At 71.3% G+C, this 50,157-nt stretch carries 54 protein-coding genes and 3 pseudogenes; 20 read left to right on the top strand and 37 right to left on the bottom strand.

Features of this window, described 5'->3' with window-relative positions; translation table 11 throughout:
- Window positions 1-313: pseudogene (locus GT354_RS34910) on the top strand (glycosyltransferase); the annotation flags it as partial.
- Window positions 310-861, top strand: a pseudogene (locus tag GT354_RS34905) (TIGR04282 family arsenosugar biosynthesis glycosyltransferase); the annotation flags it as partial. The pseudogenes GT354_RS34910 and GT354_RS34905, both read left to right, overlap by 4 nt.
- Before the next feature lie 775 nt (window positions 862-1,636).
- On the opposite strand, the gene GT354_RS34900 reads toward GT354_RS34905, so the two are convergent.
- From GT354_RS34900 to GT354_RS34805, 20 genes are all read right to left on the bottom strand, one after another.
- The gene (locus GT354_RS34900; RefSeq protein ID WP_161360383.1) at window positions 1,637-2,923 is read right to left on the bottom strand and encodes a hypothetical protein; all 1,287 of its coding nucleotides are present in this window, start codon (window positions 2,921-2,923) and stop codon (window positions 1,637-1,639) included.
- Between the two features lie 23 nt (window positions 2,924-2,946).
- Window positions 2,947-3,408 carry a hypothetical protein gene (locus GT354_RS34895; RefSeq protein WP_161360382.1) on the bottom strand — a complete coding sequence of 154 codons (462 nt, stop codon included), beginning with the start codon at window positions 3,406-3,408 and terminating at the stop codon, window positions 2,947-2,949.
- Window positions 3,408-3,896, bottom strand: coding sequence for a hypothetical protein (locus GT354_RS34890; protein WP_346012321.1), 489 nt, complete (start codon window positions 3,894-3,896; stop codon window positions 3,408-3,410). The genes GT354_RS34895 and GT354_RS34890 overlap by 1 nt, the downstream gene beginning before the upstream one ends.
- A 204-nt stretch (window positions 3,897-4,100) precedes the next feature.
- Window positions 4,101-5,900, bottom strand: coding sequence for a hypothetical protein (locus GT354_RS34885; protein ID WP_161360380.1), 1,800 nt, complete (start codon window positions 5,898-5,900; stop codon window positions 4,101-4,103).
- A complete protein-coding gene (locus GT354_RS34880) occupies window positions 5,897-7,036 on the bottom strand; it encodes an AAA family ATPase (protein ID WP_161360392.1) in 1,140 nt (379 codons plus the stop codon). Before GT354_RS34880 ends, GT354_RS34885 begins: the two co-directional genes overlap by 4 nt.
- Window positions 7,037-7,224: 188 nt before the next feature.
- Window positions 7,225-7,446, bottom strand: a complete 222-nt coding sequence (locus GT354_RS34875) for a hypothetical protein (protein WP_161360391.1) — start codon at window positions 7,444-7,446, stop codon at window positions 7,225-7,227.
- Between the two features lie 167 nt (window positions 7,447-7,613).
- Complete coding sequence (locus tag GT354_RS34870) at window positions 7,614-8,144, bottom strand: hypothetical protein (protein WP_161360379.1); 531 nt, start codon at window positions 8,142-8,144, stop codon at window positions 7,614-7,616.
- 57 nt (window positions 8,145-8,201) lie between these two features.
- On the bottom strand, window positions 8,202-8,927 hold the full coding sequence (locus GT354_RS34865; RefSeq protein WP_161360378.1) for a hypothetical protein: 726 nt from the start codon (window positions 8,925-8,927) through the stop codon (window positions 8,202-8,204).
- An 87-nt stretch (window positions 8,928-9,014) separates the two neighbouring features.
- Window positions 9,015-10,343 carry a hypothetical protein gene (locus tag GT354_RS34860; protein ID WP_161360377.1) on the bottom strand — a complete coding sequence of 443 codons (1,329 nt, stop codon included), beginning with the start codon at window positions 10,341-10,343 and terminating at the stop codon, window positions 9,015-9,017.
- A gap of 14 nt (window positions 10,344-10,357) precedes the next feature.
- Entirely contained in the window at window positions 10,358-10,738 is a 381-nt protein-coding gene (locus GT354_RS34855; protein ID WP_161360376.1) for a hypothetical protein, read from the bottom strand.
- A 21-nt stretch (window positions 10,739-10,759) separates the two neighbouring features.
- A complete protein-coding gene (locus GT354_RS34850) occupies window positions 10,760-11,623 on the bottom strand; it encodes a hypothetical protein (protein WP_161360375.1) in 864 nt (287 codons plus the stop codon).
- A gap of 94 nt (window positions 11,624-11,717) precedes the next feature.
- On the bottom strand, window positions 11,718-12,638 hold the full coding sequence (locus GT354_RS34845) for a hypothetical protein (RefSeq protein ID WP_161360374.1): 921 nt from the start codon (window positions 12,636-12,638) through the stop codon (window positions 11,718-11,720).
- Window positions 12,639-12,690: 52 nt separating this feature from the next.
- Window positions 12,691-13,533, bottom strand: a complete 843-nt coding sequence (locus GT354_RS34840) for a hypothetical protein (RefSeq protein ID WP_161360373.1) — start codon at window positions 13,531-13,533, stop codon at window positions 12,691-12,693.
- A gap of 132 nt (window positions 13,534-13,665) precedes the next feature.
- Complete coding sequence (locus GT354_RS34835; protein ID WP_161360372.1) at window positions 13,666-15,162, bottom strand: ATP-binding protein; 1,497 nt, start codon at window positions 15,160-15,162, stop codon at window positions 13,666-13,668.
- Between the two features lie 2 nt (window positions 15,163-15,164).
- The gene (locus tag GT354_RS34830) at window positions 15,165-15,635 is read right to left on the bottom strand and encodes a DUF6238 family protein (protein WP_161360371.1); all 471 of its coding nucleotides are present in this window, start codon (window positions 15,633-15,635) and stop codon (window positions 15,165-15,167) included.
- A gap of 44 nt (window positions 15,636-15,679) precedes the next feature.
- Window positions 15,680-17,140: an SCO6880 family protein gene (locus GT354_RS34825; RefSeq protein WP_161360370.1), complete on the bottom strand. Its 1,461-nt coding sequence runs from the start codon at window positions 17,138-17,140 to the stop codon at window positions 15,680-15,682.
- A 90-nt stretch (window positions 17,141-17,230) separates the two neighbouring features.
- Window positions 17,231-18,838: an ATP-binding protein gene (locus GT354_RS34820; protein WP_161360369.1), complete on the bottom strand. Its 1,608-nt coding sequence runs from the start codon at window positions 18,836-18,838 to the stop codon at window positions 17,231-17,233.
- A 29-nt stretch (window positions 18,839-18,867) separates the two neighbouring features.
- The gene (locus tag GT354_RS34815; RefSeq protein WP_346012320.1) at window positions 18,868-19,542 is read right to left on the bottom strand and encodes a hypothetical protein; all 675 of its coding nucleotides are present in this window, start codon (window positions 19,540-19,542) and stop codon (window positions 18,868-18,870) included.
- On the bottom strand, window positions 19,539-19,847 hold the full coding sequence (locus GT354_RS34810; RefSeq protein ID WP_161360368.1) for a DUF6112 family protein: 309 nt from the start codon (window positions 19,845-19,847) through the stop codon (window positions 19,539-19,541). The genes GT354_RS34815 and GT354_RS34810 overlap by 4 nt, the downstream gene beginning before the upstream one ends.
- A 107-nt stretch (window positions 19,848-19,954) precedes the next feature.
- Window positions 19,955-21,172, bottom strand: coding sequence for a C40 family peptidase (locus GT354_RS34805; protein ID WP_161360389.1), 1,218 nt, complete (start codon window positions 21,170-21,172; stop codon window positions 19,955-19,957).
- 700 nt (window positions 21,173-21,872) lie between these two features.
- Here GT354_RS34805 and GT354_RS34800 point away from each other — a divergent pair.
- The 15 genes from GT354_RS34800 to GT354_RS34730 all read left to right on the top strand — a co-directional run bounded on the left by GT354_RS34800 (window position 21,873) and on the right by GT354_RS34730 (window position 33,091).
- A complete protein-coding gene (locus GT354_RS34800) occupies window positions 21,873-22,598 on the top strand; it encodes a site-specific DNA-methyltransferase (protein WP_161360367.1) in 726 nt (241 codons plus the stop codon).
- Window positions 22,599-22,681: 83 nt separating this feature from the next.
- Complete coding sequence (locus tag GT354_RS52930) at window positions 22,682-23,389, top strand: DUF4913 domain-containing protein (protein WP_202512634.1); 708 nt, start codon at window positions 22,682-22,684, stop codon at window positions 23,387-23,389.
- Between the two features lie 20 nt (window positions 23,390-23,409).
- Complete coding sequence (locus GT354_RS34790; protein WP_161360366.1) at window positions 23,410-24,168, top strand: hypothetical protein; 759 nt, start codon at window positions 23,410-23,412, stop codon at window positions 24,166-24,168.
- Window positions 24,165-24,626 carry a hypothetical protein gene (locus GT354_RS34785; RefSeq protein WP_161360365.1) on the top strand — a complete coding sequence of 154 codons (462 nt, stop codon included), beginning with the start codon at window positions 24,165-24,167 and terminating at the stop codon, window positions 24,624-24,626. Before GT354_RS34790 ends, GT354_RS34785 begins: the two co-directional genes overlap by 4 nt.
- Window positions 24,627-24,646: 20 nt before the next feature.
- A complete protein-coding gene (locus tag GT354_RS34780; RefSeq protein WP_161360364.1) occupies window positions 24,647-25,186 on the top strand; it encodes a hypothetical protein in 540 nt (179 codons plus the stop codon).
- A 45-nt stretch (window positions 25,187-25,231) separates the two neighbouring features.
- A complete protein-coding gene (locus GT354_RS34775; RefSeq protein ID WP_161360363.1) occupies window positions 25,232-26,092 on the top strand; it encodes a winged helix-turn-helix transcriptional regulator in 861 nt (286 codons plus the stop codon).
- On the top strand, window positions 26,089-26,934 hold the full coding sequence (locus tag GT354_RS34770) for a DUF317 domain-containing protein (protein WP_161360362.1): 846 nt from the start codon (window positions 26,089-26,091) through the stop codon (window positions 26,932-26,934). The genes GT354_RS34775 and GT354_RS34770 overlap by 4 nt, the downstream gene beginning before the upstream one ends.
- 85 nt (window positions 26,935-27,019) lie before the next feature.
- Entirely contained in the window at window positions 27,020-27,883 is an 864-nt protein-coding gene (locus GT354_RS34765; protein WP_161360361.1) for a DUF317 domain-containing protein, read from the top strand.
- Between the two features lie 30 nt (window positions 27,884-27,913).
- Window positions 27,914-28,417, top strand: a complete 504-nt coding sequence (locus GT354_RS34760; protein WP_161360360.1) for a hypothetical protein — start codon at window positions 27,914-27,916, stop codon at window positions 28,415-28,417.
- Between the two features lie 63 nt (window positions 28,418-28,480).
- Window positions 28,481-29,863 (top strand): DUF317 domain-containing protein, encoded by a 1,383-nt coding sequence (locus tag GT354_RS34755; RefSeq protein ID WP_161360359.1) that lies wholly within the window; start codon window positions 28,481-28,483, stop codon window positions 29,861-29,863.
- A gap of 20 nt (window positions 29,864-29,883) precedes the next feature.
- A complete protein-coding gene (locus GT354_RS34750) occupies window positions 29,884-30,396 on the top strand; it encodes a hypothetical protein (protein WP_161360358.1) in 513 nt (170 codons plus the stop codon).
- 20 nt (window positions 30,397-30,416) lie between these two features.
- A complete protein-coding gene (locus tag GT354_RS34745; protein ID WP_161360357.1) occupies window positions 30,417-30,977 on the top strand; it encodes a hypothetical protein in 561 nt (186 codons plus the stop codon).
- A gap of 42 nt (window positions 30,978-31,019) precedes the next feature.
- On the top strand, window positions 31,020-32,045 hold the full coding sequence (locus GT354_RS34740; protein WP_161360356.1) for a hypothetical protein: 1,026 nt from the start codon (window positions 31,020-31,022) through the stop codon (window positions 32,043-32,045).
- Window positions 32,046-32,254: 209 nt separating this feature from the next.
- Window positions 32,255-32,662, top strand: coding sequence for a DUF317 domain-containing protein (locus GT354_RS34735; protein ID WP_161360355.1), 408 nt, complete (start codon window positions 32,255-32,257; stop codon window positions 32,660-32,662).
- Between the two features lie 42 nt (window positions 32,663-32,704).
- A complete protein-coding gene (locus tag GT354_RS34730) occupies window positions 32,705-33,091 on the top strand; it encodes a DUF317 domain-containing protein (protein ID WP_346012319.1) in 387 nt (128 codons plus the stop codon).
- 1,041 nt (window positions 33,092-34,132) lie between these two features.
- On the opposite strand, the gene GT354_RS34725 is transcribed toward GT354_RS34730, so the two are convergent.
- The 10 genes from GT354_RS34725 to GT354_RS34680 all read right to left on the bottom strand — a co-directional run bounded on the left by GT354_RS34725 (window position 34,133) and on the right by GT354_RS34680 (window position 42,041).
- On the bottom strand, window positions 34,133-34,672 hold the full coding sequence (locus GT354_RS34725) for a hypothetical protein (protein WP_161360354.1): 540 nt from the start codon (window positions 34,670-34,672) through the stop codon (window positions 34,133-34,135).
- A gap of 349 nt (window positions 34,673-35,021) precedes the next feature.
- Window positions 35,022-35,330 carry a hypothetical protein gene (locus tag GT354_RS34720; RefSeq protein WP_161360353.1) on the bottom strand — a complete coding sequence of 103 codons (309 nt, stop codon included), beginning with the start codon at window positions 35,328-35,330 and terminating at the stop codon, window positions 35,022-35,024.
- Between the two features lie 185 nt (window positions 35,331-35,515).
- Window positions 35,516-37,264 carry a mobilization protein gene (locus GT354_RS34715; RefSeq protein ID WP_161360352.1) on the bottom strand — a complete coding sequence of 583 codons (1,749 nt, stop codon included), beginning with the start codon at window positions 37,262-37,264 and terminating at the stop codon, window positions 35,516-35,518.
- Complete coding sequence (mobC, locus tag GT354_RS54895; protein WP_346012318.1) at window positions 37,261-37,653, bottom strand: plasmid mobilization relaxosome protein MobC; 393 nt, start codon at window positions 37,651-37,653, stop codon at window positions 37,261-37,263. Before mobC ends, GT354_RS34715 begins: the two co-directional genes overlap by 4 nt.
- 260 nt (window positions 37,654-37,913) lie before the next feature.
- Complete coding sequence (locus GT354_RS34705) at window positions 37,914-38,138, bottom strand: hypothetical protein (protein WP_161360351.1); 225 nt, start codon at window positions 38,136-38,138, stop codon at window positions 37,914-37,916.
- A 128-nt stretch (window positions 38,139-38,266) separates the two neighbouring features.
- On the bottom strand, window positions 38,267-39,250 hold the full coding sequence (locus GT354_RS34700) for a DUF2637 domain-containing protein (RefSeq protein WP_161360350.1): 984 nt from the start codon (window positions 39,248-39,250) through the stop codon (window positions 38,267-38,269).
- Entirely contained in the window at window positions 39,247-39,771 is a 525-nt protein-coding gene (locus GT354_RS34695; RefSeq protein WP_161360349.1) for a WhiB family transcriptional regulator, read from the bottom strand. Before GT354_RS34695 ends, GT354_RS34700 begins: the two co-directional genes overlap by 4 nt.
- Window positions 39,772-39,867: 96 nt before the next feature.
- Window positions 39,868-40,590 carry an ATP-binding protein gene (locus GT354_RS34690; RefSeq protein ID WP_346012317.1) on the bottom strand — a complete coding sequence of 241 codons (723 nt, stop codon included), beginning with the start codon at window positions 40,588-40,590 and terminating at the stop codon, window positions 39,868-39,870.
- A complete protein-coding gene (locus GT354_RS34685) occupies window positions 40,587-41,678 on the bottom strand; it encodes a hypothetical protein (protein WP_161360348.1) in 1,092 nt (363 codons plus the stop codon). Before GT354_RS34685 ends, GT354_RS34690 begins: the two co-directional genes overlap by 4 nt.
- The gene (locus GT354_RS34680; RefSeq protein WP_161360347.1) at window positions 41,679-42,041 is read right to left on the bottom strand and encodes a hypothetical protein; all 363 of its coding nucleotides are present in this window, start codon (window positions 42,039-42,041) and stop codon (window positions 41,679-41,681) included.
- Between the two features lie 461 nt (window positions 42,042-42,502).
- Between GT354_RS34680 and GT354_RS34675 the strand changes: the two genes are divergently transcribed.
- The 3 genes from GT354_RS34675 to GT354_RS34665 all read left to right on the top strand — a co-directional run bounded on the left by GT354_RS34675 (window position 42,503) and on the right by GT354_RS34665 (window position 44,933).
- Entirely contained in the window at window positions 42,503-42,964 is a 462-nt protein-coding gene (locus GT354_RS34675; RefSeq protein ID WP_202512632.1) for a helix-turn-helix domain-containing protein, read from the top strand.
- 545 nt (window positions 42,965-43,509) lie between these two features.
- A complete protein-coding gene (locus tag GT354_RS34670) occupies window positions 43,510-43,704 on the top strand; it encodes a hypothetical protein (RefSeq protein WP_161360346.1) in 195 nt (64 codons plus the stop codon).
- The gene (locus tag GT354_RS34665) at window positions 43,701-44,933 is read left to right on the top strand and encodes an MAB_1171c family putative transporter (RefSeq protein ID WP_161360345.1); all 1,233 of its coding nucleotides are present in this window, start codon (window positions 43,701-43,703) and stop codon (window positions 44,931-44,933) included. The genes GT354_RS34670 and GT354_RS34665 overlap by 4 nt, the downstream gene beginning before the upstream one ends.
- Window positions 44,934-44,952: 19 nt before the next feature.
- Here GT354_RS34665 and GT354_RS34660 read toward each other — a convergent pair whose 3' ends face one another.
- The 7 genes and pseudogenes from GT354_RS34660 to GT354_RS34630 form a co-directional block, all read right to left on the bottom strand.
- The gene (locus GT354_RS34660) at window positions 44,953-45,558 is read right to left on the bottom strand and encodes a phosphatase PAP2 family protein (protein WP_161360344.1); all 606 of its coding nucleotides are present in this window, start codon (window positions 45,556-45,558) and stop codon (window positions 44,953-44,955) included.
- Window positions 45,555-46,742, bottom strand: coding sequence for an MAB_1171c family putative transporter (locus GT354_RS34655; protein WP_161360343.1), 1,188 nt, complete (start codon window positions 46,740-46,742; stop codon window positions 45,555-45,557). The genes GT354_RS34660 and GT354_RS34655 overlap by 4 nt, the downstream gene beginning before the upstream one ends.
- Window positions 46,739-47,263 (bottom strand): ImmA/IrrE family metallo-endopeptidase, encoded by a 525-nt coding sequence (locus GT354_RS34650; protein ID WP_161360342.1) that lies wholly within the window; start codon window positions 47,261-47,263, stop codon window positions 46,739-46,741. Before GT354_RS34650 ends, GT354_RS34655 begins: the two co-directional genes overlap by 4 nt.
- 70 nt (window positions 47,264-47,333) lie before the next feature.
- Window positions 47,334-47,780, bottom strand: a complete 447-nt coding sequence (locus GT354_RS34645; protein ID WP_161360341.1) for a Secondary metabolite protein — start codon at window positions 47,778-47,780, stop codon at window positions 47,334-47,336.
- A gap of 195 nt (window positions 47,781-47,975) precedes the next feature.
- On the bottom strand, window positions 47,976-48,830 hold the full coding sequence (locus GT354_RS34640; RefSeq protein WP_161360340.1) for an SAM-dependent methyltransferase: 855 nt from the start codon (window positions 48,828-48,830) through the stop codon (window positions 47,976-47,978).
- 86 nt (window positions 48,831-48,916) lie between these two features.
- Window positions 48,917-49,774: an SAM-dependent methyltransferase gene (locus tag GT354_RS34635; RefSeq protein ID WP_161360339.1), complete on the bottom strand. Its 858-nt coding sequence runs from the start codon at window positions 49,772-49,774 to the stop codon at window positions 48,917-48,919.
- Window positions 49,771-50,157 (bottom strand): annotated as a pseudogene (locus tag GT354_RS34630) (hypothetical protein); the annotation flags it as partial. The gene GT354_RS34635 and the pseudogene GT354_RS34630, both read right to left, overlap by 4 nt.

Genomic DNA, 50,157 nt, shown 5'->3' with positions numbered 1-50,157 from the left:
GCACGCCCGGGCGGCCAACGCGGTACTCGCCCGCCGGCTGCGCGTTCGCACCGGCGCGCGACTGCACGACCTGGGCCCGATGCGCGCGGCGCGGCGGGTGGACCTGCTCGGGCTCGACCTCGTCGACCGCCGTTCCGGCTACCCCCTGGAGACGGTGGTCCGCGCGGCGGACGCGCGCTGGCGGATCGCCGAGGTCGACGTGCGCTACCTGCCTCGCTCGGGCCGCTCGAAGGTCACCGGCACCGTCCGCGGCACGGTCACCGCCGTGCGCGACATGAGCCTGGTCCTCGCCCGCCCGGGAGTCGGCGCATGAGCACGCTCGTGGTGATCGCGAAGGCACCCGTGCCGGGCCGGGTCAAGACCAGGCTCACCCCGCCGCTGACCCCCGGCCAGGCCGCCGCGGTCGCCGAGGCCGCGCTCGCCGACACGCTCGCCGCAGTCCTGGCCACGCCCGCCGACCGGCGCGTGCTCGTCCTCGACGGCGAACCGGGCCCGTGGCTGCCCGCCGGCTTCGAGGTCGTGCCGCAGTGCGCCGGCGGCCTGGACCTGCGCCTGGCCGCGGCCTTCGCCGGCTGCGCCGGGCCGACGCTGCTCGTGGGCATGGACACGCCGCAGATCACGCCCGCGCTGCTCACCGTGGACTGGTCCGCCGCCGACGCGTGGTTCGGCCCCGCGACCGACGGCGGCTTCTGGGCGATCGGCCTGCGCGAACCGGATCCGACGGTGTTCCCCGGCGTGCCGATGTCGGTACCGCGGACCGGGGCCGTACAGCGCGCCCGCCTGATCGCGGCCGGCCTGTCGGTACGCGACCTGCCGACCCTGACCGACATCGACACGATCGAGGACCTGGCCGCGGTCGCCCACGGGTCGCTGGACACGCACTGCGCCGGCGTGGCCCGCGCACTCCTCGGCACCGAGGCACCGGAAGCACCCGAGGCACGCAAAGCACCCGAGGCGCGCAAAGTATCCGAGGCGCGCAAAGCATCCGAGGTATCCAAAGCGTCCGAGGTATCCAAAGCGTCCGAGGCGTCCGGAGCGTCCGCAGCACCCGCGGTGACCGACGCCCCCGAGGTGACCGACACCCCCGCAGTGACCGACGCCCCCGAGGTGACCGAAGCGCCCCGGACATCCGAGGCAGCCCGAGCGGCCGAGGTGTACGCATGACGCTCCTCCGAGAGGCCGACCCCTACGCCTCCGCCCTGCGCGACGGTGGCGCGCTCTACCTACGCCGCCACGGCGGCCGAGTGCAGCGGCTCGAACTGGCCCGCTGGTGCGCCGATCCGGACACCGCCGACCACACGATGCTGGCGCGATGTACGGGCCCCACCCTCGACATCGGCTGCGGCCCGGGCCGGCTCGCCGCGGCCCTGGCCCGGCGCGGAGTGACCGCGCTAGGTCGTCGCGGTCGATGCGGTACAGGGAACCGGGTAGGTCGATTGCTCGTGCCAGGCGATCGCGTGTGTGATCGCACCAGGGGGCGGTGCCGGAGCGGTCCGCGGTGGCGGCGTCGTGGATCACTTGCATGGGGGCCGGATTGCCGCGCCGGTCGGTGAGGAGATCGAGGACGTCGCGGGTGTCGGCGATGGTGGACATGGCGGGGATCAGCAGGACGAACCTCCCGTCGGTGGTACCGGTTTCAGCGCTTGCGCGGTCGGGGTGCGGCGGTGCCCGTGGGTGTCGACGTCGCGGCGGCGGTGGTGGTGAGTGAGGTGGGTGAGGGCGCCATGCCTTGTGTGCGGGTGCGGCGGGTTGCGGTGGGCGTGGGGAGGTGAGGGCCTTCGTGGGCGGCGCCGACTTGGCGGGAGATGTCGAGGACGTTCCACCCACGCTCGTATGCGCCTTGATCGGCGAGGTGCCAGGCCAGCTCGTCGAGGCACTCTCGAACGCGCTGGACCGTGCCGTCGTGGTCCAGGAGCAGGTGGGTAAGGGTCGGGGTGTCGGTTCGGACGTCGTCGCGGAGGCGGTCGACGACGTCGGCGATGGCCGGTGCCATCCAGGGCCCCAGGTGCGAGTTCCGACCGGCCAGCAACCCGGGGTCGACGTGCACGGTGTGGCCGATCGCGGTGAGCAGGCGGGTGGCCTGTGTGCACCGTTTCTGCACGAGCCATTCCGCGCTGTCGGGCGGGAGTTGGTGTCGGTCGGGGGCGAACGCGGACTCGGCGAAACCGGCTCGTTCCAGCAGTCGTGCCGCTGTGTGATCGGCCCCGTGGGCCACGACCAGTCCGTTGTCGTCGCGAAGTTCCACTTCGGGAAGTGCGGCGTTGGGGGCGCTTCGCGTCGTGGCGGGTGTGGTCTTCGCTGGCACGTGGAACCCGCGCAGGGCGTAGAGGAGGCGGGCGGTCTCGGTCGCGGCCGTGGTCATGCCGGCGGCACGGCGGATGCGCTCGGCTTCCTTGTGGTGGCCCCGGGGGAATTGGCGTTGCCTGAGGGTGTCGAGGGTGTCGTTGACGCGGGTGAGCAGGCCGTGGCCGGGGTCGAGGAGGCAGTGGGTGAGGCTGGCCACGTCGGCGGGCCCGGGAAGGGACTGGATGCCCTCGACCGTGGCGATCAGGGCTGCCGTCGACAGGTGAGGAAGCAGGTCGTTCTCGGGCTCGAACAGGTGGCCAGCGACGGTGACGGGGTAGTCGGCCGCGGCCACTGCGGCGACGGCGCGGGCGCATTGGGCGAGGTCGTCGTGGGGGTCGCCGGAGGTCAGGGAGTATTCGCGGTCGAGTGGACCGGAGTTCGTGGTTTCGCCGAAGCCGGCGGCGAGGAGGACGTCCCGGGAGATCCCGATGCCTCCTTCGGCGATGGGTTCGCGGTCCGGGGCGCGGCGGCTGATCAGGACGGCCGGGTCGTAGGCGCTCTCGTAGTCGATGGGATGCCACTTGGTTTGGCGCAGGTGGGCGCTCGTGGGCCGGCCGTACAGGGGGTGATCGGTCATGAGGTCTCTTCCTGGGAGCGGGGCTATCGGCCGAGAGCGCGCGGCGGGATGGGTGCCTCCGTGGTCGCCGGCGTCGGCAGCGCCTGCGGGGTGAGGGTGCGGCCGAGGGCGGCGGCTTCGCGGGCGTTCCGCAGGATCGCCGTGGACAGTTCCAGCCGGGTGTCGCCGTGGTGCTCCCGCAGCCAGGCGCTGGCCAACGCCAGCGTCGGGGCATGGTGGTGGCTCATCTCGAAGAGGCGTTCGCGCCGGTCGCTGTACATCGCGACGGCCAGGAACCGGCGGTCCGCGTGGGTAGCGAGCGAGTCGTAGGCGACCAGCACGTGCCCGGGCCGGTCCCGCCGGTCGCGCACGACCGCGGAGGCGACGAGGGTCAGGTGTGGCCACCGGTCGGCGACCAGGCTCGCGGAGTCCGCCGAGGACGGTTCGACGGGGATCCAGGTGTCGCTCCCGAGGACGTCCGCGCCCTCCCACGTCGGGGATCGCATCAGAACGGGTTCTCGTGAGGACGGTCGGCGGTGGTGGCCGCGGCGACGAGTTCGGGCAGGTCCGTGGGGTCTGCGTCGCGCTGGTCGATCCACCAGCCGGCCCGGCCGATGGTGCGGGCGGCCTGCTCGATGTCCTGCCAGGCTTGTTCGTCGAGGTCGCCTTCGATGACGAGGCTCGTGTGGGCGGCGGTGACGAGCTGGTGGCGGCAGCGGGTCGCCCACTGGACGGCCTTGTCGGTGCCGGTCAGGGGCTGCATGTCGAACTGGTGGGCCCAGGTGTCGGCGGCCTCCTGCTCGGCGGCGCGGCGCCCGGCGATCCAGGTCGCGGTGTCGTCGGTGTCGGTGGTGCGGGCGGCCTGCCAACAGGCGGTGCAGTCGCGGGTGGCCAGCCACCGGGCGAATCCCGCGCGCTCGTCGGCGGCTTTGTGGGAGAGGTCCTTGTCGGCCTGGTGGCCGCAGACGTGGTCGATGGTCCAGTGGGTGGCCACCCCCGGGGAATTCCGTTTGGGCGTTACGTTCGAGGTCGGGCTGCTGGTCTGCGGCATATCGAGTGCCTTTCGTTGGCGGTTGGGGTGGTGGCTCGCGCCGTTGCGGAGGGTCGTGCATCAGATGCACGATTCATGCGGCGGACGGAGGTGGTCTGGAGAGTGCTTGGCGGTGGTCTCGGGGACGCTTCCGCCTTCTGCGACGTCTCAGCGTGTTCTGCGGATGGCGTCTGTGGCCGCCGTGGCGATGGCGACGGGAGCGCTGGAGGGCTGGGTCAGGTGCAGCAAGGTGGTCCCCGGCAAGTGGCGGGACTTTGCGGTGAGGGTGAGCTGGAGTACGGCGCAGCCGGCGGTCGTGAGCTGCTTGACGCGGGTGACGGCTTGAGCGGTTTCGTCGGGGGTATAGACGGCGTCGGTGACGATCACGAGGAGGCGGCCGGCGCCGGGGCGGCTGAGTTCGAGGCCGTGGTCGAGTGCGTCGATGGCGTCGCCGAGGTTGTGGCTGCGGCCGTTGGCTTTGACCGTCGTCACGCGCTCTGGTGCTCGGTGGGTGGGTCGGGTCAATGCGGTCAGGTGCGTGTCGTAGGCGATGGTGGCGGTAAGGGAGTCGGGGTCGGTGAGGGCTGCCGCGCGTGCCACGATCCAGGCAGCGGACGCGACGGGCGCGCAGGCGGCACTCATGGAGCCGGAGACGTCGACGGCGATACCCACACGCAGCGGTGGGGTGGGCGAGCTGCGGCGGCGGGTGTGGGTGAACGGCTGTGCGGTGGGGACCGACCCGGCCGCGCGCTGGGCGTCGCGGGCGAGGGCGGCGCGCATGTTGAGGCGGCCGGGCGGGGTGGGGCTGGTGGTCCGCTCCTCGGTCCGCTCGCGGTAGGCGGCGGCACGCAGGGCGCGGCTCAGGCGCGCGGCGGCACTCTGCTCGGTGGCGGTGGGCCTGCGGGTGCCGGTGACCGGGTTGCCGTGGGGCGCCGGTGTGCCGTCGGGGTTGACGGTGGTGCCGCCGGCGTTGAACACGCTCTTGGCGATGGTGGCGGCTTTGCGTCGCCGGCCGGCCCGCTGGGCGCGGTCCTGAGCCTGCGCCTTGGACCGCGCGGCCGTGGCGGTGGTCGCTGCGGCCTGTGCCGCGAGGTCGGCGGCGTCGGTGGCTGCCGTGCTGTCCATGACGACCCCCACGGCGCCGGACAGCAGATCGGTGAGGTTCTCCGGCACGGGCAGGGCGAGGGCCGCGGTGTCCAGGGCGTCGCACCAGTCTTGAGCGTGGGCGAGCATGGTCGTGGCGTCGTGGTCGGCGCACCGGTGGGCTGCGGTCCAGATGCGGGCGAGTGTGGCCAGCAGGTTTGCGCCCAGCACCTTTTCGCACAGATCGGCGACGGCCCGGGATTCGCCGGCGTCCAGGATGCCGACGTCACGGCGGCCGAGGACCAGGGCCGCCACGGCGGCGGCGTGCTCGATGCCCTGGAGGGTGGGCTGGGCGACGTCGGGCATGACCAGGGTTCGGGCACTGGTGCGCAGGTACGTGCGGTCCGTGGGACGCGTGCTCAGGTGTGCGCCTTCGACGCGGCTCTCCTCCAGCAGGAGCGCGGCCTCGACGACACGGGGGTTCGCTCCGGCCGGCGCCGTCCAGACGGAGTGGGCCGCGTGCGCGGCCTCGTGGACGAATACTCCCCAGGCGGCGGGATACCTCTCCTCGTCGCCCACGATCCGCGGATGGATCTCGTGGGGCTGGAGCGGGGCGAACAGCGTGGCGTCGAACTCGACCTCGCCCAGAGTGGGGAAGAACGCGGCCGGTGCGCCGCTGCGCGTGCCGGGGCGGCAGGTGACGAGGAGGTCTTGGCGGCCGGAGAGGGCGACCAGCCGATCGCCGAGTTCGGCTCCCACGCGCAGCCACGCGTCCGGGGAGGAACGGGGTTGCGCGGGCGGGGCGCCGTCGTCGTCCCATCGCGCGAGGTCGGCGTCGTCGTCCGGCGTGGTGGCCAGAGACTGGACGTGGTGGTGGGCGCTCATCGCGAGTGGCCCCGGTGTGCGGTGCCGGTGCTGCCCGGGGGCTGCCGGACGGCCGAGGCGGGAAGCTGCTTGCCGAGGGTGAGCGGGGCGACCTCCCTGACGCCGGCAACCTTGACGACGGCAGCGGCGACGGCGTCGCGATCCTCCACAGGAGCGATGCCGACCAGGTTCGCGAGCGCGGCTTTGGTGCCGAGGACGGCCTCGGTCTTCTGATAGCTGAGCAGCTCTCGCAGTTGGGGGGCCCAGCCCAGCTCACCCAGTTCGACTTGGTGGGCGAGGTGTCGGGCGACCCGGACCACCCGGGCATCGATCCTCAAGGCCAGGGCGAGGTCGTAGTCCGTGCCGATCTGGATCTGCACGCTGAACCGGCTCGCGAGTGCCTCCGTCAGAACGGCCCCGTGGACGCCGGGATTGTGGCCCGCCACCACGTAGAAGCCGGGCTCGGCCTTGACGGTCTCGCCCTTGTGGGCCTTGACCTGGATCTGTCGGCGCCCGTCCATCGCGGGATACAGCGCCGCCAGGACCTTGGGTGAGATCAAGGTGGCATCGTCGATCAGCAGGGCACGGCCCTCGGTCATCGCGGTGACCAGCGGACCGTACTGGAAGACGTAGCCTCCGCTGTCAGCCTGCGTGTACTCGCCGATCAAGTCGCCGACCGTGGTGTCGCCGTCACCGGCGACGGTGAGCAGGTCCGGGAACGCCGCCTCCACCAACGACGTCTTGCCGGTGCCCGGAGGACCGTAGAGCAGCAGCGGCACGTCGGCGTCGCGCAGGCGATTCAGAGCGTCGACGTCGGGCAGATCGGCCAGCTCCCGGGGGTGGTAGAGCTGGCCCCCCGCGCGGCGGATCGGGCCGGTCTGCCTGGGCGCTGCTGCGGGAATGGTCGTGCGGGCCGTGGCCGCCGGGGCGCGGGCAGGGTGGGTGCCCGGTGGGCTGATCACAGCGGTCTGCGCGGCTGCGGCGGTTTTCGCGTTCGCGCGGAGCTCCGGTTGTCCGGTTCCGCCTTGGTCGGCCTCGCCGCGTCGTACCAGGGTGAGGGCGGCGTTGCGGACGGCGCCGTGGGAGTGGCCCACCTGCCTGGCCATGTCCCCGATGGTGAACGTGTCCGTCGGCCGGTCGGCCAGCAGTCGGGCCACCTTGGCCCGGAGTTCGCCGCCCCTGGTGCGCGCTGGACCGGTAGGCGTTCCGGGTGTGGTCAAAACGAGGCCCCTTCATGCGGGTGCGGGCGGGGTTGGCGATGAGCTGGAGAGGCCGGCCGCTCTCGGAAGGATCACGGACTGTGTCGACATCGGCGACCGGGCCAACCGGGGCGTACCGTCGGCGCTCACCGGCCGACCGAGGGCTCGGTCCAGGTGCAGGGGATGGTGGGCGACGGGCAGCTCGCCGGCTGCCGAGCAGGCCCGTGCGTCCGCTTCGTACCGGGTTCCGTCGCTCGGCAGGCGCAGCCTGGCGTCTCGTCGAAGCCGGCTTGGAGCAGGATCCGCCGGGCGGCGGCGTTGTAGCCGGTGGTGGTGATCTCGCCGGTGATGGTGTGCCGGATCGTCATGAACGGCTCTGCTGGTGCTTCGTGCAAGGCGGATCTCCTATCGGTGGTGGCGGGAAAGCTCCGGGGCGGGCCTCACCGCCCCGCAGTTACCTGACTCGCCTTTCCGCACGTTCTGGTAGCCGGGTGTACCAACAAGGACCATGGGGTCCTCGCGGGAGGTGGGGTGGTCAGCGCGTGGGGTGGGTCGGGTCCTGGGCTGGGGGGAGCCAGGGCGGAGGCAGCACCGGGCGGGGCGGGGCGGGCGTGTCCGGGGTCGGCGCGGGACGTGTGGCTGCGGCGCGAGCGCCCTCGGGTCCGGTGAGTGCGCGGACCGTCCGTGCCCGGTCGTCGATGCCGGCCCGCTTCGGGGCCTCGGTGGTCTCGCGGACGGGGCGGGGGTTCGTGGCACGTTTGGGGATGGCATCCCACGCCTGGAGATATTCACCGGCGCTGGTGATGAGCTGGGCGGCTCGCGTCAGTTCGACTCGGGCTACACGCAGGCGATCGCGTGCCTGCCCGCCCTGGGGGGCGTCGTAGGTGCCCTTCGCGGCGGTGGCCAGGAGCTTGTCCAGGGCCGCGAAGAGGGGACTGTCGTCGACTGCGGCGAACAGGATGTTCGCGACGTCATTGGGGTCGGCGGCGGAGAGAGCGGTGGTCAGCGCCTGGAGGTCCTCGACGCTCGCGGGCGGGGTACGCGGCTGCTCGTCAGGGGTGGGCACCAGCGGCCTCCTTTCGGGTGTGTGAGGGTGTGCGGGCGGCCGTCCGAGCGCCGCCGGTCATCGGCGCGTACGTGCTGGAGGGCTCGGCCGCGCGACCGTTTCGGCGGGGTTGGGGAGGGCGGTGGCCCGACTGGTGGCGGCGGAGGTCGTGCGCGCGGCGGTGGCTCGGAGGGCGTATGCCGCGAGGTGAAAGTCGGCGGTGGGCGCGGGTTTCGCTTTGGGGGGATTCCACTGCGCGAGGTGGTGTGCGGCGAGGTCCAGGTCCTGAATGGCGGCGGCCAGATGGGTCGCGGCGCTGTGCAGGGCCGAATCGATGGAGTTCCGTTCGGGACCGGGATGGTCTTCGACGCGTTCGCGCAGAGTCAGGACGAGGAATTCGATCCCGCTCAGGGCCCCGTAGTCGTCGTCCAGGAGCGTCTCCACCAGCGCTGCCTGGGCATGGGGATGGGGGCGGAGCGAGACCTGGTGGGCGACGTGGGGGAGGCCGAGATTCGTGTCGAGCGGTTGTTGTACGTGGATGGGCAGATCGCGCAGTTCGCTGTCGACCAGGAGCAGGACGTGGCCCGCGCTCAGCGCGGCGACGGCAGTGGACGCAAGGTCGCGCTCCTCTTGGAACGAGAGCCCCTCACGCAGGGAGAATGCGGATTCGTCGGGGGACCAACGGAATCCCGTGCCCATGAGCAACTTCGCGACACGATCGTCGCGTTGCTCGTCGAAGGAGCGGATGACGATGCTGCCACTCGCGGTGCTGCGATGCATGATCTGGTCGTATTCGATGCTCATGGTCTCCTTTTGTTCCTGACTGTCGCGGGTCGGTGGTACTGCGGGTCGAACCGATGGCGGTGCCGCGGGGCCTGCCGCGGACCGAGCTCATCGCGAGCGGGCGTTGTCTGCCGGGGTACGCGCGGGCTGTGCCGCCGCAGGAGTCGTGGGAGTGGGCGCGACTGCGGCACCTGTCCGGGTGGTCGAGCGTGCGGCTGCCGCTCGTGCGGAGACCGGCGTGGTGAACGGTGTCGCGGCGGGCGTGTCCGCGAGGTGGTCGCTGACGTACAGCAGCGAGTGGCCGATGTTGCCCAGGCGACGGGACGAGGCGGCCAGTTCGGTCGACAGTTCGGCGCCGAGCTCACCCGGGAGTTCCGCGCAGCGCTGGGCGGCCGAGTCGACCAAGCGGTGGGCGTTGGCCAACGGCCCCGTTTGGGAGGTGAGTTGGTCCAGGGCGCGGGAGATGGTCGCTGCGTCGGCTCCCTTTCCCACGAAGGCGTCGAAGGCTTGCGGTTCGACTTCGACCGGGGGCGGCGATTGCTTCGTGGCGGGGGCTGGATCCGTGACGGCTTCGGCCGGCCGGCCGGAGCGCAGGCGGTCGCTGGCCGCGTCGAGGCTGGCACCGACCTGCTCCAGACGGGTTGCCGCGTCGGTCAGACGTTCCGCCAGCGAGGGCCCCAGAGTCGCCACGCGGGCCGCAGACCATGCCGCAGCGGCGCGCAGCAGCCGCCGCAGGGCATCGACGAGGGCCCGCGCGCCGGTCGGCCCGTCGAGGACTTCGGCCACGTCGACCGCCCTGTCCTTTTTCTCGCCCTGCCACGGCTTGTCGGCGTCGAGAACCGCGGAGCGATTCGGTTCGGGCTTGGGATCGGTGAGCGTGCCGGGCAGGATGTGAACGGTGGATCCCGTGGCGCGCAGAACCTGCGTCGCGGCGCGAACACTCTCGCTGGCGGCGACTGGGTCCGTACCGGCTGGCAGCGTGTACACGTCGAGATCCTTGGCGCGGCGGAATCCCGCGACCCCCAGCACCATCGCCGCGTTGGGGTGGTTGTCGGTGAAGGCGGCGGTGATGCCGTCGGTGGGGTGCATCCCGAAAGCGACATCCGCGCCGTGGGCGGTGGTTGGGACTTTGGCCAGTCGAGGAGCCTGGGCCGGGGCGGCGGCGCGCAGGGTTCCCGGTTCGGGTTCGAAGGCCACGTCGGCCGCCACGTCGAGTTTCGCCGCGCGCAGGATCGCGACGGCCTGGGCGGCGCGGTCGGCTTCGGGCTGGTTGCCGGCGGTGAGGGCGTACAGTCCCCGCTCCGCGGTCCGTTCGAAGCCGAGGGCGTTGAGAAGGTGGGCTGCGGCCGGTCGCTTGCTGTGATTGGCGGCGACGATGCCGACGCCGTCGCGGCGGCCGATGACGATGTCGGGATCGGCGACTTCGGTGGGTGCCATGGGCGTTCCTCGGGTCAGCGCCGCGGGGCGTGCGCGGTCGACGTCACGGGATCGGTGGTGAATCGCCTCGGTGGCTGGGAGGCGGCTACGGGGACGGTGTCCGTCGGGGCCGCCGTTGCGGCTGCTGTGAAGCGCGGTTCGGGAGTCGGCGGCAGGTCGGAGCGGACGGGGATGCCGGCTTCGCGGAGGACCGTGACCACGTTGTGGGCGTGTCGCAGGTCGAGAACGTCTTCGTCGGCGTAGTCCAGGACGTGCGTGCCGACTCCCCGGGCGTCGAAGCCGGCGATGTCGAGGAGGCGAGCGGCCAGGGGCGGGGCGTTGTCGGTGGTCAGGGCGACGATGCCGAATTGCGGATGCAGGCCGACTGAGACTTCCGGCTGGGGAGTGGGTGCCATGGGGTTCGTTCCTTCGAGGGGTCAGCGGTGGCGCGGCGGCGCGCTGTGAACGCGCCCCAGTGCCGAGGGCTGGAGGGGGAGGGACGCTGGGACCGGGGAGGCGGTGCTCGTCAGGACGAGCGCGGCGGCGCTGCGTCGGTTCGCGTCGGGGTCGCCGAGGCTGGGATCGCGGCGGATGCGGACGGATTCGCGCGTCAGGTGCCTGAGCAGGTGCTCTGTCGAGGCCGCGGTCTCATCCGTGGGCATCAGGAGGTAGCCGCAGTGGGTCCACGGCCGCATGGCGTGGTCTTCGAGGGCGCGCGTCACGGCCGGGTGCGCGGTGTCCGGGACACGTGCCCGCAGACGGCCGTGTCGGTCGCGGCCGAGGACGACTTCGGTTCCTCCGTCCAGCGCGGCGGCGCGCAGCCGAATGGTCGCGGCTTCGTGTTGCGGCCACCACTGGGTGGCGATCACATCTGCGGCGCGTTCCGGGTCGGTCGGGACGGTGATGCCTACGGGTCCGTTGCCGTCGAAGGCCCAGTCGTGGTCAAGGTTCACGTGGCGCGGGGCGAGCGATCCGGCGACGAAGCGTTTCGGATCGTCGGGATCGCGCACGACGAGGAGTTCGTCTTCGCGCTTGCCGACGAGAAGCAGGCTCTGGCCGGGGGTCCTCAGGAGCGCGTCCCGAAGGCGAGTCGGGCCCCAGGTGCGCTGGGCGAGTTCGGACATGTTGTGGTGGTCGGTGCCGGAGCGTTTGATCGGCAGCCAGCCGAGCACCGCACGCACGCGTTTCCCGAGGGTCTCCAGGGCCTGGGCGAGGTCGTGGTCGTAGGCGGCGTCGCGCTCACGCACGGTGCCGAAGCGTCGTGTCCAGTGGTTCAGGGGCGGGGAACCATCGGCGAGCATGGGGTCCTCCTTTCGAGGAATCGGCGGGCGGGGCCGGGTCGTGTTCTCGTTCGGGCCGTCGACCCTTGGAGCGGTGCCGTCTTCCTTCGGCGCGTCAGCGGCGGCGGGGGGCGGTGGGGGCGCTCGGTGGTCGTGGGCGCGTTGCGCTGCTGGGTGGGGCGGTGCGCCTGTGGGATGCGGTCTTCATCGCAAGCGCGAGAGCGGCGAGGGAGTTCGCTCTCGCCAGGTCCGCGTGGACGACGACGCCGGCTTCGCGTAGGGACCGCACGGTGCGGCGGGCCAGGGGGATGTTGCCGCCGTAGAGGCTGAGCCGGCCCGGTCCCGCGTCTTCGAACCCGTGGTCCCTGAGGATGTCCAGCGCGTGCGGCGGAGTGGTCTCTGTGATGTGGGCGACCGCCATGTCGAACAGCGGAAAGCGGCCGACGCGCACGTGGGGTTCGAGGTTGGTGGGCCCGGTGTCGATGCGGCGCTGCGGAATGCGGTCGAGTCGGTCCAGGGCGGCGTGCAGCGGCGGAAGGAGTCGGGTCTTGATGATTGCCGCTGCTTGTTCGGGGTCGTCGGGAATGGCGACGACCGGTGGGGCGAGGGGGTCGTGGGGCCAGTCGTGCCGGGGATCGGCGCCCCACGGGGCGAGGGAACCGACGATGTGGCGCTCGCGGTTGTCGGGGTCGGGGGCGACCAACAGTCGCTCGACGCCGGGTCCGATCAGGACCGCTGCGTGCGGGCACGGGTACTCGGTGACCGCGCGGACCAGCATGGTTGTTTCCCACACGGTCTCGGCCAGCACGCGGCGGCCGGAGACGAGGAGGCGGCTGGCGTTGGCTTGCCACCAGCCCTGCAGTCGGTCGGCGATGGCGTTCGCCAGGTTGTACAGGGCGGGGAAGTCGGGCTGCTGGTGGTGGCGTTCGTTCTCGTTGCCACGGTTGTCGGGGGTGATGTCGTCTCCGCTGGTGGTCGGGCGCTCCCGGGTGGATGGGGTTGATGCGGCCCGTTCACCGAGCGGCAGAAGGCGCACCGCGACAGGCGGTGGCAGGTTCAGGCGGTTCGGGGCTGGGCCGCGAGCGTGCTCACGCCCGGGGGAACCGACTCGGCCGGGTGGCCGGGGCCGCCTGGGCGGTGGATGCGGAGGGGGTGTGCGGCGCGGCGAGTGTGGTGCCGGCGCTCGTGCGCGTTCCCCGTGGCGGCAGTGAGTGGTCTCGGCGGACGCGGAAGTCGCATTCCTGCAGGTGCTCGACGAGGTGGTTGGCTTGTTCCAGGTCCCAGTCGCGCAGGGCGTAGACGCAGTCGCCATCGGTCGTCAACCCGTGGTATTCGAGGTCGTGCATGAGGTTCCACGGCGCGGTGTCGGTGACGTGGGCGGTGAGTCGGCCGGGGTGCGGCCATGTCCGGTCGATGCCCACGACGACTTCCGTGCCTCCGGCGACCGCGGCCTGTCGCAGCGCGGTGACGGCCGCCTGTTGCTGGGGCAGTAGGTGTGTGGCGATGGCGTCGACGGCCCGGTGCGGGTCTGCCGGGATGCGCAGTACGGCGGGGGCGTGGGGGTCGTGGGTCCAGTCGTGGTCCAAGTTGACGCTTGTGGGGGCCAGGCACGCGACGAGGAAGGTGTCCGGGTCGGTCGGATGACGCACGACCAGGACGTCGCCCTGGCGGCGCAGGCACAGCGTCACCTTCTGTCCGGGAGCGGTTGTGAGGGCTTCGCGCATCTCGTCGGCTCCCCACAGCTCCCTGCCGAGTTCGATCATGTCGGCGCGGTCGAGATTGCTTCCGCCCCAGTGAAAGGGGATCGGCAGTCGGGCGACGGCCACGGACGCGATGGCGTCCAAGGCGTGCCGGAGGCGGGGGTCCTGGGCGGCTGCCTTCTCGGCTGGCGAGGCGTGCCGCACGGAGGCGACGCGGTGGCGGTCGTTCAAGTGACGCTCCTGTGGGGGTGATCGAGGCGAAGCCGGTGCGCGGCGTTCGCGCGGCTGTCGAGGCAGTCGGCGGGGTTCGGCCGGGCTTGGAGGGGATGTCGGTCCTCGTTCCCGGTGAACCCGTGGGGGTTTTCAGTGCATGCGGGCGTCGGTGTCGAAGAGTGTGAGTTCGTGGGGGTGCAGGAGGTGTTGGACGACGAAGCTTCGTCCGGCGACGCGCCACAATCCGCGTCCCTTGACCAGCGCGGACACTGCCTGGGTCTCGACGCTCGTCAGGCCCAACAAAGATGCGGAGGAGGCGAGTTGATCGGCTTCCTGGCGGTAGATGATGCGCGTGCTGCAGTCCGCGAGGAGGCCCTCGGCCAGGGCCCGGCCCTTTGATCCGGCGTCGCCCGCGCTGAGCAGGTCGGAGAGGCGGTGGATCACCATGAGGTTCGAGATTCCCAAGCCTCGGGAGAGCTTCCACTGGGATTGCATGCGCTCCAGGAGGGGGACGTGGCGCATGACGCGCCACGCCTCGTCGTAGACGACCCAGCGGCGGCCTCCGCCGGGGTCGGCGAGCGCGGATTCCATCCAGGCGCTGGCGCAGGTCATGGCGAGGACGAGGGCCGTGTCGTCGCCGGCGCCGCCCAAGCGGGAGAGGTCGATGGACAACATGGGTGCGCGGGCGTCGAAGCTGGCCGTGGATTCGGCGTCGAACATGCCGGCCAGGTCGCCGGAGACCAGACGGCGCAGGGCGTGGGCGAGGTCCTCGGCGGCCAGGCCCAGGCGCCCGTTGTGCTCGCCGAACGCCTCGTCCAGGAGGTCCGGATGGCCGAGGACGTGGGCGACGTCGCCGAGCAGCGGGGTGCGTCCGGCGGTTTGCGCGTTGTTGACCGCGTGGTCCAGGGCGACGTCCAACGCGGTGTGCTCCATGGGCAGCAGTTCGCGGCGCAGCACGGTCTTCGCCAGGGAGTTGAGGAGCAGGAGCCGGCGCTTGCGGACTTCTGCGACCCAGTTGCGTGCGTCGACGGAGGACGGGCGGGCGGGAGCGTCCAGCGGGTTCAGCCGGCCCGGCAGTCCGGGGCCCAGGGCGATGGTGGTGCCGCCCAGGGCGTGGGCGACCGCAGACCACTCGCCCTTGGGGTCGCACGGCACGTAGATGCGGTAGCCGCAGGCCACCGCCCGCACGGCGAGGCTCTTGGCCAGGGCGGACTTGCCCATGCCGATCACCCCGGCCAGCAGGATGTTCGGGTTGGTGAAGCCCTCCAGGCGTTGGTACAGGCTGAACGGGTCGTAGCAGAACGCTCCCTCGGCGTGGAGATCCCTGCCGATGTAGAGCCCTTCGCTTCCGAGTCCGCCCTCGGCGAGGAAGGGGTACGCGCCACCGGCGGTGGCGGTCGTCATGCGGTGGGCGGGGAGGCGGAGTTTGCCGCCGCGGGCGGACGCGGGGCCCGAGCGCCCGGACGTCGGGTAGGTCGGGCCCAGATCCGGGTCGGGGGCGGGGCTGGTGCGGCGCTTCTCGCGGACGGCCGCGCGGCGGGCCCGGCCCTGGGCGCGGTCGAGTTGGGCGCGGGCGGCCTTGCGTTCGGCGCGCGGGGCGGCGGCCGGGGTGAACAGCGGGCTGGCGCTGGCGCGGCGGAGGCTCACCTCTACTTCTCCTTCGTGCGGTGGGCCGGTCCCGGTGCGCTCTTGCGCAGGTCGGCGGGTGTGGCGTGGCGGCGGACTCGGGTCAGGGCGCCGATGTGGCGCTGGCACACGGTCAGTTCCGGTGCGCCTTCGGGGGTTCGGCGGTGGCAGACGTCGCGGTCGGGGGTGGCGCCGTCGGTGTGGGGTGCGTGGTGGTAGGCGTGGTGGAGTTGTTCGGCGGCCTGCCACAGGTGGGTGCGGGCGGCCTTGAGGTGGTCGCCCTCGGCGGCGGCGATCGGCGCGGTGCGGGTGGTGTGTGCGTCGATCAGGTGGTGCAGGGCGATCAGGTGGCCGTGGAGGTCGTCGAGTTCGCGGCGGGTGGCGGCGCCGGTGAGGCCCGGGAGGTCGACGGTGCGGTGGCAGTCGAGGGCGATGGCGGCGAACAGGAGGAAGTTCGATTCCGGCGCGTCTGGCTGCTGTGGGGTGCGGGGCATGGCGTCCGTCTTTCGCGGTGGGGGTGGGTGACGGCGCGTCAGCGTCAGGCGGCGAGGGCGAGGGGCAGGGCGGCCGTGGTGAAGGCTTCGCCTTGCTGCCAGGTGAGGCGGCGCAGGTCGACCAGGGCGGCGACGGCTGCGGTCTCGATCTGCGCACAGGCGGCGTCGAGGTCCTTGCTCGTCTCGGCGCTCACGGTGACCAGTCCGGTCAGGGCGACATCGGCGTGGCCGGCGATCAGTTCGCGTTCGCGCTGTTTGATGTCGGCGTATTCGACGCTGTCCGACTCGCTGTCGACCTGGCCCTTGCGGATGCGCTCGTTGGCGTCGGCGATCACCGTGGCCTTGCGGCGCTGGACGTCGCGCAGCGCGGATTCCAGGCCCTGCGGGGTGTAGACGAGGGAGAGGGTGCGCCGAACCCCGGAGGTGAACAGCAACTGGTGGAGGAACCCGGAGTGGGTCTCGGTGCGCGGCCAGTTCTCGATCCAGAACGTGGCGTGGAAGGCGGTGTCGGTGCGGATGCGGTCCGCCTCCTCGACGACCACCACGGGTCCGGCCGCCGCCGGTTCGGCCTGGGCGCGGCCCTCGTCGGACCAGCGGTCCAGGGCGGTCAGCGACGCGGGGTCGTAGGCGGTGCGCACAACGGCGGCGATCTCTTGAGCAGTTAGCCATCCGTTCGGTATGACCCCTGCCGGTCGCGCGGCCTGGTCGAAGGTGGTGGTCAACTGCGCAAGGACGGCGAAAGCGCCGGTGAGGCCACCGCCGGCCTGGTTGATCAGGCGCCGGGCGGCGGTGAGGTCCAACGCGACGGCCACGTACGCCTCGTGGGGCGCCGCCGCAGGTCCGGCGGCGGTGAGCAGGTCGGTGTAGATGTCGGCGGCGAACGGCGCGTCGGGGTTGCCGTTCTCGGCCCAGTAGCGCTGGAGGGCGTCGCCGCTGGAGGGCACGGTGCGTTCCAGGACCTGGACCCGGGCGATCTGCCCGGTCCGCGCCATCGACGCCAAAACCCGGCCCCAACCGTGCACGTTGTGGTTCTGCGTCGCCGGGTCCAGAAGCGCGAACGCCCTGGAGGCGACGCGAACGACGGCGGTCAGGGTGGCGGCGTGCGGGTCGTGGACGGCGGCGAGTTCCCCGCCGGGGGCGGTGACCACGCGCACCGACGCGGCGGTGCCGGGCAGGTGCAGTACGCCGTCGCGGCGCGGTCGTGAGGCGGGACGGGCGAGCCAGACGAGTTGGCCGCGGGCACGGCGGCGGGCGTAGCGGCCGGCGATGGGTGCCCATTCGGCGAGGGATCGGCCTCGGTGGCGGACGATCACCAGCGCGGCCAGCACGGCCCACAGGGGGATCAGTTTGAGGGCTGTGAGCAGGCCCAGGGTGAGCATGGTGGCCAGGAGCAGGATTCCGATGGTGGCGGCGACGATGAGCTGGGGCCAGGTGAGGCCGAGGAGGACGCCGCGCCGGGAGCGGTGCGGGAATCGCACGGTGGCAGGGGGTTCTTCGAGGGTCATGGGGTGGTTCCTTCGACGGATGGTCGGCGGGGCGGGGCCGTGCCCGCCGCCGCGTCATCGGCGGCGGACACGGCGATCGGGTGGCGTCCGTCAGTCGCCGGTGGGCGGCTTGTTCGGGTAGACCCAGCGGTTCGGCGTCGCCGAACCCTGCGGGGACGGACCGGTGCGACCCGCTCCGGGAGCGACGGCCGGATTGATCGGCGCGGGGCGTCCGCTCCCCGTTGCGGGCGAAGGGGTCGTCCCTCCGGCGCGAGGCGCGGAGCCCGGTGCCGGTGCCGGTGCCGACGAGCCGCTCCCTGTGGGGGCGGGGCGTGAGGGTGCCCCCGAGCGGACCGGGGCGGTGGCCGGTGTCGACCCTCCGGTCGCGGGCGGCGTCGATCCCGACTCGGGTGCCGGCGCGGCGGTGCCGGCGCTCGTGGAGGCGGACACGCCACCGGTGGGCGCGGGCGTCGAGTCAGGTGCGGCTGACGAACCGGACTCCGGGGCCGTGACCGAGGGGCCGGGTTCTCCTGCCCGGCGGATCAGCGGCTGGCCCTGGTCTCCGTCGGACTGCGGCCTCTTGATGAGCGGTTGGCCCTTGTCGCCCGAAGCGCTGGGGTCCTCGCCGAACTTGAACTGCGTCGGCCCGCCGCCGCCTCCGCCACCATCACCGCCTCCGCCGGAGGGGTCGATCCCGCCGAGGACGCCGTCCTTGCCCATGCCGGGGAACTTCAACGGACCTTGCGGGGCGCCGCCCTTGGCGCCGCCGCCCATGGCCATGCCGCCGGCCTTCTGCGCAGCCGCCGCGGCGGTGGACAGACCCGCCGAAGCGCTGCCGTGCAGGTCCTGGCCGTTGCCGCCTTCCCCTGCCCAGTGGATGAACTTGTACGTGATCATCGGGCAGCACAAGACGATCGCCATCACGACGATCCCCGCCATGACGTCGCTCAGGGCCGCCAGGCCGTCGGAGCTGTCCGACTTGCCCATGGCCGCGACGCCCAGCACGAAGACCACGGTCATCAGGAGTTTGCTCACGACGAGCGTTGCGGTGGCCTCGATCCAGCCGCGTCGCCAGCGCCGTGCCGCCTCCCAGCCGCCACCGGCCCCGGCGAAGACCGCCAGCGTGACCATGATCAGGATGGACACCTTGCGGAAGACCATCACGCCCCAGTACAGGAAGCACGCGACGGCGCATCCCAGGGCGACGAGTGCGGCGACGGCCCAGCCGAGCGGGTACATCGATCCGAAGCTGGACACCTGGACGATCCGGCGGATCGACGCCTCGATCGACGAGTCCGCAGCGTCGAACAGCCCGGCGGACAAGGCGTCCACGACGGTCAGGGCGACGGATGTGAAGGCGATCGCGCCGAACTGGAACATGACGCCGATGACGGTGCCGGTGACTGCTTGGGCGAGTGCCTGTTCGTCCCGGCGGAACGCGGCCCGGATGAGCTGGGCGCAGAACGTCCCGACGATCATGACCAGGCCGATGGGCAGCAGCAGCGCGTAGTTGTCGCGGAACCAGCTCGCGTTCAGGTCGACGCGGGTGGTGTTGTCGACGGCGCGTGCGGCCAAGTCGGCGGCGCTGGCGGCGAGTTCGCCCATGCTCTTGGCCATCCACGCGCCGATGCCGTCGGTGATGGCCGCGCCGGTACTGGAGACGACGCCTCCCACCGCGTCGCAGACCTTGTCGACCAAGGGCACATTGCAGACCCCCATGGGGATTCCTCCTTTCTACGTGGGCGGGGTCAGGGCGCGACGTTCGGCGTGATGCCGACGAGGGCGCAGTCCTTGTCCGGTCGGCACTGGACGGCGAGGGTGACCGTGCGCGGTTCCGCGCCGCCGCCCGAGCCGTTCCAGCGGATGGTCTGCTTGCCGGTGACGGTCACCGCGTAGGCGTAGGCGTCGGTGATCCGGTCCGGCTCGGCGTTCAGCGCGGCGGTGAACGCGGCGGGGATGTGGCCTTCCGCGACCTCGGCGGTGGCGTACTGTCCGCCGTCGCGCATCCGCGACCACAGGATCGGATCCGGGACCGCGCGGGCGACGGAGTCCGGGTCGGCGTAGTCCCTCTCGTGCGTCAACCAGCTCTGCAGCGCGGCGAGATGCCCGGTCTGGGTGTCGACGCGGGTGTCGTAGGACCAGAGGTCCTTCGCGAACGCCTTCGCGAACACCACCGGATCCGAGGTTCGGGAGAGCCCCGTGTCGGGGGCCGTCGGAGCTTCCTTGGTGGCGCCCTTGGGCGCCACCGTAGGGCGGCTCGCCGCGTCGGGTCCGCGATGCGAGGGGGCGTCGTCGGTGGTGGCCCAGGCCAGCAGCGCGGTGGCTGCCATCAGGACGAGCAGCACCGTGCTGCCCAGCAGGATGCGGGTGCGCATGTCCAGGTTCGCGCCGTACGTGACGGGGTTCTTCGTGCGGCCCTTCACTGGATTTTGGTGCCCATGGCCGAGAAGAACGTGACGATGCCGTTGGCGCCGCCCAGCAGCAGCGCGGCGCCGCTGCAGATGAGCACGCCCTTCTTGCCGTTGGCCTCGGCCTGGTGGGAGCCGGAATGGTTGCCCCAGGCCCACACGGCGCCGGACACGCACAGGGCGCCGACGATCGCGATGATCCCGAAGAGGTTGACGGAACTCACGACGTCCTTCAGGACGGACAGGCCCGGCAACCCGCCTTCCTTCGGCGTGACGCCCGGGTCGAAGGCGAGGTTCTGGGTCTTTTCGAGCAGCTTCATGAGAACTCCTGGCGCGATGCGCGATGAGAGGGAGGAGTGCCGCGGCAGAGCGCCTGCGGCGAGAGATCACGTGGCCCCTGGGGCGGCGCGAGGATGCTGTGGCCGGGTCAGCCGACGACGATGCGGCGGGCCGCGAGGATCTGCGGCTTCCACGCGGCGATGGTCGCGATCCTGGTCACGTCGCCCGTCTTGGGCGCGTTGACGATCAGACCGCCGCCGATGACCATCCCCACGTGTTCGGGGACGGCGGCGGTGCCGCGGGTGAACACGAGGTCTCCGGGGCGCAGGTCGGCGACGGTGACGGCCGTGCCCTCGTTGACCTGGGTGTACGTGGTGCGGGTGAGCTGGACGCCGGCCGCCGCGTAGGCCCGCTGCATGAGCGAGCTGCAGTCGCAGCGACCCATCGGGTCCGGGCCGCGCGGGTCCGTGCAGGTGCCGCCCCACTGGTAGGGCGTGCCGAGCTGGCCCAGCGCCCAGCGGATCGCCGTCTGCACGGCGGGCGGCGCGTCCGTGGGGATCGCGTAGCCCTCGGGCAGCGCCCCCGCGGGGATGGTTCCGAACCCCGAACCGTCACCACCGGCCCCGGAGCCGGCGGTGGAGGTGCATCCCGCCAGGCCGGCCCGAGCCGGCGGCGGGGGTGGTGCGGCTGGCGTCGAGGGCGTGGTCGACGACGGTGTGGTCGCGGGGGCGGGACTGATCGGCGGTGCCGGGACGCCCGGGGTCGGCCGGTCGATGGGGTTGACGGCGACGGGCAGCGCGGCGGGGTGGGCGGGCGTCGTTCCGATCTGGGGCAGGACTCCTTCGATGGCCTTCTGGAGGGCCGTGGCCAGGGGTTCCCATTTGTCGTACGCGTCGGGGAATCCGGATTGCTGGACGGTCTGTGCGGCCTGACCCAGCGTCAGTTGCTCCCAGCCCTTGACCTTCTTGAGGGCCGCGTAGAACTTCGTGCTGGAGTAGACCGGATCCATGATCTGCTCGACCGAGCCCCAGCCCTGAGAGGGGCGTTGCTGGAACAGGCCGACCGAATCCCTGTCCCCATAGGACAAGTTGATCAGCGTCGATTCCTGCATCGCCACGGCCAAGGCGATGCTCTGCCCGCGGGCCGAGACTTTGAGGGCCTGACCGGTGGCGACGATCGTCTGGGCGTTGGGGATCTGCTCGCGCGGGTTGGCCAGTTGCGGGATGTGCACGTTGCCGCTGAGGCCGGCCAGGATGCGTTTGACCTCCTCGGCGATCGCCGCCGAGTCGACCGCGCCCTCCGCCGAGGTGTTCGCACACTTGGCCGAGGCGGTGCCCGACAGCGCGATCACGATCGGCGCGATCATCACCAACGGCGACAGGGCGATCGCCCCGACGATGAGCCCCGCCTTCTTCACGGACGACCCTCGCGCATCCGACAGGGCCAGGAGTGTCGCTGCGCCCGCGAGATATCCGGGGGCGGTATCCGTTTCGATTTCATCACGCCTCGATTCATTGGCGGGCGCGCACCGCTTTCGGTTTCCGGTTGCGGCGCGCACCCGACTTCGTCCGGAGACCCGGTGTTACCGCACCGGGAATCCGATTCACCCCGCCTGGACACGGGGCAACACGCGGGCGTCGATGTGAATCCCACCATTTACGCCACGCTGTTCCGCAGATCGATCGGCTTCGCGCCTCACGGTCGGAGAACGCCCCGGGTGTCGGGGTCTTCCTTGGAACACGACCGGAGACTAGACCCGAGTCGTGACGCCGCAAAATCGTGAGGATTCACGAGTCCCGTGTGAATCAATGAATACGGACGGCACGGCATGGCGCGGCATTCCCCGACATTCCACAGGGTCTCTGCCTGCATGTTTGTTCCAGTCGACGCAGCTCCCGGGGGTCGTTCGACGATTCTGCGGCATCCGTGTGCCGCACCGGCGGAATCGGGAGAACGATTTTGTGGCGTCACACATCGGGTCTAGTCTCCGTTTCCCATCGCCGGTGCGGATTGATCTTCACGACCCCGGGATGGCCTCCTCCGTATTTCGAGAAAGGCTCGCGCCTATGCCCTACGCCCTGCATCGAGGTGACGCTTTGAGCGTTCTCTCGGGGCTCCCCGACGAAAGCGTCGACGCGCTCGTCACCGACCCTCCGTACAACTCCGGCGGGCGCACGAGCATGGATCGGACCACGCGCAGCGCGCGGTCCAAGTACACGTCCGAAAAGGGTGGGCTCCCGGATTTCGGCGACGAGAACAAGGACCAGCGCAGTTTCACCAGGTGGATGACGGAGATCCTGCGGGAGTCGTATCGGGTCACGGTTCCCACGGGCACCGCGATCGTGTTCATCGACTGGCGGCAGTTGCCGTCGCTCACGGACGCGATGCAGATGGCCGGGTGGACGTGGCGCGGCGTCGCCGCCTGGCACAAGCCCGCGAGCCGGCCGCAGAAGGGCCGGATCAAGCAGTCCTGCGAGTTCATCGTGTGGGGCAGTAAGGGGGCCGTCGATGCCTCCAGGAACCCGGTCTATTTGCCGGGGTTGTACACCGCGTCCCAGCCGCGCAAGGACCGCAAGCACATCACGCAGAAGCCGCTGTCGGTGATGCGCGAGTTGGTCACGTTGTGCCCGCCCGGCGGCGTGGTCCTGGATCCGTTCGCGGGTTCGGGCACGACCGGGGTCGCGGCCCTGATGGAGGGCCGCCGGTTCATCGGCGTCGAGTACTCGCCGCAGTACGCCGACATCGCCGAGGCACGACTGGCCGAGGCCGCCCAGTACGAACTCGCGGCCTGACCCCCGAGCGGCCGGGTCGAGCCCCGGCCTCAGGATCGACCCGGCCGCCTGCCCCCGCCCCGCCGAGAAAGGGCCATTTCCTCATGACCGAACCCGACTTCGAGCCTCTGTCACCGGGACTACTCACTGCCGACACCGACACCGACACCGACACCGACACCGGCACCGACGTCGCGCCCGATCCGGGCGCGGGCTCGGTCGCGACCGAGGAGGTCGCGACAGAGGAACTGTGGGCGATCATCGACCGCCTGACCCGGGAACTCCTCGCACAGCGCCAGGTCTTGGACCATCTCTCCGTCGCGAACGAGGACTCCGACGACGCCGCACCCGAACCGTCGAGTGCGGACGGCGCGGGGAGCGAGACGAAGCCGAAGACCACGTCGATCTGCATCCTGGCGTTCGACCCTCCGCAGTACACCGCCGAGCTGGCCGCGCTGCGCATGTGGGTCGAGGACCTCCTGCTCCCCGTGTACGGACGGGAGATCAGCACCAACCGGCCGTGGTGCGCGAGGTGGCAGGAACACCCGGAGGCGGTGGTGCGCCTGCACGGCCTGTGGCTGGCGTTCCAGCAGCTCACCGACGCCGAGGCCGGCCTCACCGGGCCCGCGACGTGGCACCGCGACCACCTCGACCCCACCCTCGCCCAACTCCGCGACCCGGGCGGCCCGTTCGGCGCGTGCACCACCAACGCCGCCCGCCCCAACCACCGCCTCCTGACCGGCCCCGCCGGCGCGCCGGTGGCCGCCCTCGTCCCCACGCCCGGCCTCGTCGACCTGCCGTCTGCGGCCTGAACCCGTCCGAAGGGAGTTTCGTGTACGACTTCGACCTGGAGGACTGGACACCGGCCGACGACGAGGCGGCCGAGGCGATCGAGGAGTTGTGCCTGCACGCGCCCGACCTGCTTCCGGTCTCCGCGCAGATCGACGCCAGTGAACAGTTCCTGGCGCTCGGCGACCTGGCCGCGCCGTGGGCCCCCGGCGGCTACCCGTGGCTTCGCGTGGTGCATATCGCACGGGATCCACTGACGGCCACCGCCCGCGTCGAGCACGCACAGGCCGCCACGCTCGCCCTCGCCGAGGGTTGGCTTCTGGAGCGCGGCGCCGATCCCGACCGGCTGGTGCGCGATCCCGACCAACTCGCACCCGCCGACCCGCAGACACACGAGATCGAGGGCCGCACGCGTGAAGCCGGCAACCGGCTCCGCGTCCTGGAGCACTCCAGCGACTACGACACCGACCAGAGCGCCGAGACCTGGGTCGTCATGCACGACGACCAACCCGTCGATGCCGAGCTGCCGTTCGTGGTGCAGATCGAACAGGTGCTGCGCGACCCCTGGCGCTACTCGGTGCGCGAAGGGCGCTTCCCCGACCGGGACACGGCCGTGCGATGGCTCACCACACGCGAAGACCCCCTGTCGCAGGCGACCCCCGTCGACCCGGTGGGCCGCTCACAAACGGCGGCGGCCCGCAGCCGCACCGCAGCGCCGTCGGGCCCGGGACCGACCGGACCGACCCTTGCCCATCCCGCACGGTCGGCGGGGACGGCTCCGACCACCGGGCCCGGTCGATGAGCGTCGTGCGGTGGGGATTCAACGCCCTGCCCGAAGCCATCGAGGACCTGGACCGCATGCCCCGCGACATCCGCGCCGACGCCCTGGCCCTGGTGCACGACGTCATGCGCACCCACATCCGCGGCCCCCGACTCGACAACCACCAAGCCCGCGAACTCGACGGCTGCCGCAAGCTCTACGTCGGCCCAGCCGCCGACTGGCGCGTGGTGTACATCGAAATGCCACAGCCTCCGGGGCCCCGCGACCACCAGGACATCGTCATCGTCGCGGCCGGCCCACGCGCCGACCTGAGCGTCTACGAAGCCGCGGCGGCACGCCTGCGGACCAACCACGCCGGCAACGACCGCACCCCGCAGGCCGCCCGCGCCCGCTCCTCGCACGCCGGCCCCGCACCGACCACGCCGACCGCGCGCGTTCCCGCTGCCGCGCCCTCACCACGCCCGGCACCGCGCCGCTGAACCACCCGTACGAGGACCCCATGGACAAGGAACTCCCCCCGCCCGGCCCCCTCCTGGGAACCCGCGTCCTGGACGAACTCCTGGGCCCGGACGCTCTGGCCACACTGCGCCACCGGCACCACGAGAACCCCGCGCAGGAACAGATGGCTTCGCTGATCTTCCACTGCGCCCTCAACCTCAACACCCGCGACCTGATCTTCCGACAGGTCGCGCACGCCGCCGCGAACGCCCTGGCGGCTATGGGCACCGACGCGGAAACACCACCACAAAACACGTCGGGAGTGGCCACCGCACGGATCGAATTCCTGGCGGGAGAACGCGAACAGGCCCGCCACCACCTGTGCCTGCTCATCGGCGCCTACAACGCCTGCACCCCACCACCACCCCCGGAGCACGGGCAACGCAGGACTCACGAAATCGACCCCGAGCACCGCGCGCTGTCGATCGTGCCCACCCCTGCCGAACCCGCGACCCACCGGACGGCCCAGCCCCCCGTCCCACCGTCGACCACGGCCGCCGGCGCCCAGGCCCCCGACCTCGGCCGACGCCGGGCCCGCTGAAACCGAACCCGCCCCCTCCCCACCGCACCTGTCAAGAGGACCGTCATGCCCACGATCACCTCCCCGCTCGCCGACGAACACACCGAACGTGCCGTGGCGATGCTCAACCCGCGCTGGTCGACCTGGGTCCTGCAGACCATGGCCCAAACCCCGGGCGAACATCTGCGTACGGGTGAGGTGGCCCGCGCGCTTCCGTGGCTCTCCGTCAGCCTGGTGTCCCAGCGGATCGCCCGCCTCGCCCAGGACGGCCTCGTCGAAGCCGCCACCCACCAGGGCCGGCACTCCGGCTACCGCTTGACGACGGCGGGGCGGTCGCTGGAGCCGGTGCACACCTCGCTCGCCGCCTGGTCGCGCGAACACCTCGCGCACACCGGCCCGCTCCCGCAGGCGGAGGCGGCCGAGCAGACGCTCGCCGCGTTGCGCAACCGCCACACCCTCCCGATCCTCCAAGTCCTGCGCGACCGGGACCTGGTCAGGTTCGGCGACCTCAAGCAGGCCGCCCCCGGCCTTCAGGACGCCATGCTGGGCCTTCGCCTGCACCAGCTCCAGGACGACGGCCTCGTCGCCCGCACCGACGGACATCGCGGCCAGTACGCGCTCACCGAACGTGGGCGAGCCCTGGACCCGGTCATCGGCGACCTGACCGTCTGGGCCCACCGGCACATCGCTCCCGCCAACAGCCCCTCCCCGACCGCCGTGGCACTCACCGCCGTCCGGACGTCGGCCCGTCCGACCACGCCGCCGAACGCACCTGCGCACGACGCGACCCGATCGGCGGCGACCGGCCGAAGCACCGTTCACGTCGCCGTGTTCGCGGTGACCTTCTCCCACCCCGGCGACACCCTCGGCCCCGGCCCGGCCACCCCCACCGTCGCCGGACCCCCGCGCGCCGGGCAGCGCCGGTGACGCCCGAGGAACTGGACGCCCTCACCGCCCACGACGACCTCGAAGAGCTGTTCGTCTCGCCGCGTCACCTGGCCGGGTCGCGCGCCGACGGCGACGAAGCGATCAAGCCCTTGCTGGACGCGGGCTGGTCCCACCGGTACGACGATCTCGGGAACGTGTACGTCGACTCGCCGTGCATGAGGGTACGGGTGGCCTTCACGCCCGAGGGCGAGGACATCGGACTGTGGCACGTCACCGCCGCGACCCTGCCGATGCACTTGCCCAGGTGGAAGATGGTCGCCGACGCGCGGGTCCCCGTCGAGGCCGTCGCCGCCTTCACCACCGCCCTGGCCGCGAGTGTCGCGGCAGACGGCGAGGAGTTCCTGGTCGCCCCCTTGGGTGCCACGCCGGGCTGGTACCCGCTCTCCGAGGCGGGCTGGCGCGAACGCATCGACGACGCCCTGGCCGAGTTCGTCTCTCCCGAGGGTTTGGCCCACCTGGTGTGCAATCGCTCCCCCAGCTCCTACGCGGGAGAGATGTCGAGCGGTCCACACGCGTGGGATCTGGAGATCGGGGGCGGTCGATATCGCGATCACGCCACGTTCACCAGCGACACCCCCGCGCACCTGATCGCCGCCTTCACCACGGCCCTCGCCGATCCGACGCCCGTGCCCCGCACCCGACGCGAACTCCCGAAGGAGTACCTGCGGCACCTGACCGCGACGCCCGCCGGGCACGCGCCTGCCCGCGCGAACGCGGCGGCGAGCCGCACCACCACAAATGCCCGGGCCGCGCCGCCCGTGGCCGCACACCCGACCGGAGCGGTCGCCGCGGCTCCGCATCGCACGACGGCGAAGCGATAGCACCCGCTGCACGCCTGCCTCCCCGCGTCGGGGTGGCGGCCGTGCCACATCAGGCGGATCGAGCCGCACGGAGAAGGGAGTTCCCTTGCACACGTACACGGAGACCTCCGAGATCTTGGAGGAGGACGTCGAGTGCGAGGCGTGGATCGCGCCGCCGTACCTGGCCGGGATCGGCGACAGCGACCTGGCGTTCCGCGCCCTCGAAGAGGAATTCGGGTGGACATGGGTCAAAGGCCCCGGACACACCGAGAGCGCCCACAGTCCATGCGAACGAGCCAGAGTCACGCTCGCAAAGCGTGAAGACGATCCGGACGAGCAGTGGGACTGGGAGATCCACGTCGACCCGGGCTTCGGCGCCGGTGAGGAATGGCGGGCCGAGTTCGAGCACGAGACGCCGGTGGAGGTTGTCCGGGCGACGGCCACCGCCATCGCCCGCGACCTCGCCGGCGACGGGCCCACGCGGACACCCACCGGCATCGGCTTCACCGCGGTGGTGGACCGCGCGGGTTGGCCCATCCACCTGCACGGCCACACGGCGGTGGGCACGATCGCCCCGAACGGGCTCCTGGCCGTCACCCGCTCGCACCCCTCGGCGGGACCACGCTCCGACGACTGGACCTGGCACCTGCGCGCGGGCGAGATCAACGACCTCGTCTGGGCCGGACGCCTGTCCGCGTCGATGCCACGGCACGTCGTCGCCGCCGCGATGGACGCCCTCACCGATCCCCAACCCGTCCTGCGCGAGGCCCGTTGGCTGCCCACCTCCTCCCTGCACCTGATCAGGGTCCGCCCCTCCCACTGGGTGCCCACCGCCGCGATGAACACCGCAGCCGTGCCACCGGCCCGCGCACCACGCGTCCCCACCGGCCTCACCCCGGACCAACTCGCCCTCGCCGCCCGGCACCACACGAACAACCCACCCACCACCTCGACCGCGCCCCCCCGATGACCAACCACGCCCGAAAGCAACGGAGTTGACGTGACTCGAATACGACCCCAGGCCCGAACAGTGTGGCTGACCGACCTCGACGCGATCCCCGACCGACTGGCGACGGCGGTGACCAGCGCCCTGGAATTCGTCGAGGAACACCTCGCCATCGAAACGAGCTTCACCGCGACGCTGCGCGACCTCGGTGTAGTCGTCTGTGAGGAACACGAGCTGTCACTCGGCTTCTCCCGGGTGATCGAAAGCGAGGTCGTACGCCGTATGACGGCCGCCGGCGGCGCATTCCCGCCGCCGCTGATCTCGCGGGACACGGACTACGAGGCAATCCAGGAGATCGAAGCCCTCCCCACGGTCCTCCAGAAAGCCCTCGCCGCGACCGCGATCACCCAACTACGCGCCAACACAAACCCGTTGCCTTCGACGCGAGCGCGTATCGCAGGACCCGACCGATCCCCCGAGGCGGCACCGACCGGCCCGCAATCGGTCGCGGGAAACCCCGCCCTCGTACCGGGCGCATTGTCTCGCCGTGGGCGCTGACCGGACCGCGCCACCCCGGCCACCTTCGTCTCGGCGCCGGTACGCCATGCCCACAGGAGTCCTGTGCACTACCACGATCTGGGCGACTGGCTCGAAGAACGCCCAAGGCGAGAGCTGCTCGTCGCCCCCCGATATCTCGCCGGATCCGTACAGCACGACAGCGTCATCGAGCGCCTGGACCAAGACCACGGCTGGGCACGCGAGAGCGACACCGCCGGCGGCGACTATCTCGCCAGCCCGTGCCGACGCGTCCAAATCGCCCACCGCCCCGAGCGTGGCCTCACGTTCTCCTGGCAGATCAGCGCCGCCGACCGACCGCTGGGACCGGCCCGCTGGGAGGCACTGTTCGACGAGGGGATCCCGGACGAGACGGTCCACGCGTTCCTGGACACCCTCGCCCAAGACGTCGACGACGGCCACGACCGCTTCCTGAACGGAGCCACGCTTCCCGGGATCGCCTACGGGCCGCTGCTCGCCGCCGGATGGGAACCCACCGTGGGTGATCGCCCCGGCGTCCTCGGGGACGGCCCACGCGTGATCACCGCACCCCGGGACACGGCCCAACTCGTCCACCAGGGGCACCTGCCCGACGACACCCGGATCGTCCGCGACCACCGATACCACTGGGAGGTACGGGGCGGAGACCCCTTCTGGGATCCGACCTGGCGCGCCGCCTTCGCCGGAGCCGTCCCCACCCACCTGATCGCGGCCGTCACCACCGAACTCGCCGACCCCCGACCCGTGGCCCGCACCGCGGACCAGCTCCCCTCGCAGAACTGGACACTGCTGCGCGTCATGCCCACCGAATGGCTCCCCGCCCCGGACGTGGCCACCGCAGCTCAGGCCCGCACCACCGCGGCTCCCTGCCCGCCGACCGCCGGGAGACCCACCACCACCGGTCACCACACCACCCGCCCCGCGACGCTGACCCACCGCTCAGCCCAGGAGAAGCCCATGGCGAACCCGGACACCGTCCTCCCCGGCCTCGACCACCTCATCGCAAGGCACCTCGGACGCTCCGTCGCCGACCTGTGCGCCGAACGCGAAACGGCCCCGTCCACCGACGCGCGCGTCGACCACATCCTCGACCGGTACCGCGCAATCCAAGACGCCGAAGAGGGAATGGCGGAGTTCCGCGAGGTCCTGGTCGAGACCCTGGCAGCCGGCGACTGGTATTTCAACCCCGAAACAGCCCAGGCCACCGTCGCCACCGCCGCCGACCTGCTCGCCCTGGCCGTGCGGCGGCACGAGACGACCGAGGACCTCTGGCGCGTCGTCCCCCTGACCAACCTCCACGCGTCGCAAGGCCCGATCCCGCAGGAGCCCTCCCGCGCCGCCGTCGCCCGGAACCGAACCACCATCCCCACGACCATGCCCACCACGAGCGACAGTACGACTCCCCGGCACCCGACCGAGGAACCCATCGCGCCCCGCCCACGCCGCTGACACCCACCGAGAGGCAGCCGATGACCGACACGACCGCCCCCACCAACCCGGCCGGCGAGACCGTGTGGCTCACCGATCTCCTGCCCGACACCGGACACGCCGTCCACGCGATCCTCGAATGCGTCGCGGAGGAGATGTCCTTCGACGAATCCTTCTCCGAGGCTCTCAAGGGATGGACCCAAGCCCTCCGAGGTGCCTTCAAGATGAAGCCCGACCTGGTGCCTCTCCTGGAAAACGAGGCCGTGCGCCGCGTCACCGCCGCAGCCGGTCACACCCCCTCCGGCCTGCTCGACCCACCCGACCACGCCATGATCGCCGCCATCGACGCCCAACCCGCCCCCGTACGCCAAGCCCTGATCGACCGAGCCCTGCACCACCTGCGGCTCACCCCCGCGCCCACCGGGGCCCTCGCCCGCAGCGCCGCACTCACCACCTCCGTTCCCGCCCCCGTGTCCGGGACCGCCCCCACCACCGTCGCGACCACCACGCCGACCGCGACCGCGGCACGCCGGACCGCCCACCGCGCGCCCTGACCACCCTGGAGACCCCGCCCGTGGCACCCACCCCTTCCGCCGACCGCGGCGGCATCCACGCGACACCCCGGCCCGGCACCCACCGAGCGACCACCACGCTGGGCGCGCCACCACGGAAGATGATGAACACCCTTCCGCCGGACGGCCCACACCTGGTGATCGTCAAGCTCGTCCAACGAGCCGCGACCCATCTCGACGAACTCGACGACGAGTTCCGCTCCCACGCCCAGTGGCTGGCCACCGACCTCACCCACGCCGCAGACCGCTCCCACCGCCTGTTCAACCCCTCCGGCGTCGTGCAGATGGCCGGGCAGAAGATCGACCTCCTCGCCACCCGCATCAAGGACGCCGACACCCACCTCCAGGCACTCCTGGACGCCTACACCGACCTCGGCCCCGCACCCGCCCCCACAACGACCCAACCCACCCGGGCCCACGCCGCCGACGCGGAGGCCGCGCCCACCCGCGCCGCGGCGACCCGCCGAAGCCCCACGTCCCGAAGCCGACCCACCCCACCCGAGACCGAAACCACGACCAGCGCCCCGGCTTCGCACGCCGGCGCATCGCGGGGCCGCCGCTGACCGAACCCCGCGACCCCACCCCATGACGAACCGTGGAGCACCGTGTTCATCCTCAGGCCGTACAACACCGACTACCGGGACCTGGAATACGTGCGGCGAGACGGACGTCGCGAGGGTTCCCTGCACGCGTGCCTCAACCACTACTTCGGGAACATGGACGCCGTGGTCCTCGCAGGTAGCGAACGAACGGTCTTCGACCGTCGGCACGCACAGCCGGGCGACCGCGTGCGCATCCGGGACTTCTCCAACCACGGCTTCAACGGCGTCCTGGCGTCGACCTACACGACGGACGGCCGATTCGGCGGACATCTCGCGCTGGACCGCCTCGCCGTCATCCCCACCGACATCGACCAGATCCGCGCCCACGCCGCACGCAGGGATCCCTCACTCACCGACGGCGCCGGAACGCCGCTGATCGACGTCGCCATCCTGCGGCGCGAGACGGGCCCCGCGGTGGCGATCACCCCGGGCGTCGCCTTGGGCGAGGGCTTCGTTCCGGCTGGATACAGCTACGTCGAGCCCGTTCCCAGCAACCATTCGGCGGCCCACCTGGTCGCCTACGCCCGCGAGGTCGCCGAACGCTACCTGCCGCACAGCCCCGTGCCTTTCCGATTCCGGACCCCCTGGCGGCCGGGAGCCCGCGAGAGCGCCCGAGCGGCCCCCGCCGAACGCACGACCGCCCCTATCCGTGCCGGCAACCTCACTTCCGCCCAGGTTCGTGCCCTGGACGCCATCGCCGACGGCGGCATCGTCCTGCGCGACCACCGGACCAGCATCAAGAACAACCCCGGCCGTCCACGCGTGTCGGCCCCCACCTACATGATCCTGCGCGACCACGGGCTCGTCGCCGCCGACACCACCGCGAACGAGGGCCGGGAACTACGCCTGACCCCCCTCGGCGAACAAGTCCACGCCCGCCTCGCCCGCGACGCGGGACCGCCCACACGGGCCGCCGCCGCGATCAGCCGCACCACCGCACCGACCCAGACCTCCCCGCCCTCACACGGCCCAGCGACACCCCACACGAGCCCCACCGTCGGCAACTCCACGCCGCGACACCGACGGTGACATCGCGTCACATCTGAGTGCCCATCACCACGCTGCCCTGCCCGGGAATTCGCTCCGGGTGGGGCAGTCCCGATACCGGGTGAGCCCTGTCAATCGGCCAGTTCGCCCACGGCAGACACACATGACTGGATACACCCCGCCGACCGATGCCAACGTACGGACGTCGGCAAAACCGCCGACGAAACCGCAGGTCAGCGAAGGGGTTCCGTATGCTCGACAACCCGTCCCACCACACCCGTGACGCCCTTGCCGATGCCGCCTCGACCGGCCCGCACCCCCGCACCCCGCCTCTCGCGGCCTCGACCGACGACGGTCGGGCGTGGCTCACCGACCCCGGCGCGCCCCACCACGTCCTGGCCACCTTGCGTGACGCCGGTTGGGGCGTCGCCGAGGACCGCTCGGCCAACGTCTACACGTCCTCGCCTGACGCCTGCGCGTTCGTGCGGTTCACCCCCGAACACCCCGGCGGTGCGCGCGGACCACTGTGGGAGGTCGCCGTCGACGACCACCGAGGCGACGACTGGACCCAGACCTTCGACGACTCCACTCCGAGCGAGCTGGTCCACGCGTTCGTCACCGCCCTGCTCACCACGCGGCGGCGCACCGAGTCCGTCTGACCGACCGGCAGCCGACCACACCCGACGTCGAAGGGCTCACCCGTGCACCTGACCCTCCTTCCCGCCCCCACCCGCCATGTCCCGACGACCGCCCCGCACCCGGATCTCGTCCACATGGAGGGCGACCGATGGATCAAGGGAGCGGGCACCCCCTACCCCGTGCTCGACCTCCTGGTCGCGGACGGCTGGTCGATCGTCCTCGACCACCGCGCCGACGTACACGCCGGTTCCCCCGACGGCCGTGCCTACGTCGGCTACCTCCCGGAATCTCCTCACACCCGCCTCGGCGACCTGTGGCACATCACCGTCGAGGGCACCGCCGACAGGCCCGGCTGGGAACAGGTCTTCGGCGCCGCAGTGCCCGCCGAGGTCGTCGCCGGCTTCGTCGCCGCCCTCCTGACCGCACGCGACCGGCCCGACGAGTTCTGACACCCCTCACATCACGGCGGGTCCGGCATCCGAACTCCCGGCGATACCCCGTCATCCCCCGAAAGGACCGGCGCTGCTCACACCCGACGAATACGACCTGATCCGCACCCGCGCCCTCGGCGGCAGCGCGGGACCGTGGTCGGTCCGCACCGAAACCCGCGACCGCCACGCCATCCTTCGCCTCCTCGACCGGCACGGGCGCATCGTCGCGACCACCGTCGCCTGCCTGCACGATGATTCCGACGCGTTGGACAGGGCCGAGAACGATCTCCTGTTCATTGCCTACGCCCACCAATGGACCACGAGTCTGCTTGAGCTTCCCCCGTTGTGTGGGAGGTGTTGATCAGCTGGCCGATCGGCTGCACGCCACGGATCGCAGCACGACACCGCACCGCGCCATCGCTTCACCGGTGTCCCCAGCCTGACTGCGCGCAAGGCCCGAGCCGCACACGCGAACGGCGTGTGCGGCTCTCGCCGTTCGGGTCGCCCGGGATGTCACCAGGGCGAAGAACCCCTTGATCGCGATCCGAACGACGGCGGCAGCCGACGCTCCATGGACATGAGGCCATCGTCCTCCACACGCTGTCGGGCTTCCTCGGCCACATGGGGCTGCTCATCTCACAGCAGTACCAAGAACCCGAGTGGCTCGGCGTCATGACACTCTCCGGGATCCCTGCGGTCGAGGTCCCCTCGGACGACTCCGCTGATCCCGCCATACCGCGTCGACGTGTTGACGAGTCCCGACCTTTGGCGCCCACCGCATTGCCGGGACACGACGCCGGCGTCGCCTGGCACACGGCCGGATCCGGCAAAGACGAGATGGTGGTCGTGCTCAGCGGCCTGCTTCCGCTCGGGGTGGCTCGCCGCAGGCCCGAGGTTCTCCCTGATCTCGACGGGTTCCTCGTCGAGATCGAGCGCAAGTCATACGCCGGCACGGTCATCCGCGAGGTACACGCGCGGCTTGCCCCGGCCGTGCGCCAGCACGACACGATCCTCGACAGCAGGTGCCTGGTCTGCGGGGACCCAGGCCCGACGCGCTTGTCAGCACGCGACGCCGGCCCGGCGCCATGCCGCCAGGACGTCGTCGCACGCCGCACGCGCTTCCGGGCCGACTTCCGCGTTCAGCACGAGGTGGATTACCAGCTTGCGGACGGCGGGCAGATCGAGACTGAGCACCGCGAGGACTCTCTCCAGAGCGTCGATCAGACTGCGCAGATCAATGCTGTGGATGGGGTCGGGGTAGTCCGACAGCAGGCTGACCAAGCACGCGCCGCCGTCGTCGCCGTCGGCGGTGGCTTGAACCAGTGCCGCGTGGCAGGCCCACACCGCGTTCAGGGCGTAGACGGGCAGGGCAAGGGCCCGCACGTGCTCGGCGTGGTAGTCCGTGGTGGCGCAGTCGCCGACCAACTCGGCGGCGATCTTCCAGGTCAGGGCCGGCTGCAGATAGCGGGTGTCGTCGAGGGTGCACGAGGCAGCCGACCCCACGGTCTCCAGGACCTCGCCGACCAATCGGGCGTCGGTGTTCCAGGCGAAGCTGGAGGGAAGAAGGACAGGGCGATCGCCGGCATGCGGGCTGCTCATACGGAAGGTCTGCCCGGACAGCCTGTGGGCGACGCCCCCCTTTTGGGCTACGTGGCAGCCGCCGCCGTGTCCAATGTCGGGAAGCCGGGCGGGAAACAACGGATGAGGGTCGCCACCGGTTCGGGTGGCGACCCTCATCCGTTCCATCCAACGTCGATCGTTCGTGTCGATCGTTGCGCTCGTCGGCGTGGGCGATGTTGTCGTGGAGACCGGGGCACACTCCGTCGGAACCTATGGAACGGCGACACCGCGGCCATCGGGGGAACGGTGATCGCTGCGCTCGGGGCAGACACGTCCACCAACGAGGTGGAACCGACCCGTGATGCGCTGACGCGCCACCGGTCAACGGCTAGAAGTACGTTCCGCGCAAGGTGCCGTCAAAGCCCATGGACGCGACGGCCTCGTCGAAGGAGGGCCAGTACCGGTCCGGGGGGCCTGCGCCCAGTTCGTCGAACTCGTCTACGGTCAGCTCGGGTTCGTGCCATTGGTGGGCGCAGCGGCAGCGGATCCACACGGTGCCGCGGTGGAGGATGACCAGCCAGTCGCGGCGCGCGGAGCAGGAGGCGCAGCGGATCGGGATTCCTCGTGCGCGCAGTTCGTCGGGGTGTTCGGTGCACCGTGCGAGTTCGTCGTGGTCGTAGGTGCAGGGGTCGGGCATGGGGTGGAGGTTGGGCGGCGCGTCCGGGTCGGGGGGCCGCCAGGCGAAGGGGTCCGTGTCGGGTTCGGGCTCGTGATCGGGTCGCTGCAAGGGTGAGCCTCTCCGTCGGGGAAGGAACACCATGGACGTGAAGCGGGCCGAAGTCCATGGTGTTCCGAATCACATCCGGGAGATTCCGTTGCAGGTCAACGTCGGTGTTCGCGTTGCGGGGTCTCGGGCCGCACGAGAGCTGCCGCAGGTGCCGGTGCAGGCTTCGATGGGCCCGACGTGCGCTTGGTGGCGCGTCGGGGAGCGGGCGCGGGTAGGTGGGCGATGTGGCGCAGTCGCCAGATGAGGACGTCGGCGGTGTTGTCGGCGCTGTCGAGTTCGCGCATGGCCGTTGCTTCGGTGAGGAGCGTCTTCGGGTCGTGTCCGGCACGTTCGGCCTGGTCCAGGGTGGCGGCCAGTGCGTCCCATCGCGCGTCGTCGCCGGGGCCGGTGGTTGCGTCGGGCAGGGCGGTGGCGATGGTGGCCCGGTGGCGGTCACGTTCCACAGCGGGCAGGGCGCGGCCCGCGTTGTGCAGGGCCCGCATGGGTGGTGCGGCGGCGTTGCGGTAGGCGGCGCGCAGGTGTTGGGCGGTGGCGTGTGCGGCGGCGGCTTGTTGTGCGTGGCCGTGGGCTGTGTGCCAGCGTGCGGCGGCGACGGTGATCAGGACGAGGGTGCACAGGACGGTGGCGGTGGCGGCGCCGTCCTCGCCTCGGCCGAGTGCTCCTCCGGCGTAGACGATTTCGCGGGCGATCGAGCGCAGGGCGCGTTGGTCGGCTCGTCCGGCGCGGATGTGGGAGCGGCTGGCGCGTTCGAATTCTCGGGCTGCGGCTCGTAGTTCGGCGCGGACGTCGGCGGAGGCGGTCTGGGAGAGTGCGTCGAGGACTTCCCCGACCCCGATCAGGCGGGCGGCCGTTCCGGGGTCGTCGTCCTCGTCGAAGTCGGCCGCGGCCCGGTCGAGGGCGTCGGTGGCCCGGCGCCGGGCCTGCGCCGGGCGCGAGCGTGTGGGCCCCGTACGTCCGCCGCCGTGGGGGCGTTCGTGCGTTCCGGTGGTGATCCATTGGTCTTCGGGGTCGTGGTCGAGGCGGCGTCGGATGGCGGGCAGGGAGAGGTCGGGGGCGAGTTTGGATCCCGAGTACCAGATCGGTTGTCCGTCGGCGTTGTGGTCTCCGGGTAGGGCGACGGTGTAGCCGATGATGTCGCCGGAGGGGGCGCGGCGTTGGTTCACGCGGACGCCTTCGCCGCGTAGGCGGGTGAAGAATTCGGTCTCGTCGGCGGCGCCGGCGAGGGAGCGGCGGACGGCTTCGCGGAGCAGTTCGCGCGGGGTGGATTCGAGGCCGCGTCGTTTGGCCTTGTGTCGTTCGGGGCTGGTGGGGCGCTTGGCGGCGGTGCCGTCGCCTGCGGCGAGTTCGCGCAGGCCCAGGTCCTTTTCGATGCGGCGGGCCTCGGCTTGGGCTCGCTTGCCCTCGAAGTCGCTGTCCGGTCGGCGGCCGTCCTCGCGGACGAGGTTGGCGATGATGTGGATGTGGTCGTCGGCGTGGCGCACGGCGACCCATCGGCATCCGGCGTCGTCGCCGTCGGGATCGATGCCGGTGGCGGCGACGATGCGGCGGGCGATGTCGCCCCATTCCTGGTCGGTCAGGACGCGGTCGGTGGCTGCGGCCCGCACGGAGCAGTGCCACACGTGTTTGTTCGGTCGCTCCTCGGTGGGAAGTGCGAGGAGCGGTCGGTCGAGGACGCGTTCGAGGGGTTTGAGGGAGTCGCTGGGGTCGCGGCCGGGGTCGGGGGCCATGCCGTCGAAGGAGGCGACGATGTGTGGGTCGACGTGTTCCTCGGCTTTGCCGGGGCCGTAGAGGTAGGCGAGCAGGCCGATGGTGCGTGGTCCACGTTTGTGGATGCGGGGGATCACGCGGCGTCGCGGTGGTCGAGGAGTCGGTCGGTCACCGCGTCCAGGCGGGCGACCGCGTTGACCACGGCGGTCAGGACGGCGTCGGTGTGGGGGGCTGGTCCGCCCGAGTTGAGGACCTTGGCGACCTGGTTGAGGTTGGTGCCGATGTGGGCGAGGTGGCGGCGGGCGGCGAAGAGTTCGGCGACCAGCTCGCGCTCGCCGGCCACTACGGCGGCGGTGGCGTTCAGGTCACGGGCGGCGGCCAGGGCCGCGTGGGCGAGGAAGCCGGCGGGCGTCATACCGCAAGCTGCTGCGGCGGCGCAGATCAGCGCGAGTTCTTCGTCGTCGAGGCGGGTGCTCTTTTGGTGGGCGCGCTTGTGCTGGGGGGCTTTGTGCGGGCGATCACGCACACGCGGCTCGGGCTGCGGGGCGTGTTCGCAGTCGGCGTCGTGGCAGAGGTGTTGCTTCTCCCCTGTCTGCGGTCCGCCCTCGGTCGCAGCCTCCCCCTCCGGCGCCCCCCGGCGCCGGAGGGACCCCGCCACCCCTGGGGCGGGGCTGCCCAAAGCAATGCTCCCGACGGGTGCATTGCTTTGGGGACAACTTGCTCCGGCAACGTCGGGAAGCTTTTGACCTGCGGAAACGCCTATCGGGGGTTCTTCGCGGGAGGTGTTCACGCCGCGTCCCGGAGTGCGGTTCGACGGGTGGCGAGCTGCATTCGCGCCACGAAATCGGCTGCCTTGTCGGGGGTGTGCAGGACTTCGGGGCGGGCGTCGCTGGTGCGGCGCACGATCCAGGTGCCGTTCGGGCCCTGGGCGGCGTCGTGGATCACGTCGAATGCGATCAACGCGAGGAGCCAGGCGTCGATCTCGGCGGGGGTGGTCGGGCTGTCGGACACGGGGAGCCTCCGTTGCGGCTGGAGTCGGGTTCGGTCCAGCCGGCGGGTGTTCCGGCCTCGCGAGGCGGTCGGAACACCCGCCGGCGGTTTCGCGGTCGGGTGGGACGGGTGGGGTGTCCGGCCGGCGGCTATCGCAGCTTGCGCATGAGGACGGTCAGCCGGTCGTTGGACAGCGGTATCCCCTGTCCTCGGATGGCGCCGGCGACCACCGCCCGGGTCACCTGTCCGCTGTCCGCGACGGCTGTCCTGGCCAGCGCCAGGAGGTCTTCTTCGGTCACCGGATCCCTCCGGTCACCCTGCTCCGCCGGCGTCTCCGGTCGGTCACCTGACGGAGTCGGCCGGTGACCGGGCAGGGTGGCCGGTCGGGTGTCCGCCGGGTGTCCTTGCTGGTCGTGGCCTTGGTCGGTGTCCGGGTCGGAGGGGACGGCGTGAAGTTTGCGGGTCGCTGTCCGAGGGTCGGTGCGCGGTGACCGGTCCCCGTCCGCCGATGTCGATGTCCCCGGGGCCGACGCTTGTCCGCCGAGGTGACCACCTTCGGGGGCGGTCGTCCGAGCGGGCGGCGGGGTGTCCCACTCGCCCTCGGGCTGGTGATCTGGCGTTGTCGCGCCGGTCGGCGTGAGCGGTTGTCCGCGGGTCTCGGACAGGGTCGCGGTGGCCGGTTGTCCGGTGTCCGGGCCGGTGGCGCGGGCGATGAGGATGTACAGGTGGACGGCGCCGGCCAGGGCCAGCGGCGCGAGCGTGGACAGGACGCCGACGGTCGCATCCCCCAGCCGTAGTCCGCCGGTCGCCGGGTCACTCCACTCGTTGAGGCGGACCGCGTGCAGGGCGTTGGCCCAGATGCTCGCGGCGGTGGCGCTGCCGAACAGTGACCAGGCGTAGATCCGGGCGGCCAGGGGTGCGGTGCGCAGGACCAGGAGCGCGCGGATGCCGTAGGCGATGAACCCGTCGATGAGCAGCGGGAAGAGGAGGGTGAGGGGTCCGCGTACGTGGACGGCCTGGGCCATCTGTCGCAGGGCGTCGTAGGACAGGGCGAAGCCGGCGGCGCCGAGCAGGGCGATGGCCGCGCGGTCCCATCCGGTTGCCCGGTGGGGTGTCGCGGGGGCGGTGTTCACGCGGCCTCGGTGCGGGGGACGACGATCGGCGGGCGGGTCTTGCGGCGGGGCTTGCTGCGGGTCTCGCGGAGCAGGCGCAGCACTCGTTCGGGTTCGCAGTCCAGGAGCAGGGCGATGCGTGCCACGGGGATCCGGGCGATGGTGGCCTGCAGGGCGACGGCGCGTTGTTCGGGCATCGTCAGGTGGATGCGGCGCCCGGTGAGGGCTGCGGCGACGCGGGCTGGGTCCAGGCGGCGGTACCTGTTGCGCCGAAGCGGCTTGCGTTCCTTTTCGGTGACGCCGCCGCGTATGCCCCAGCGGTCGCCCTCTTCGAGGGAGGCGTCCAGGCAGGTCGAGCGGACCGGGCACCAGTGGCAGATGGCCTTGGCGCGGTTGATCCGGTCGGTGAACTCTGTGCCTTCGCCTTCGGGGAACCACAGGTCGGGGTCGGTGTGGCGGCGGCAGGACCCGGTGTCCTTCCAACTCTGGTCACCCAGGGTGCGAAAGAGCGGTTCGGGCGTGGGCGGGGTGGTGGCGCTCATGGCGATGCTCCATTCCCCCGCCGAGCCCGGGTGTGGCAGGCCGGGGCTCGGCGGGGTTCGTGCGGGTCGTGGAAAGGCGAGGCGGGTGCCGGGTGTTCAGGCGGCGTCGCGGGCGTGCGCGCGGTCGAGTTCGCGTTGCGCGCGGATGGCGCGGCGCAGGTCCTCGCCGGTGAGGTGCACTTCGGTGGCCATCTCGATCAGGCGGGACGCGATGCGATCGCCGAGGTAGTCGCCGAGGTGGTCGAAGCGCAGGTTCGTCGTGATCAGCGTCGGGAGCATGTGCTCGTACCGGCGATTGATCAGCCGGTAGATCAGCTCCTCCGTCCATTCGGACGGCTTGGCCGCGCCCAGGTCGTCGAGGATGAGCAGCGGACTGTTGGCGACGGCCAGGAATTCGCGCTCGTTGTCGGCGTCCTTGCGCGGGCGCAGGTGGGCATGCAGGTCGGGCTGGTTGTACGCGGTCCAGCGGGTCGCGCAGCCCGAGGCGATGAGGCGGCGCAGGGCGCCGAAGGCGTTGTGGGTCTTGCCGGTTCCGGTGGTCCCGCCGATGAGCAGGGTCGGTCCGGTGGTGATCCTGCGCATGCCGGTGATGCCCCGGTCGGCGGCGCGCAGGACCTCGTCGACCCAGGACAGGACGTCGGGGTGCCACGGCTGGGCGTCGCGGAAGAGCGGCGGGATGCGCTCGCCGGCCAGACGCAGGGCCTCGCCTCGGGGGTCGTCGGGTTCGAGGCGGACCTCGATGGTGGGGTCGATGCCGCGCGCGGCGAGGATCTCGGCCATGCGGCGTTCGAAGCGGCCGATCCGCTGGGGCTCGGTCACAGCGACCCCCACGAACCCGCGCCGGCGCCGACCAGGCCCGTGTCGGCGGGGGCCGGGTTGGTCCAGGGCCTGTAGCCGGTCACGCCCGGTCGGCCTGCCATGGGGGCGGGCGGGTTGAGGGCCTCGTTGACCAGGCTCGGCAGGGTGCTGGGGTGCAGCGCCTTGGCACGCAGCCCCTCCAGGCCGGCGCGGACGGCGTCGGGGGCGATGCCCTCGTCCAGCAGTCGGGCGACCAGCTTGGCGGTGTGACCCAGGACGTCCTTGGGCGGGCGCGTTCGGCAGGCGCCGACGTGTTCGGCGATCAGCTCGCGCGCCGTCGGGGCGTCCGTCGTGGTCGCGTCCGTGGTCACCGGCGGGTTGTGGCCGAGGTGTTCGGCAGCGGTCGGTGCGGGCGCGCTGCGCCCCCCGGAGGGAGAGGTCCTAGGTCCTACGGTCCTAGGTCCAGGCGTTGAGCCTTCAGAGAACGTTCCGGGAGGGTTCGCGGACTGTTCCGAGAAAGGCGTTTGACCTGCGGGTTCGACACCCTCGGCCGTCGAGGCGTCGGATACGGGCACGTCGACAGCGGCGGGGTGCGCGGTGGCGGCGGGGACGGCCCCGGCGGTCGTCGCGACGACCGCCGGCGGCGTCCTCGCCGCGTCCGGAGCCTTTCGGGAAGGCTTCGGGAGGGCTTCGGGAGGCGTCGGGGCAGACCCGGAGTCACCGGTGCACGGACCCTTGCACTTGGAGCACGGCTGGGTCGGCTGGTGCACGGGGCACGAAGGCCAGTGGGGCGCGCCCGGCTTGTCGATCCGCTGGTGTTCCTTCCAGTTGACCGTGTGCAAGTAGGTCTTGCCGTCGCAGCCCACGTATCGGCAGATGACCCCGACGGCGGCGAGTTGGCGCAGGTCGTCGGCGACGTCTTCCTCGGAGTGCTCGTCGACGCGCATGCACCAGATCTTGGCGCGGATGTACTTGGGGTGGTCGCGGATGCGGCCGAAGTCGTCGGAGAACGGCCACAGTCCGCCGAAGGTGCGCTCGGCCGACAGGGTCACCATCGCCAGCGTCTCGGAGTCGTAGAACTCGGGCTTGGTGCAGCGGATCCTCGGCACTCAGCATCCCCTCGCCGTCGCGGCGGTCAGACGCGCGGTCGCGGGGTGGAAGTCGTGGGGCAGGTCCCAGGCGATCCCGGGGAAGGCGCGCTGCAGACGCCAGGCGACGATGGCCCCGAGGTGAACCGGCAGGTCCAGGAGGACGCCGCGCTCGTCGAGCAGGCGCGCGGTCAGGGTCCCGGTCGGGCCGAGGGCGGTGCGGACGAAGGCCAGGTCGCCGGCCAGGTCGCCGATCAACCAGGCGAGATCGTGGTCGACCGCACGGTCGCACACGCAGTGATGGGAGCAGGGGTTTGGCGGCGTGACGTGGACGTGCCCGGCGGCGCCGGGCGCGGGCAGGTCTGTACGCACGATGTCGGTCATGCGAGAATCCCCGAATCGTAGGTGAAGTGACCGGCGCTTCCCTGGACAGGTGGGCCGGTCGCTTCGGTTATGGAATATCCGAGCCTCTTCGTGGGGTTCGAGCCCGGCGTCCGGGGGTTACCGCCCCCGGGCGCCGTTGCGCTCTCACCACCCCGTAGCGGCGGTGCTGGTGAGCTAGGTCATGGGATCGCGCGCTCCTCGGGTGGGCCGCAGGGCGGCTTCGGACGGACACCATGGCACCCGTCCGGAACCAAGTCCACCCTCGTTCGCAACACCGGGTCACCGGGTCACGACAATGTGAAGCCACGTCGGGTGACTCCCCGTCGCTTCGCCGTGGGCTGTCCGTAGTAGATCATGAAAACCAGCCACCGCGAAGAGGTGATCTACACAACCTCGACTTGCCTCCGGATTGGTAGGTCGTGCACAGTGGGGGCCATGGGACACGACAGGGAGGTGACGCCATGACCGGCGAGGTGGACGAAGCGGTGCCCGAACCGGGCATGCTCGCCCGGCGCCTGGAGCACCTGTTCGCGACCGTGCATCCGCGCGACCGCGGCCCGTACTCCACGCCCGAGGCAGTGGAGTTGATCAACGAGATGGCCGGCGAGACGGTGATGGGCGCCACGTACATGTGGCAACTGCGCACCGGACGCAGGGACGACCCCACACACAGCCGCCTCAACGCCGTGGCCAAGTTCTTCGGCGTATCCGTCACGTACTTCTACGACGACGCGGTGGCCGAGCGCACCGACGCCCAGCTCGCGATGCTCACGGCCGTGCGCGACGCCGGGGTGCGTTCGATCGCCCTGCGCGCGAACGGTCTCTCGCCGGAAAGTCAGGCCGCCGTCACCGCAATGCTCGACCGCGTGCGACTACTGGAGGGCCTGCCCCAGCCCGCCGAGGACCCGGGACCCGTCGAGTAGTTCTCGTGCATTGCCAGGCCGCGACACGGCGAGCGCCGACCCGGACTCGAAGGACGCTTCCGCATCCCGCGTGGGACGACCGAGACCGGACGCGCCGTTGCCGACCGACCACGGACCACGAACCGACCCACAGGGAACGGCTCCGTCGTCATGCACTCGAATCGGGGCTCGGACGTCGGCACGGGTGACCACGCCCCCTCCGCATGAAGCCGAGACGCGCGACCCGAGTGCCGCTGATCACATATGTCGGATCTGATTCTTAATCAGCCGAAATCGTGTCCTAGCATTCGCGTGGGAGTCGCGCGGGTCGTCGGCTTCGCTGCGAGCGGGGGTTCGCGCTCCCGATCGTCGGAGCCTTGAGGACCCACACGTGGACGACTTGCGACGACTGCTCGCTGCCTGCGAGCGGCGGCTGGAGGGGATCGCGATACCTCGGCCCTTCGACCTGGACGTCTTCCGCCGCACCGTGGAGGAGCTGCGTGGGCGCGACATAGGGATCGCGGCGGCCACGGATCCCGATCTGAGCGGACGCGTTCACGCCGGACGTGGAGACCTCCGGGTTGCGCGGGCGTCACGGCTTCGCTCCCGCCCAGGAGCGCGAGGCGGAGATGCTCGCCTCGATGATCTACGCGCGTGCCACGTCCCCGCGTCTGCCCCCGCCTCCGACGGGCGATCCGTTCCTGGACCGCTTCGCGACGATGCTCGGGCACCACTACCGCGGCGGCAAGGGCCGCTGGTGACCGTTCTCGACGTCCTCCCGATCGTGGTGATCTGGGCGGCGGCGCTGTGGCATGCGCCCAAGCTCGCGGGCCCGCTGTGGCAGCGCTGGATGCCCGTCGGCCTGCTGGCCCTGGCCCTGTGTCTGACCATCCGCCTCGACCCGGTGTCCGACTGGATCAGCGAACGCACCGGCATGCCGAACCTCGCGGTCCTGCTCAAACACTCCCTCGCGGTCGTGGTGACCGGGGCCTGGCTCGAATGGGCCCTGCTCCTGCGCGCCACCGATGAGCCCGCGCATCGTCTCCTGCGTGTCACGAGCGTCCTGCGATGGACGACCCTGGCCGGCCTTCTCGTCACCTACCTGCGGGTCCCGGACTCGGCGAACGCGGAGTTCTTCGCCGGCCAGGGCCACGATCCGGCCGCCGCCCGGCACGAGCTGGTCTTCACGCTCTACCTGGCCGTCACCGGACTGCTCGCGGCCCGGGTGTTCTGGCACAAGAGCCGACTCGCCCGCGACCCCGCCGTCGTGTGGGGAACACGCCTGCTCGCGACGGCCTTCGTCCTGACCCCCGGCTACGGACTCGGGCGCCTGGTCGCGCTCACCGCCTACGCCACCGGACACACCGCCCCCGGCGCCTTCAACACCACCCGACTGAGCTGGCCCTTCGGCGCCGTGTCCGTCCTGCTCATCGTCGCGGGAGTCTCCATCCCGGGCTTCGTCACTCTCAGTCGGACCTGGATCGCCCGTCGGCGGCTGCGCAGGCTGCGCACCCTGTGGACCCTCGTCGTCCCCGCGATCCCCGACACCGTCCTGCCGACGCCCCCCGACGCACGCACCGACCCGCTGGGCCTGGGCACCACGCATCTGCGCCTGGTCCGCCGGGTCGTCGAGATCCGCGACGGCATGCTGGCCCTGCGCCGCTACGCCGACCCGGACCTGTGCGAACGCCTGCGGGCGGACCTGGAAGGACGCGGGCTCACGGATCCGGACCTCGAACTGGCGACCGTCGCGGCGTGGACGATCCTGACGGCCGACGCCTTGCACAACGGCCGGACTCCCCAGCGCGTGGTGGCGCCGCCACCGCGCCCGCCGAAGGCGAACCTCGACGCGGAGGCGCAACGACTCGTCGACATCGCCTCCGCCCTCCGCCGGCCCCGGACCGGCGCATGCGTCGAGGCGATCCGCGAAGCCACCGCCGACACCGTGGGGCGTCCTCCCGCCCGGGAGGACGCCCCACCGGCGGCGTGAGCGACTTGCCAACCTGGGATCAGCCGAGGATCCAGCAACCGGCGGCGAGAACGAACCCGACGGCGGCACCGACCACCGTCTGCGCAAACGTGTGCGCCCGCAGAACCACCCGCGACCACGCGACAAGCGGGACGAGCACGGCCGCGAACGCCCACCACGGGCCCAGGGCGTACGCGGTCTGCGTGACGGCCCCGGTCATCACCGTGGTGTGGACACTGATTTTCCACACGGTGGTGACGGCCGTGAGCGCCAACAGCGTCACCACCATCACCACGACGAGCAGGACCATGTCGTGCGGCGCCCCGAGCACCAGCATCGACGCCAGGCCGATAGCCACCAAGGCAACGACCACGGGCATCACGCGCATCCGTTGCGCCCGCTTGCTCAGGTGCCGATCCGCCCATCGGCCGCGCCGTATGCCGACCTTGACGAGTGCCAGGGGCAGCACGGCCGCGAACAGGATCGCCCACACCGCCCAGCCGACGCCCGACCATCCACTCGTGATCGCCCCAACCAACAGCAACAGCCCCATGACGATGTACTGCGGCGCCAGGGCTTCGGTTACCGCCCGCGCGAATCGCTCCCTCGGTCGGGTGGACGTCGAGGACCGGTGCAGCGTGCTCATGTCGCGTTCTCCGGGATCGCGTCGTGGACCCGACCCATCGTGGGCGAGGCGAACGCCCGGGCCACGCGCACCAGCCAGGCGGTCTCCGCCTCCGACTCCGCCGCCGGATGCGGCGTGTACGAGGGATCCCCCGATCCCGACAGGCCCTGTTCGGTCAGCCGCAGGACCTCCTTGAGCCAATACGCCTCGGCCACTACGGCGCGCTCGACCTCGGGCACCCCTGCTCGCTCCACCGCGAGCACCGCGTCCCGGTGCAGGCCCGGCGGTGCGGTATCGCGCAGAGTCAGGGCCGCGTCGCGGATCTCGATCCCCCGGCGATGCAGCCGATACGTCAACTCCACCGGGCTGTGCTCGCGGGGTTCGTTCTCGCCGCGCATGACCACGTGCGGCACCGCGTCGGTCAACACGGCCCACAGCGCGTACAGCCGACGCATCGCCACCCACTGCTTCCATCGGCGCAGGGCGAGGGCGAATACGGAGTACGACGTCCCGGCGAGGATCAACGTGATGGCGCCCAGTTTGACCACCTTGGACGCCGTCTCGAAGGCGCCGTCACCCCCGGGCCAGGTGCCGCCGGACGCCGTGACCAGCAGGTATGTCGCCCGCAGGGCGCAGTAGCCCACGCCCAGCAGGTTCCCCAGGGCCAACGTCGCCAACGATCGTCGCAGACCGCCGGCCGGGGCCACTCGGGATGCGCGCCCCACCAGCAGGGTGCCCACTCCGGTCGCCAACGTCGCGCTCGCGACGAACACGAGCTGATACGCGGTGGCGACCGCGTCACCGGCGTGGTCGGTGATGAAGTAGTCCCCGCCGTGGTCCCGTTCGGGGATGAGGAAGAACAGGATGACCAACGCGCAGATCATCACGCCGGCCGTGATGTACCGGGGCGAGGTGAAGGCCGGCGGTTCCTCCGTGGGAGAGACCAGGGCGGTGATCCAGTTGACGAGCAGGAGCATCGCCACGACCCCGGTGGCGTGCTTGAGCAGGGTGCCCACCTGTGCCACGCCGGTGACGTTCTCGATCGCCTCGGCGACCCGGGGCATGCGGATCGTGAGCGAGACGGCCAGGGCGACGAACGCCCCCCACAGCGGCTGGGTCTGGAACGAGGTGCGGACCGTGGGACGCCGCCACACGACGATGGTCCAGGCCAGCAGCACGACAACCAGTTCAAGTACGTGGATCATGAGCGCCTGCGGGAGCGTCGCGCCGGTTGGGTCAGATCCGCGTGCAGCCGCGACAGGACTCGGCCCGACAGCTCCGGCCCGGGCGGGGGAGCCGGGATCGTGAGCAAAGTCGCGAGCGTCTCGGCCTCCAGCTCCTGGAAGTCGTTGTACGAGGTGCGCCCGATGATGCGCCGGATCGTGGACGGATCCAAGTCGGGTGAGAGCTGCCCCGCCATGAGGGCGTCCATCCCGGCGCTGTGGTCGCACAGGATGTGCGCCAGCTCGTGCGCGACGATCTGCCGTTGGTGCGCCGGACTGGTCGAAGCGTCGTACCAGACCCAGTCCGCCGTCTCGGTGGCCGCCCACATCCCACACGGCATCCCCGCCGGCATGCCTTCCGGTAGCGGGAGCAACCGCAGCTCCCGCCCCCGGGACCGCGAGATGTTCTCGCACAGCAACTGCGCGTCGAACGGGTCAGGGATGACGATGTCCAGGCGTTCCAGCCGCTTGCGGGAGGCTTCCCGCAGGCGTTTGAGGTCCATGCGCGCAATCCTCCGTTGTACCCACGACGACGGAGGCCGCCCGTCGCCGCTGTTGCTGCGGGTGCAGATCTCAATCACGTTCGACGGCTCCCGGGACGCGAACGGCCCGGGAGCCGGTCTTGAGTCCTTCGAGGCGCCGCGCCTGCTCGATCACGGCGCTCACCATCCGCAGGCTGTCCGCCGACAGGCCGTCGGCGCGAAAGACCAACCTGTGGACGTCGTTCTCCCGCATCCGCGACCACGCGTCCCGCTCCGCGGCGATGCGCTCGGCCGCCGCATCGTCGAAGAAGTAGACGGGTTCGACGTTGAAGAACCGCGCGAGCGCGTCGATGGTCTTCAACGTCGGGTTCGTCTGCACCCCCGTCCGAAGCTGCTGCACCAGGCTCGCGGAGACCGTCGCCCCCTCGGGGCCCGCCTGCTCCTTGATCCCTCGCGCGACCTCGCCGTTGCTGTACGCGCCTCCGTCGGGTCTGCGCACGCTGGCGAACAGTCGGTCAAGCTTCGCGGCCAGCGTCATAGTCGGCACATCAGGCTTCTCGCCCACTCCGTCGCACCTCCCTCGTCGGAGGCACAGACTGCACGAATCGCCATCATCGCGTCCATCAAATTGGTGAATGACGAGAATCACATGCCAACGGACTGTGAGCCGTGCATGCGGAGGCGGAAACGAAGGCCGCCGAGGGCTCATCATCCGACCGGAACGCGGCATACGTTAGGGACCCGGGATACCGACCCGGGCAATCCCGCCGTACGTGAACAGTCCGGACGCGCGTCGGCGAGGGCCGGGGTGGACGTCGGGGTACCACGAGGACACCTCGATGAGTCCGGGTTGGACGAGGGGCAATCCCGCGAGGAGCCGATGGATGTCGTGTCGTTCGCGGATGCGACCCCAGTTGCCGCGGGTGGCGGCGAGCATGGTTTCGGTGATCACGTTGCGCATCGTCTTGTCGTCGCTGACGAGGTGGCTCACGGCGAGGTAGCTGCCCGGGGCCTGCCAGCGCGTGATGCGGCCGATCAACTCGGCGGGGTCGGCGCTGTCGGGAACGCATTGCAGGACGTTGGCGAGCAGTACGGCGGTGGGCCGGGCCGGGTCGATGAGTCGGGTGATGTCGGGGTGGTCCAGGAGGGAGTGGTCGGTGATGTCGGCATCAACGACGGCGATGTCGTCGTTCTGATCCAGGACCATATTGCCCGCGCCGATGGCGCTCGGGTCCCGATCTACGTAGACGACTCGTGCGTGAGGATGGGCACTCTGGGCGATCTGGTGGACGTTGCGCGCGGCTGGCAGACCGCATCCGAGGTCGACGAACTGGCGCACGCCGAACTCTTCGGCGAGCTTGCGAACGGCGCGTTCGGTGAACGCTCGGGCGGCGCGTACCACGGTCCACGCGCGAGGGGCGATGCGCAGCAGGGCCAGGCACGCGTCCTTGTCGCAGTCATAGTGGTCCCGGCCGTCGAGCAGACGGTTGTGGATGCGCGCGTCTGTGGCGGTGTCCGCGTCGATGGCACGGTGGGCGACGCGGGACGAGGCCGGGTCGGTCGACGGGGCCGGGGTGTCATGGGTCATGCGGTGTCTCCAGGGTCGGCCTGCGCGCGGTGTCGGCGATGGGCGGCTTCGCGTTGCCCGTTCGCCGCCGACGCCGGGGGCTTTGCTCAGTGGGCGCAGGGATGGTGGAGGTGTGCGACGCCTCCGTACATCGCCCATTCCCGGGTCGTCTGAAGTACTCCGCGGTCGGGGTCGGGGCGCCAGTGGGACACGTCGACGAGTCCGGGATCGAGAGGCTCGAATGTGGCGAGGAGGTGGTCGAGTTCGGCGCGGGTGCGTATGCGTCCCCATTGGCCGGCGGTGCTGGTGTTCATGTGGTCGGTGACGGCGGTGCGGTGGTGAACGTCGTCGGCGACGAGGTGACTGACGACGAGGAGGCTTCCGGGGACGAGTCGTTCGCGCAGACGTTGCAGGAGTCGGGTGACGGCGGTGTCGTCGGGCAGGCCGTGCAGTGCGGCGGTGAGCAGGACACCAGTGGGTGCGCCGGGGACGATCAGGGGGTGGTCGAGGATCGAGTCGATGTCGACCAAGTCGGCGTGGAGTGCTCGGGTGTGGTCGTCGTCGTGGAGGCTGCGGGTGTGGGCATAGGCGAGGGGATCTCGATCCACAAGCAGCAGGCGAACGCTGGGGTCGATGGCGCGGGCGATCGCGTTCACGTCGGCGGTCGGGTTCGGCAACCCGCTTCCGAGGTCGAGGAGTTGGGTAATGCCGTGCCCGGCGACCAGGACGCGGGCGGCGCGGGCGCCGAAGTCGCTGTTGTGGCGGGCGATCACTGCGGCGCTGGGAGCAAGTTCGAGGAGCCGCTCCCCGGCTCGGCGATCCGCGGCGTAGTTGGCGAATCCGCCCAACAGCCAGTCCCACAGGCGGGCATCGCTCGCCGTGCCCGCGTCGATCCCGTATCGCAACGGCAGGCGCCGCAAGCCGTCGGAGCCGAAGGGCGTCGGTCGGTCGTGGGCCGGTGTCACGGGTTCACGCTCTTGGGTGTCGCCAACGCCCGGTGGGCAACCCGGATCCAGACCGGGAGGTGGTCAGAGGCACGCTTCGCCTGGCGTGTGGTGACGACACCGCAGTCGAGGATGCGGTCGGCAAGTCCCGGCGACACGAGGATGTGGTCGCTGCGGTGCTCATCGGGCTCTCGGGGGTCGAAATGGCCCACGGTCGGAATGGGACCGACCTCCAGGTACGCGAAGGGGTCCACGAATCCGGCTGCGGCGAGGCTGCGGATCGCGCGTCGGTCGGCGGGGCCGAACGTGCCGTCGGGCAGCACGAGGCGATGGCGCGAGTGCAAGCGCGGCGGGAACAGGTCCCAGTCGGGCTCGGGGTCGTCGGCCCCGATCGTGTTGAGGTC

Source organism: Streptomyces sp. SID3343, assembly GCF_009865215.1.
GTDB lineage: Bacteria > Actinomycetota > Actinomycetes > Streptomycetales > Streptomycetaceae > Embleya.
This window is presented reverse-complemented; position numbering and strand designations above follow the sequence as displayed.

Coding starts and splice junctions, on each gene's coding strand:
- GT354_RS34900 (WP_161360383.1), bottom strand. CDS start 2,923: ATGACCGATCACCCCCTGTACGGCCGGCCCACGAGCGCCCACCTGCGC.
- GT354_RS34895 (WP_161360382.1), bottom strand. CDS start 3,408: ATGCGATCCCCGACGTGGGAGGGCGCGGACGTCCTCGGGAGCGACACC.
- GT354_RS34885 (WP_161360380.1), bottom strand. CDS start 5,900: ATGAGCGCCCACCACCACGTCCAGTCTCTGGCCACCACGCCGGACGAC.
- GT354_RS34875 (WP_161360391.1), bottom strand. CDS start 7,446: ATGACGATCCGGCACACCATCACCGGCGAGATCACCACCACCGGCTAC.
- GT354_RS34865 (WP_161360378.1), bottom strand. CDS start 8,927: ATGAGCATCGAATACGACCAGATCATGCATCGCAGCACCGCGAGTGGC.
- GT354_RS34860 (WP_161360377.1), bottom strand. CDS start 10,343: ATGGCACCCACCGAAGTCGCCGATCCCGACATCGTCATCGGCCGCCGC.
- GT354_RS34855 (WP_161360376.1), bottom strand. CDS start 10,738: ATGGCACCCACTCCCCAGCCGGAAGTCTCAGTCGGCCTGCATCCGCAA.
- GT354_RS34850 (WP_161360375.1), bottom strand. CDS start 11,623: ATGCTCGCCGATGGTTCCCCGCCCCTGAACCACTGGACACGACGCTTC.
- GT354_RS34830 (WP_161360371.1), bottom strand. CDS start 15,635: ATGCCCCGCACCCCACAGCAGCCAGACGCGCCGGAATCGAACTTCCTC.
- GT354_RS34825 (WP_161360370.1), bottom strand. CDS start 17,140: ATGACCCTCGAAGAACCCCCTGCCACCGTGCGATTCCCGCACCGCTCC.
- GT354_RS34820 (WP_161360369.1), bottom strand. CDS start 18,838: ATGGGGGTCTGCAATGTGCCCTTGGTCGACAAGGTCTGCGACGCGGTG.
- GT354_RS34810 (WP_161360368.1), bottom strand. CDS start 19,847: ATGAAGCTGCTCGAAAAGACCCAGAACCTCGCCTTCGACCCGGGCGTC.
- GT354_RS34805 (WP_161360389.1), bottom strand. CDS start 21,172: ATGATCGCGCCGATCGTGATCGCGCTGTCGGGCACCGCCTCGGCCAAG.
- GT354_RS34800 (WP_161360367.1), top strand. CDS start 21,873: ATGCCCTACGCCCTGCATCGAGGTGACGCTTTGAGCGTTCTCTCGGGG.
- GT354_RS52930 (WP_202512634.1), top strand. CDS start 22,682: ATGACCGAACCCGACTTCGAGCCTCTGTCACCGGGACTACTCACTGCC.
- GT354_RS34785 (WP_161360365.1), top strand. CDS start 24,165: ATGAGCGTCGTGCGGTGGGGATTCAACGCCCTGCCCGAAGCCATCGAG.
- GT354_RS34780 (WP_161360364.1), top strand. CDS start 24,647: ATGGACAAGGAACTCCCCCCGCCCGGCCCCCTCCTGGGAACCCGCGTC.
- GT354_RS34775 (WP_161360363.1), top strand. CDS start 25,232: ATGCCCACGATCACCTCCCCGCTCGCCGACGAACACACCGAACGTGCC.
- GT354_RS34750 (WP_161360358.1), top strand. CDS start 29,884: ATGACCGACACGACCGCCCCCACCAACCCGGCCGGCGAGACCGTGTGG.
- GT354_RS34735 (WP_161360355.1), top strand. CDS start 32,255: ATGCTCGACAACCCGTCCCACCACACCCGTGACGCCCTTGCCGATGCC.
- GT354_RS34725 (WP_161360354.1), bottom strand. CDS start 34,672: ATGAGCAGCCCGCATGCCGGCGATCGCCCTGTCCTTCTTCCCTCCAGC.
- GT354_RS34720 (WP_161360353.1), bottom strand. CDS start 35,330: ATGCCCGACCCCTGCACCTACGACCACGACGAACTCGCACGGTGCACC.
- GT354_RS34695 (WP_161360349.1), bottom strand. CDS start 39,771: ATGAGCGCCACCACCCCGCCCACGCCCGAACCGCTCTTTCGCACCCTG.
- GT354_RS34680 (WP_161360347.1), bottom strand. CDS start 42,041: ATGACCGACATCGTGCGTACAGACCTGCCCGCGCCCGGCGCCGCCGGG.
- GT354_RS34675 (WP_202512632.1), top strand. CDS start 42,503: ATGACCGGCGAGGTGGACGAAGCGGTGCCCGAACCGGGCATGCTCGCC.
- GT354_RS34660 (WP_161360344.1), bottom strand. CDS start 45,558: ATGAGCACGCTGCACCGGTCCTCGACGTCCACCCGACCGAGGGAGCGA.
- GT354_RS34655 (WP_161360343.1), bottom strand. CDS start 46,742: ATGATCCACGTACTTGAACTGGTTGTCGTGCTGCTGGCCTGGACCATC.
- GT354_RS34650 (WP_161360342.1), bottom strand. CDS start 47,263: ATGGACCTCAAACGCCTGCGGGAAGCCTCCCGCAAGCGGCTGGAACGC.
- GT354_RS34645 (WP_161360341.1), bottom strand. CDS start 47,780: ATGACGCTGGCCGCGAAGCTTGACCGACTGTTCGCCAGCGTGCGCAGA.
- GT354_RS34640 (WP_161360340.1), bottom strand. CDS start 48,830: ATGACCCATGACACCCCGGCCCCGTCGACCGACCCGGCCTCGTCCCGC.